Origin of the sequence: Emticicia aquatilis, assembly GCF_014644295.1 — a bacterium.
GTDB classification, from domain to species: domain Bacteria; phylum Bacteroidota; class Bacteroidia; order Cytophagales; family Spirosomataceae; genus Emticicia; species Emticicia aquatilis.
The window spans coordinates 115344-173014 of the sequence record NZ_BMKK01000002.1; the positions used below are offsets into that span (position 1 = coordinate 115344).

52 protein-coding genes (2 of these 52 cut by a window edge) are annotated in these 57671 nt (G+C 37.0%); 25 read left to right on the plus strand and 27 right to left on the minus strand.

Annotated features, from left to right (window positions below):
• The 3 genes from IEX65_RS04645 to IEX65_RS04655 form a co-directional block, all read left to right on the plus strand.
• Positions 1-288, plus strand: the 3' end of a protein-coding gene (locus IEX65_RS04645) for a TonB-dependent receptor (protein WP_188764866.1). The gene continues 2454 nt to the left of window position 1, outside the view; the window shows 288 of its 2742 coding nt (coding positions 2455-2742); the start codon falls outside the window, past its left edge; its stop codon occupies positions 286-288.
• Positions 289-340: 52 nt separating this feature from the next.
• Positions 341-1192: a DUF4249 domain-containing protein gene (locus tag IEX65_RS04650; RefSeq protein WP_188764867.1), complete on the plus strand. Its 852-nt coding sequence runs from the start codon at positions 341-343 to the stop codon at positions 1190-1192.
• A gap of 212 nt (positions 1193-1404) precedes the next feature.
• Positions 1405-1968: a Crp/Fnr family transcriptional regulator gene (locus IEX65_RS04655; RefSeq protein WP_188764868.1), complete on the plus strand. Its 564-nt coding sequence runs from the start codon at positions 1405-1407 to the stop codon at positions 1966-1968.
• A gap of 65 nt (positions 1969-2033) precedes the next feature.
• Here the strand turns inward: IEX65_RS04655 and IEX65_RS04660 are convergent, their stop codons facing one another.
• From IEX65_RS04660 to hpt, 10 genes are all read right to left on the minus strand, one after another.
• On the minus strand, positions 2034-2279 hold the full coding sequence (locus IEX65_RS04660) for a hypothetical protein (protein ID WP_188764869.1): 246 nt from the start codon (positions 2277-2279) through the stop codon (positions 2034-2036).
• 211 nt (positions 2280-2490) lie between these two features.
• Positions 2491-3243 (minus strand): hypothetical protein, encoded by a 753-nt coding sequence (locus IEX65_RS04665; RefSeq protein ID WP_188764870.1) that lies wholly within the window; start codon positions 3241-3243, stop codon positions 2491-2493.
• A complete protein-coding gene (locus IEX65_RS04670; protein WP_188764871.1) occupies positions 3240-4211 on the minus strand; it encodes a glycosyltransferase family 2 protein in 972 nt (323 codons plus the stop codon). The genes IEX65_RS04665 and IEX65_RS04670 overlap by 4 nt, the downstream gene beginning before the upstream one ends.
• Before the next feature lie 137 nt (positions 4212-4348).
• Entirely contained in the window at positions 4349-13375 is a 9027-nt protein-coding gene (locus IEX65_RS04675; RefSeq protein WP_188764872.1) for a BspA family leucine-rich repeat surface protein, read from the minus strand.
• Positions 13376-13504: 129 nt separating this feature from the next.
• Positions 13505-16111: an Ig-like domain-containing protein gene (locus IEX65_RS04680; protein WP_188764873.1), complete on the minus strand. Its 2607-nt coding sequence runs from the start codon at positions 16109-16111 to the stop codon at positions 13505-13507.
• A 3-nt stretch (positions 16112-16114) separates the two neighbouring features.
• Positions 16115-16312 carry a hypothetical protein gene (locus tag IEX65_RS04685; RefSeq protein WP_188764874.1) on the minus strand — a complete coding sequence of 66 codons (198 nt, stop codon included), beginning with the start codon at positions 16310-16312 and terminating at the stop codon, positions 16115-16117.
• Positions 16313-16378: 66 nt separating this feature from the next.
• Entirely contained in the window at positions 16379-16729 is a 351-nt protein-coding gene (locus tag IEX65_RS04690) for a LytR/AlgR family response regulator transcription factor (protein ID WP_188764875.1), read from the minus strand.
• 365 nt (positions 16730-17094) lie between these two features.
• Positions 17095-19659: a M14 family metallopeptidase gene (locus IEX65_RS04695; protein ID WP_188764876.1), complete on the minus strand. Its 2565-nt coding sequence runs from the start codon at positions 19657-19659 to the stop codon at positions 17095-17097.
• A gap of 84 nt (positions 19660-19743) precedes the next feature.
• Positions 19744-20037, minus strand: a complete 294-nt coding sequence (locus IEX65_RS04700) for a DUF6958 family protein (protein WP_188764877.1) — start codon at positions 20035-20037, stop codon at positions 19744-19746.
• Positions 20038-20164: 127 nt separating this feature from the next.
• Entirely contained in the window at positions 20165-20695 is a 531-nt protein-coding gene (gene hpt / locus IEX65_RS04705; protein ID WP_188764878.1) for a hypoxanthine phosphoribosyltransferase, read from the minus strand.
• Positions 20696-20866: 171 nt separating this feature from the next.
• Here hpt and IEX65_RS04710 point away from each other — a divergent pair, with 171 nt between their 5' ends.
• From IEX65_RS04710 to IEX65_RS04720, 3 genes are all read left to right on the plus strand, one after another.
• Positions 20867-22111, plus strand: coding sequence for a tetratricopeptide repeat protein (locus tag IEX65_RS04710; RefSeq protein WP_229250520.1), 1245 nt, complete (start codon positions 20867-20869; stop codon positions 22109-22111).
• Between the two features lie 59 nt (positions 22112-22170).
• On the plus strand, positions 22171-24546 hold the full coding sequence (locus IEX65_RS04715) for a metallophosphoesterase (RefSeq protein WP_188764879.1): 2376 nt from the start codon (positions 22171-22173) through the stop codon (positions 24544-24546).
• 74 nt (positions 24547-24620) lie between these two features.
• Positions 24621-25139 carry a PEGA domain-containing protein gene (locus IEX65_RS04720; protein ID WP_188764880.1) on the plus strand — a complete coding sequence of 173 codons (519 nt, stop codon included), beginning with the start codon at positions 24621-24623 and terminating at the stop codon, positions 25137-25139.
• 97 nt (positions 25140-25236) lie between these two features.
• On the opposite strand, the gene IEX65_RS04725 is transcribed toward IEX65_RS04720, so the two are convergent.
• Entirely contained in the window at positions 25237-25707 is a 471-nt protein-coding gene (locus IEX65_RS04725) for an Lrp/AsnC family transcriptional regulator (RefSeq protein WP_188764881.1), read from the minus strand.
• Between the two features lie 143 nt (positions 25708-25850).
• Positions 25851-26144, minus strand: coding sequence for a TIGR03643 family protein (locus tag IEX65_RS04730; protein ID WP_188764882.1), 294 nt, complete (start codon positions 26142-26144; stop codon positions 25851-25853).
• Between the two features lie 103 nt (positions 26145-26247).
• Between IEX65_RS04730 and IEX65_RS04735 the strand changes: the two genes are divergently transcribed.
• The gene (locus IEX65_RS04735) at positions 26248-26397 is read left to right on the plus strand and encodes a DUF2256 domain-containing protein (RefSeq protein ID WP_188764883.1); all 150 of its coding nucleotides are present in this window, start codon (positions 26248-26250) and stop codon (positions 26395-26397) included.
• Here IEX65_RS04735 and IEX65_RS04740 read toward each other — a convergent pair.
• The 6 genes from IEX65_RS04740 to IEX65_RS04765 form a co-directional block, all read right to left on the minus strand.
• The gene (locus IEX65_RS04740) at positions 26389-26718 is read right to left on the minus strand and encodes an MGMT family protein (protein ID WP_188764884.1); all 330 of its coding nucleotides are present in this window, start codon (positions 26716-26718) and stop codon (positions 26389-26391) included. The genes IEX65_RS04735 and IEX65_RS04740 overlap by 9 nt on opposite strands.
• 89 nt (positions 26719-26807) lie before the next feature.
• A complete protein-coding gene (locus tag IEX65_RS04745; RefSeq protein WP_188764885.1) occupies positions 26808-27380 on the minus strand; it encodes a DUF3109 family protein in 573 nt (190 codons plus the stop codon).
• A gap of 53 nt (positions 27381-27433) precedes the next feature.
• Positions 27434-29461 carry a LysM peptidoglycan-binding domain-containing protein gene (locus tag IEX65_RS04750; RefSeq protein ID WP_188764886.1) on the minus strand — a complete coding sequence of 676 codons (2028 nt, stop codon included), beginning with the start codon at positions 29459-29461 and terminating at the stop codon, positions 27434-27436.
• A gap of 136 nt (positions 29462-29597) precedes the next feature.
• Entirely contained in the window at positions 29598-30236 is a 639-nt protein-coding gene (locus IEX65_RS04755; protein ID WP_188764887.1) for an O-methyltransferase, read from the minus strand.
• Between the two features lie 384 nt (positions 30237-30620).
• Positions 30621-31700, minus strand: coding sequence for a chorismate synthase (aroC, locus tag IEX65_RS04760; RefSeq protein WP_188764888.1), 1080 nt, complete (start codon positions 31698-31700; stop codon positions 30621-30623).
• Positions 31701-31769: 69 nt separating this feature from the next.
• Positions 31770-33077: a BatD family protein gene (locus IEX65_RS04765; RefSeq protein WP_188764889.1), complete on the minus strand. Its 1308-nt coding sequence runs from the start codon at positions 33075-33077 to the stop codon at positions 31770-31772.
• A 97-nt stretch (positions 33078-33174) separates the two neighbouring features.
• On the opposite strand from IEX65_RS04765, the gene IEX65_RS04770 reads away from it, so the two are divergent.
• Positions 33175-34209 carry a WD40/YVTN/BNR-like repeat-containing protein gene (locus tag IEX65_RS04770; protein WP_188764890.1) on the plus strand — a complete coding sequence of 345 codons (1035 nt, stop codon included), beginning with the start codon at positions 33175-33177 and terminating at the stop codon, positions 34207-34209.
• An 88-nt stretch (positions 34210-34297) separates the two neighbouring features.
• On the opposite strand, the gene IEX65_RS04775 is transcribed toward IEX65_RS04770, so the two are convergent.
• A complete protein-coding gene (locus tag IEX65_RS04775; RefSeq protein ID WP_188764891.1) occupies positions 34298-34648 on the minus strand; it encodes a DUF6249 domain-containing protein in 351 nt (116 codons plus the stop codon).
• Between the two features lie 252 nt (positions 34649-34900).
• On the opposite strand from IEX65_RS04775, the gene IEX65_RS04780 reads away from it, so the two are divergent.
• Complete coding sequence (locus tag IEX65_RS04780; RefSeq protein WP_188764892.1) at positions 34901-35476, plus strand: RNA polymerase sigma factor; 576 nt, start codon at positions 34901-34903, stop codon at positions 35474-35476.
• Between the two features lie 40 nt (positions 35477-35516).
• A complete protein-coding gene (locus tag IEX65_RS04785; RefSeq protein WP_188764893.1) occupies positions 35517-36014 on the plus strand; it encodes a hypothetical protein in 498 nt (165 codons plus the stop codon).
• Here the strand turns inward: IEX65_RS04785 and IEX65_RS04790 are convergent.
• Positions 36006-36449 carry a GNAT family N-acetyltransferase gene (locus IEX65_RS04790; protein WP_188764894.1) on the minus strand — a complete coding sequence of 148 codons (444 nt, stop codon included), beginning with the start codon at positions 36447-36449 and terminating at the stop codon, positions 36006-36008. The genes IEX65_RS04785 and IEX65_RS04790 overlap by 9 nt on opposite strands.
• 65 nt (positions 36450-36514) lie before the next feature.
• Between IEX65_RS04790 and IEX65_RS04795 the strand changes: the two genes are divergently transcribed.
• From IEX65_RS04795 to IEX65_RS04805, 3 genes are all read left to right on the plus strand, one after another.
• Positions 36515-36685, plus strand: a complete 171-nt coding sequence (locus IEX65_RS04795) for a C1orf53 family protein (protein ID WP_229250523.1) — start codon at positions 36515-36517, stop codon at positions 36683-36685.
• 91 nt (positions 36686-36776) lie between these two features.
• The gene (gene rpmB / locus IEX65_RS04800; RefSeq protein WP_188764895.1) at positions 36777-37016 is read left to right on the plus strand and encodes a 50S ribosomal protein L28; all 240 of its coding nucleotides are present in this window, start codon (positions 36777-36779) and stop codon (positions 37014-37016) included.
• A gap of 151 nt (positions 37017-37167) precedes the next feature.
• Positions 37168-37980: a purine-nucleoside phosphorylase gene (locus IEX65_RS04805; RefSeq protein WP_188764896.1), complete on the plus strand. Its 813-nt coding sequence runs from the start codon at positions 37168-37170 to the stop codon at positions 37978-37980.
• A 173-nt stretch (positions 37981-38153) separates the two neighbouring features.
• Here the strand turns inward: IEX65_RS04805 and IEX65_RS04810 are convergent, their stop codons facing one another.
• The 4 genes from IEX65_RS04810 to IEX65_RS04825 form a co-directional block, all read right to left on the minus strand.
• Positions 38154-41276, minus strand: a complete 3123-nt coding sequence (locus IEX65_RS04810; RefSeq protein WP_229250525.1) for a TonB-dependent receptor — start codon at positions 41274-41276, stop codon at positions 38154-38156.
• Positions 41277-41572: 296 nt separating this feature from the next.
• The gene (locus IEX65_RS04815; protein WP_188764898.1) at positions 41573-42685 is read right to left on the minus strand and encodes a FecR family protein; all 1113 of its coding nucleotides are present in this window, start codon (positions 42683-42685) and stop codon (positions 41573-41575) included.
• A 115-nt stretch (positions 42686-42800) separates the two neighbouring features.
• Positions 42801-43355: an RNA polymerase sigma factor gene (locus IEX65_RS04820; protein WP_188764899.1), complete on the minus strand. Its 555-nt coding sequence runs from the start codon at positions 43353-43355 to the stop codon at positions 42801-42803.
• A 63-nt stretch (positions 43356-43418) separates the two neighbouring features.
• On the minus strand, positions 43419-44408 hold the full coding sequence (locus tag IEX65_RS04825; RefSeq protein WP_188764900.1) for a sugar phosphate isomerase/epimerase family protein: 990 nt from the start codon (positions 44406-44408) through the stop codon (positions 43419-43421).
• 215 nt (positions 44409-44623) lie between these two features.
• On the opposite strand from IEX65_RS04825, the gene IEX65_RS04830 reads away from it, so the two are divergent.
• Positions 44624-45835: a class I SAM-dependent rRNA methyltransferase gene (locus IEX65_RS04830; protein WP_188764901.1), complete on the plus strand. Its 1212-nt coding sequence runs from the start codon at positions 44624-44626 to the stop codon at positions 45833-45835.
• A gap of 161 nt (positions 45836-45996) precedes the next feature.
• Here the strand turns inward: IEX65_RS04830 and dnaA are convergent, their stop codons facing one another.
• Positions 45997-47454, minus strand: coding sequence for a chromosomal replication initiator protein DnaA (gene dnaA / locus IEX65_RS04835; RefSeq protein ID WP_374757850.1), 1458 nt, complete (start codon positions 47452-47454; stop codon positions 45997-45999).
• A 204-nt stretch (positions 47455-47658) separates the two neighbouring features.
• On the opposite strand from dnaA, the gene IEX65_RS04840 reads away from it, so the two are divergent.
• The 11 genes from IEX65_RS04840 (at position 47659) to IEX65_RS04890 (ending at position 56666) form a co-directional block, all read left to right on the plus strand.
• The gene (locus tag IEX65_RS04840; RefSeq protein ID WP_188764902.1) at positions 47659-49032 is read left to right on the plus strand and encodes a methylmalonyl-CoA mutase family protein; all 1374 of its coding nucleotides are present in this window, start codon (positions 47659-47661) and stop codon (positions 49030-49032) included.
• 63 nt (positions 49033-49095) lie between these two features.
• Complete coding sequence (locus tag IEX65_RS04845) at positions 49096-50229, plus strand: glycerate kinase (protein ID WP_188764903.1); 1134 nt, start codon at positions 49096-49098, stop codon at positions 50227-50229.
• An 88-nt stretch (positions 50230-50317) separates the two neighbouring features.
• Positions 50318-51190, plus strand: a complete 873-nt coding sequence (locus IEX65_RS04850; protein WP_188764904.1) for a glycosyltransferase family protein — start codon at positions 50318-50320, stop codon at positions 51188-51190.
• 112 nt (positions 51191-51302) lie between these two features.
• Positions 51303-51500, plus strand: a complete 198-nt coding sequence (locus tag IEX65_RS04855) for an AtpZ/AtpI family protein (protein ID WP_188764905.1) — start codon at positions 51303-51305, stop codon at positions 51498-51500.
• A gap of 418 nt (positions 51501-51918) precedes the next feature.
• On the plus strand, positions 51919-52983 hold the full coding sequence (gene atpB / locus IEX65_RS04860; RefSeq protein WP_188765384.1) for a F0F1 ATP synthase subunit A: 1065 nt from the start codon (positions 51919-51921) through the stop codon (positions 52981-52983).
• A gap of 116 nt (positions 52984-53099) precedes the next feature.
• Positions 53100-53369, plus strand: a complete 270-nt coding sequence (atpE, locus tag IEX65_RS04865) for a F0F1 ATP synthase subunit C (RefSeq protein ID WP_188764906.1) — start codon at positions 53100-53102, stop codon at positions 53367-53369.
• A gap of 223 nt (positions 53370-53592) precedes the next feature.
• Positions 53593-54087 (plus strand): F0F1 ATP synthase subunit B, encoded by a 495-nt coding sequence (locus tag IEX65_RS04870; protein WP_188764907.1) that lies wholly within the window; start codon positions 53593-53595, stop codon positions 54085-54087.
• Positions 54088-54290: 203 nt separating this feature from the next.
• Positions 54291-54824, plus strand: coding sequence for an ATP synthase F1 subunit delta (atpH, locus tag IEX65_RS04875; protein ID WP_188764908.1), 534 nt, complete (start codon positions 54291-54293; stop codon positions 54822-54824).
• A gap of 708 nt (positions 54825-55532) precedes the next feature.
• Positions 55533-55805: a transposase gene (locus IEX65_RS04880; protein WP_188764909.1), complete on the plus strand. Its 273-nt coding sequence runs from the start codon at positions 55533-55535 to the stop codon at positions 55803-55805.
• Positions 55806-55954: 149 nt separating this feature from the next.
• Positions 55955-56197: a hypothetical protein gene (locus IEX65_RS04885; protein ID WP_188764910.1), complete on the plus strand. Its 243-nt coding sequence runs from the start codon at positions 55955-55957 to the stop codon at positions 56195-56197.
• Positions 56198-56204: 7 nt separating this feature from the next.
• Complete coding sequence (locus IEX65_RS04890; protein WP_188764911.1) at positions 56205-56666, plus strand: integrase core domain-containing protein; 462 nt, start codon at positions 56205-56207, stop codon at positions 56664-56666.
• A gap of 177 nt (positions 56667-56843) precedes the next feature.
• On the opposite strand, the gene IEX65_RS04895 is transcribed toward IEX65_RS04890, so the two are convergent.
• Positions 56844-57518, minus strand: a complete 675-nt coding sequence (locus tag IEX65_RS04895) for a LytTR family DNA-binding domain-containing protein (RefSeq protein WP_188764912.1) — start codon at positions 57516-57518, stop codon at positions 56844-56846.
• 57 nt (positions 57519-57575) lie between these two features.
• Positions 57576-57671, minus strand: the final stretch of a protein-coding gene (locus IEX65_RS04900) for a hypothetical protein (protein WP_188764913.1). The gene runs 408 nt beyond the window's last position; only the last 96 of its 504 coding nucleotides appear in the window; the start codon falls outside the window, past its right edge; its stop codon occupies positions 57576-57578.

Sequence of the window (57671 nt, forward strand, 5' to 3'; positions counted from 1 at the left end):
GCGTACCAACTTACGCTTTTAGATGGCTCAGTTAAGAATTTTACAAATCCATCAGATAAAAATGCTAATCGTTTCCCTGCCTATCATCGCATGGATATTTCGGCTACGTATAATTTTAGTTCACACTTTAATATCGGTTTCTCGATTTTCAATCTTTATAATAGAAGCAATACTTGGTACAAACGTTTTCAGGTGATTACCGAAGATGATATTACGGCTTTACAAATTACGAATGTGAAGTATTTGGGCATTACACCAAACGTAACACTCAGTTGGAAATTAAGATAAGTTAATCAATGACTGATTTTAGTTAGAGGTAGAAATTAATAAATGAAATAAGATGAAAAATATATATATAATATTATTGTTGGGTACGATTCAAAGCATTTTATGGGCTTGTACCGAAACAAACGATGTGATAAATCCGGGAGATAAACCCGTAATTGAAGCATATTTAGCTCCTAATCATCCTGTAAGTTTGAAGGCTTACACCGAAATTCCTTACTCCGAATCTTCAGAAGGCGTTTCGCAAGTAATTGATGGCCTTTCGATTAAGATAATTGGAAGTAATGGCAAAACCTTTGTTCTGAAATCAGTAGGTAATGGAGCTTACGAATCAGCAGCTAATGAATTGATAGGAGTGGCAGGCACTACTTATTCGTTAGAGTTTGATTATAAAGGTAGGAAAGTGACGGCTACGACCGAAATTCCAGCAAAACCAGTCAATTTTGCGAGCGATAAAAAAGAAATATCTCGCACACAAATTGATTTGTCGGCGGGTTTTCAAGGCGGAGTTCGCCCACCTGGTGGAGGTTTCAATGAACAGAATACATCCGTTAATCTTACTTGGAGCAACCCAAATAACTATTATCATTTTATAGCAGTAGAAAATGTTGAAACCGACCCAGTTCAGATTTTAATTCCGCCAACGGGGAGGACTTTTCCAAACTTTAGATTTTTCAACGAACCACTTACTGGTAGTAGCAATGAAGTACGCTCGCAGAGCTTTCAGTATTTTGGCAAGCACAATATCATTTTATATCGTGTAAATCCAGAATATGCTGCACTTTATCAGTCGAGTGGTACTACTTCTCAGAACCTCAGCACTCCGCCAACGAGTATTATTAATGGTTTGGGTATATTTACGGGCATCAATGCCGATACTATAAAGTTTGTAGTGAATAAGAATTAAGCACAGAGTAATATATCTATTTTTTAAGGTTAGTAAACTTGATAAAGGGTTGGTTTTACCGACCCTTTTATTTTTCAGAAATCACACAATTATATTACATTCTACGATGTTATTAATGGTATAATATTTGCCATTTTATGTGTAAAAGTTGAGTTTTTAAAACTTACGGTTGATATTCCTCGTATTTTCTATGCAATCGTTCACAGCATTTTATGAATTACTCTTTCAATATAATAGAAGAATATAAATCACTAAGTCCGAATATTCAGGCAGATATATTGGCTAAATTGAAAATTTTAGAATTTGCCAAACACGATTTCTTATTGAAAAAAGGAGAAGTCTGCAAAGGTATTTATATCATTGAAAAAGGTTGTTGTCGAACTTATCTGGAAGAAGGTGGCAGAGAAATTACTACTTCTTTTGGCATAGATACAAACATTATTTGTAGTGCTTACAGTTATTTATCGCAGACAGTTTCGGAAGAATATATTCAAACGCTTGAAGATACATTTTGCTATTTTATTTCTTACAAAAGTATCCAGTCACTTCTTGAAAAATACGTAGAGTTTAATGTTTTTGTAAGAAAAATATATGAATCATTGCTAATCAATGAAATAAATCTACTCAATTCGATTAGAACCAAAAGTGCTTTAGAGCGATACGAACTCTTTATGGAAAAAACACCTAAGATATTGCAGCGGGTGCCACTCAGCCATTTGGCCTCATTTTTAGGTATGAGTAAAGAAACATTGAGCAGGATGAGAAGTAAGATATAGAAAACTAAAAAAAGCCTTGAAACTCAAGGCTTTTTTTAGTTTTTGGGCTACAAGTTTTCAAAAAATTATTTGCAAATACCTAACGACAAGCTAAATGAAAACGAGATTGTTGGAAGGCAAGTTGTTGGTTTTGGAGCACATGGGTTTGAATAACCTCCAGTGTTACAAGATGGTGGCGGTGGAGTGTAGCAAGGTGCAGGTTGGCATGTTGTTTTGGGTGCACATAATAATGATAAAAGTCCGAAAGTACCACCTTGTACTTCTTCTGCGTTTGTGATTTCAAACGATGAGAAATTGTCTAATGATTTCATTGTGTTTATTTTTTAAGGTTCACGAACATTTAGACTTTGGTTCACTCAATAGATTATTTGTCTAAATAATTACTTTACAAATATATGATTTTTAAGTAATTATGAGCCTTAAAAATACCCTCATTTTGCCTTTTTTGATATATGTCAAAAAATAAAAAAAAGTTATTAAGTGGTATGATTTTTGCAATAATTTTAATAATTTCGATTGAAATCAATATTGTAGTACTGCTTTCGTAGTGTACAGTAATTGAGGGGCAAAATTTCTGATTTCGAGCATCGTACATATACTTTCTACCAATGTATGAAAAGGTGCTTTATTTAAAAAATCAGACGCAACATTCAGCCAATTTATTACCCAGTTTTCTATTTTTTCTTCAGACTCTATTTGTTGCACTTCTCTATAAAAATTAACTAACGGCGAGTTATTATCAATGTTATTCGGGGTATTTTCGAGCGTTTCGACTAATTCTTTCTTAATTTGTTCTTTATTTGCTTTTACCAAAGCCATAAAAATTAACTGAATAGCAAAGTTGATTCTGTTTTTTTCTTCTACAAAAAAATCGTTGTATCGGAGTGCATCAACCACAACCGAACTTAGGTTGTTCAAAAAAATGACATATTCGTTACTTGCCAAGTTGTCAGGATAAGTGATATTAATCGTTTGAGGAATATATTTGATATTATGCAAGGTGTTTTCGGGAACATTCCTGAATAATGGGTCTTCACTGACAGTTGTTTCGGACACAGGTAGATAGACTAAATAGGAGGAAATAGTATCTAATTGATTCTTTATAATGCTTGGGCTGAACACTTTTAGGTGATACCCCCGTTCGGAATCGAAAAAGAAAAAGAATTGATTCTTGTCTAAGGTTTCTTCTAAAAGAGAAAGAATCGCTTTCCAATTTCTTTTATGAGAAAATATCATGAATCCCTCGAGTTGATTATTCGTAAAAAGATTTTTCATGCCAGAATAATTGGATTGGTATAATCGAAATTTTTATAAACTATTCCGCTTCCGAAAGACTCATCATTCACAGTTGTTCGTTTATTGTGAAAATTATCCATAAATCGAAGTTTATTGCTTAGTTGAGAATAAAAATTGATGGTCGAAATCAGCGTTTCTTGCTTCGTTACTACGGTTGCATTCGCTACTAAATCTTCATTAAAAAGGCCTTTTTCGATAGAATCTTCAAGAATGTAATATCTATTTAGAAATTCGAGCGGGCGAATCGTCTCAATTTCTATACTTGGATTGCTATACATGCTATCAATAATCTGGGCGGATTCGTAAGTATTATCTTTATAAAGAATAGTCAATTTTGATTGCCAATAACTAAGATTTTCTACAAAAATGGCTTGTAGATGATTGTAAATAAACTCGTTTTTGATTCGCTCTTCTTCGGTGTGTGTAATGGCTTTTAGGAATTCTGTGTCATTAAATGTCGCTTCTGTTCGCCCTAAATTGGTTAAACGATTCTTGAGGTCGTTGTCCTCAAAACCATACCCTTTAATTGCTTCATCGTATCCCCTGATTTGTAGAAAATCACTTTTTGTAGTCGATATTTTCCCAAAAGTATCGCTCAGATTATTGTTTTGTGGAGCAATAAAAATCGAATTATGCTGCTGAAACATAGCCGTAAGGTATTCAGCGAAACCTTTTCCTGCATAATTATCGGCATCTAAATTACAAACGATATTGCCACTGGCTAATCTAAAAGCCATATTTCGAGAATGGCTGCGGTTATAGAAAGTTGGTTGAGTAGTTCTGAAATAAGCAACCTTACCGCAAAATTGGTCGAAATTTTGCTGCACCCAATCTTCTAAACCATCGGTAGAATTATAATCTAAAATGACAAACTCGATGTTTTCGGTAGCGATGTTGTCGGCTAAATTCATCGGAAGGGTTTCCTTCAGATGATATAAGCGATTCATAACCGTCGTGCAAAATGAAATTTTCAAGGCTATAATATGAGTTTTAAATCTCGAATCGTATTGCTGACAATTTCTAAAAATAAAGTCCGAACAAAGATAACTTTATTCGGACTTTATTCAATCAACTTATTGGTTTATCAATTATTACAAACTCTGATTTGTGCTTTAAATACTGTACCAGAATTTGCTACAAAACCAGCTGTTAGTTGTATTGCTTTCCCTGCTTGGTAAGTAACGTTTGCAGGAGCAACAATTTTACTTGAAGCTGTAATTGTTTGCGAGGCTTGTTCGGTTAAAGTTCCAGTCAAATCAGTTGTAATTGATTTTGTTGCTGGAATGACTGAAACCGTGCTTATAGATGGATTTCCTGCTAAAGCTTGGTTCGATGAAGCCACTCTTATGCGATAATTGCTTCCTCCAGCGGTTGCCTGTGGAATTTGACACGTAACTGTCCCAACCACATTTGTTAAACCTATAATAGTTGGAGTTCCAAAATTACCATTAGCATCTGAAAGTTGAACTTGGAAATTATTACTTGGATTGAAAGAACCAGTTGTCGAGAAAGTAACATCAACCGAACTACCTGCACAAAGTGTATTATTTGTTAGGGTTGGAGCAGAAATGGTTGCCAAATTCCCAACGATTGTAAAGGTCGTATTAACTGGACCATAAACAATACCACCGCCTCGATTGTCTTGAGCGTATCCTGTAATGGTGATAGTGTAAGTGCCAGGAATGAGATTTCTACCAAATACATCGTTTCCTAAATTATCGAACATAGCAAAAAGTTGCACATTTTGCAAGATTGTCCAGTTTTGTTCAGGGCCAATGATAGTCATATCAACACTTTCGATAGTAATGTTTTGACAAATAGGAACTGCAAGAATTGAGACTGGTTCTGCGAGTTGTTGAATAGTCATACCATTAGAAAGCGAGAAAAGCGGCTGGAAAGGATTGCCTGCTTTAACATACTGCAAATCAATAATTTGTGTACAAGGTTCAACCCCAGAAACAACAACATTAGTTGTAGCGGTTGCTGTACAAACACCAGTTGTAGCTGTGACTGTATAAATACCTCCATTGATTGTCAGGGCATTAGGGATAGTTGGGTTAGTGTTTGTACTATTAAAATTATTTGGACCTACCCAAGAATAACTTGTACCACCATTTGCAGACAATACAATAGATTGCCCAATAGTATAAGGACCAGTATTTGAAGCTGAAATATTGAGATTATTTGTGAATGTTATGCTTGTTGAAGCGGTAGCTGTACAACCATTATTACCAGTAACTGTGACGGTATAATTACCAGCGGATGTAATATTAATTGTGGCACTTGTAGAACCATTCGACCAAAGGTAAGTTCCACCACCTGTTGCGGTTCTTGTGACACTTGTTACAGCACAACTTAGGTTATCCGAGCCATTGATTTGAGCATTCGGTAATGAACCGTCATTTGTTACAGAAGTCGTAGCGGTAGCCGTACAACCATTCGTACCAGTAACTGTGACGGTATAAATACCAGCGGAAGTAATATTAATAGTTGCACTTGTAGAACCATTTGACCAAAGATAAGTTCCCCCACCTGTTGCGGTTCTTGTGACACTTGTTACGGCACAACTTAGGTTATTTGTACCAGTAATTTGCACATTCGGCACGCTGTTATCAATAGAAATATTAGTTGAAGCGGTAGCCGTACAACCATTATTACCAGTAACTGTGACGGTATAATTACCAGCGGATGTAATATTAATTGTGGCACTTGTAGAACCATTCGACCAAAGGTAAGTTCCTCCACCTGTTGCGGTTCTTGTGACACTTGTTACAGCACAACTTAGGTTATTTGTACCAGTAATTTGCACATTCGGCACGCTGTTATCAATAGAAATATTAGTTGAAGCGGTAGCCGTACAACCATTATTACCTGTTACAGTGACGGAATAATTACCAGCGGATGTAATATTAATAGTTGCACTTGTAGAGCCATTCGACCAAAGATAAGTTCCCCCACCTGTTGCAGTTCTTGTGACACTTGTTACGGCACAACTTAGATTATTTGTACCAGTAATTTGCACATTCGGCAATGAGCCGTCGTTTGTTACATTGGTAGTAGCGGTAGCCGTACAACCATTATTACCAGTAACTGTGACGGTATAATTACCAGCGGAAGTAATATTAATTGTGGCACTTGTAGAGCCATTCGACCAAAGGTAAGTTCCACCACCTGTTGCGGTTCTTGTGACACTTGTTACAGCACAACTTAGATTATTTGTACCAGTAATTTGCACATTCGGCAATGAGCCGTCGTTTGTTACATTGGTAGTAGCGGTAGCCGTACAACCATTATTACCTGTTACAGTAACGGAATAATTACCAGCGGAAGTAATATTAATAGTTGCACTTGTAGAACCATTTGACCAAAGATAAGTTCCCCCACCTGTTGCGGTTCTTGTGACACTTGTTACGGCACAACTTAGATTATTTGTACCAGTAATTTGCACATTCGGCACGCTGTTATCAATAGAAACATTGGTAGTAGCGGTAGCCGTACAACCATTATTACCTGTTACAGTGACGGAATAATTACCAGCGGAAGTAATATTAATTGTGGCACTTGTAGAGCCATTCGACCAAAGGTAAGTTCCCCCACCTGTTGCGGTTCTTGTGACACTTGTTACGGCACAACTTAGATTATTTGTACCAGTAATTTGCACATTCGGCACGCTGTTATCAATAGAAACATTAGTTGAAGCGGTAGCCGTACAACCATTATTACCTGTTACAGTGACGGAATAATTACCAGCGGAAGTAATATTAATTGTGGCACTTGTAGAGCCGTTTGACCAAAGATAAGTTCCCCCACCTGTTGCGGTTCTTGTGACACTTGTTACAGCACAACTTAGATTATTTGTACCAGTAATTTGCACATTCGGCACGCTGTTATCAATAGAAACATTGGTAGTAGCGGTAGCTGTACAACCATTATTACCTGTTACAGTGACGGAATAATTACCAGCGGATGTAATATTAATAGTTGCACTTGTAGAGCCATTCGACCAAAGATAAGTTCCCCCACCTGTTGCGGTTCTTGTGACACTTGTTACGGCACAACTTAGGTTATCCGAGCCATTGATTTGAGCATTCGGTAATGAACCGTCATTTGTTACAGAAGTCGTAGCGGTAGCCGTACAACCATTATTACCAGTAACTGTGACGGTATAAATACCAGCGGAGGTAATATTAATTGTGGCACTTGTAGAGCCGTTTGACCAAAGATAAGTTCCCCCACCTGTTGCGGTTCTTGTGACACTTGTTACGGCACAACTTAGGTTATTTGTACCAGTAATTTGCACATTCGGCACGCTGTTATCAATAGAAACATTAGTTGAAACGGTAGCCGTACAACCATTATTACCTGTTACAGTGACGGTATAATTACCAGATTGAGAGACACTTACAGTGGCATTTGTTCCCAAAGAATTGCTCCAATTGTACGTTCCTCCACCTGTTGCAGTGAGCGAAATACTTGGATTCGAGCAAGTTATTTGCCCACCTCCATTGATGCCTGCAGTTGGATTACTATTGATTATAACTTGTGTCGTGGTACTTAACGTACAATTATTTGCATTTGTAACGGTTAATGTATAAACTCCATTGGCTGCCGTTGTAACATTTGAAATACTTGGATTTTGAAGACTTGATGTAAATGAATTGGGTCCTGTCCAAGAGTAATTGGTCATGCCTGGAGTCGAATTTAAGGTCAGGGTTTGTCCAACACATTTCGGAGAATCTGAACTTGGATTAGGATTTGAAGTAGAATTCACTACAACGGACGTTGTAGCACTTGCTGTACAACCAAAACTATTTGTCTGTGTAATGGTGTATGTTCCGCCTGCTGATATTGTTACATTAGAAATATTTGGATTTCTTAATGAAGATGTAAATCCATTAGGTCCTGCCCATAAATAAGTTAAACTTGCAGCCGATGTTAAGTTGAGCAAATTTCCACTACAAACAGGCGAATTAGAACTTGGATTGGGTACTGGCAAGGAATTTATCGAAACATTTACCGCCACAAATCCGCTTTGGCAAGTCACATTTTCACATCGTACATTGTAAGTTGTTGGTGAGGTTAGATTAGGCGTTACAAAAGGCGAGCCTGTAAATGGAATTGCTACCGAGCTGGAATTATACCAAACTGGTGAGCCGCTGGCACAAGTAGCGGTTAATGAAGCAGATGTTCCACTACAAATCGTTGGATTGTTTGTGCCTGTGGGTGTAGCAATAACCGCACTTACATCACCCGTTATCGTCCAACCTTTACCACCATTACTTGTAGCTAAAACTAAATTAGCTCTATCGGCCGCAGATGCACAGTATTGCCTGCCTGTTGCCCCCATATTTCTGCCAGTTACAGTACCTGCATTGAATCCTGTGAGAGTTGCATCATAATTAGCAATGCTCATACCACAATTGTTAAGAAAAAAGCTTAAATTAACATTTGCATTAAGTTTCGTACCCCAAGCTCCCAAACTTTGGTTGAATGCACTGGCATTATCAAACATTATACCCATATTTGTAACGGCTGATACATTCCAACTGCTGATGTCTTGATTAAAAGCACTTGCTCCATTAAACATATAAACCATACTTGTAACGGCTGATACATCCCAATTACCTATGGGCTGATTGAATGCTATCGCTCCCTTAAACATATCACTCATGCTTGTCACTGCCGAGACGTTCCAACTACCTATGTTTCCGTTAAAAGCAATAGCATTAGAAAACATAGAATTCATACCTGTAACAGATGATACATCCCACGCACCAATATTTTGATTAAATGCATTAGCACTAGCAAACATATAACTCATGTTATCTACATTTGATACGTCCCAGCTACCTATGTTTTGATTAAAGGCATCAGCATTCATAAACATAGCATTCATTTTTGTTACGGCTGATACATTCCATGCACCAATATTCTGATTAAATACAGTAGCGTTAGAAAACATAGAACCCATATCTGTAACAGATGATACATCCCACGCACCAATATTTTGATTAAATGCACTTGCATCATTGAATAGAGCCGTCATCCTTGTTACAGTCGATACATTCCATCCACTAATGTCCTGATTGAATACTGTAGCACCACTAAACATACCCTCCAAATTTGTTACACCCGATATAACCCATGAGTTTATATTTGATGGACTATTTAGAGATGAACAGTTAAAAAACATATATGACATATTCCTAACAGATGATAGATTTGGTACGTCAGTAGCCAGAATATTCAAGTTATTACATCCACCAAAAGCAGCACTAAAATCTGTCCACGCCACATTACCCCATTGTTTTATTTCAATCAACCTACTCCTATCAGGGCCACTATTAATAGATATTCTTTGAAAATTTGTTGGATAAATACTTAAATCAATCGTTGCCCCCGATGGCAGGCCTGTAATATTTGGTGAACCCGTAAATGACCCCGAACCAGTAGCACCTCCACCACCTACTTCTTGCCATGTATAATTGACAGTTCCGCCAGTAGAAGCATTAAAACCAAACTGGGTGCTTCCAGACCCAGTCGTAGCCAAGTTCCAACGAGTGATAAACGGCGTTCCAGTCGGATTTACTACTTGGCTCACCGTATTGCTGGTACTCGCTGCATATTGTGTAGCATTTCCTGCATAAGATGCCGTAGCACTGTGCGTTCCGAATGTCAAACCTGAAATAGAAAACGTAGCAATACCTGATGAGTTGGTTGTAGATGTATAATTTGAAGCACCTATTGTAAGTGTAACAGTCTGACCATTTAACCCGATTGAATTGGAAGTAAGAGTTGCTGTAAAGACAACATTATTCCCAACTATCGAAGGATTTGTACCTGAACTCAAACTCAAACTCGTTTCAGCCAAACCATTACCCTGAATGGCAAATGTATAAGGATTTTCATTAGAATCATTATTGGCAATACTCACCGTAGCTGTCCTTGTTCCACCTGATGAAGGGTCGAAAGTTACGGTAAATGTAGTAGAACTTGAAGCGTTGATAGTGGCAGGTAGTGTGATTCCTCCAACTGTAAATTCGCTGTTTCCTGTACTTATTGAGCTTATATTTAATGTTGCTGAGCCTGTATTTTCAATTGTAAAAGTCCTCACAAATGTTCCAGATGTTACGTTTTGAGAACCAAAATTAGTATGGTCGATAACTGAAGGGGTTACATCACCGCTTACAATAGTGGTTCCGTTACCTTTGAGATTGATTTCAGGCAATGAATTAATAACATCCGAATCAGTTGCGGAGTTATTACCTGGAACAGGGTCTGTAGCGGTTGAGCTAACAGTTGCAGTATTACTCAAAGTACCTGTTGCCGACCCACTCAATGTAGCTGATGCAGTATAAGTAAACGAACCTCCTGCTGGTAGATTGATAGTTTCGTTGATATTGCCAGTACCAGAGGTTGTACCAGTACCACCACCAGCACCTACACCAGTCCAGGTAATTCCAGTAAGAACAGCAGGGAAAGTATCACCTACGTTTGCAGTTGTATTAGATGGTCCTGCATTCGATACAGTAATTGTATAAGTAACTCCAGAGCCAGCATTGATTGTACTTACACCATCTGTTTTAGTAATCGAAACATTGGCTTGTGGGGTTAATGTGGTATTGTCGGTCGCTGAATTATTAGCAGGATTAGGGTCTGTTACAGATGAAGACACTGTTGCTGTATTAGATAAAGTTCCAGTCGCAGCAGATGAAATACTCGCTGAAGCAGTAAATGTAAAACTGCCCCCCACTGGTAAATTTAGTGTTGCGTTGATATTTCCAGTGCCAGAAGCTGGTCCGGTGCCACCACCAGCACCTACACCTGTCCAACTAACGGTCAATGAAGCTGGGAAGGTATCAGCGACGTTAACATTTGTCGCAGCATCAGGCCCTGCATTCGAAACCGTGATAGTGTAAGTAGTTGAATTTCCTGGGGCGACGGATGTCAGACCATCAGTGCAAGTAATTGAAAGGTCGGCTGATGAAGCTGTCCCCGTGCCTTGAATAGCAAAATTATAAGGGTTTTCGTCAGAATCATTATTGGCAATATTGAGGGTAGCGGTTCGAGTACCAGTTGCAGAAGGGTCAAAGGTTACAGTAAATGTAGTAGAACTTGCGGCGTTGATTGTGGTAGGTAATGTAATTCCTCCAATTACAAATTCACTACTTCCTGTACTTATTGAGCTTATATTTAATATTCCTGTACCTGTATTTTCAATCGTAAAGGTTCTTACTATCGTACCCGATGCTACATTTTGAGAGCCAAAATCAGTATGGTCGGTAGCTGATGGGGTGGCGTCACCGCTAACTATTGACGTTCCATTCCCTTTGAGGTTTATTTCGGGATTAGCAGCCGTTGTTGTAAAACTTAAATCAGAACCATAAGAAGTACCCGCAAGATTTGTAGCGTATGCTCTAAAGTAAATAAGTGTACCAGATGGAAGCGAACTTACTGTGCCACTAAAAGTTCCAGTACCTGAGCCATTTGCAACCTTCGTATCATTGATAGTTGGATTAGAGTTTGCTGACCAAACTATTCCTCTTTCAATTACTGTACTTCCTCCAGTAGCAGTTACGTTTCCTCCTAAGGTAGCACTTGTATTTCCAACCCCACTCGCTGTGGTGGTTGTTACGGTAGGAGCTGTTGGTGCTGTAAACTTTGCATTAAACAAATCGGCAAAGCCTGCTGAGGTTAAGCCTGGCTGTGAACCAAAAGTTGTTGTGTTATTAAATGTACCCGTTATCCAATAAGTACCTGAGTTTGTATTGGTGGTAATGCCTCTTCCTGCACTTAAATTTGCTGCTGTTGCAGTTGTTGTGGCATTATTTGCCCACAACTCCGTACCGTTTGCAGCATTATAACCTGCAATAAAAACTTGACCATTACCACTACTATTACTTAAACTTAAGGAACCAAAATTGGTAGGACTTGAATTATGGCTACCAGTAATTGCAATAGTACCCGTACCATCACTAATAATGCTATACGATTTTTCAGTGTTTAAATCACCAGCAGAACCACCAGCAGATTTTCCCCACACAAAATTGTGACTGGTTGTAGAATACCTACCTATCCATATATCATTGCCACCAGCATTAGTAAGCGAAATTCCAGCACCTCCGTTTGGTAAAGTCATAGCGGCAGGGAAACTACCAGAAACAAAAACATCGCCTGTACTGGCATCATAAGTGCATGAAGAAGCATCATCTCCTACTGTAGTATTTGTTCCAAAACTTATGCCATTTGTAAAAGCACCTGTAGAAGCATTTAACTCTAAAACAACTAAATCAGCAGTAGCCGTAGTATTAGCAGTTGGACTTGAATTAGTGAATGAGGGTAAAGACCCATAAGTAGCTGTAAGCCCCGAAAAGAACCCAGAGGCTACCAGTTTTCCTGTACCTCCTGGCACATAACACAAGCCAGGGCAGCCATCACCAAATGAAGAACCACCTGTTGCTGCCCACACACATGAGCCATTACTTGGGTTTATTTTTTGAATTAATAGGTCAGAGCTTCCCACTGAGGTAAATGTACTACTACAACCATTAAAAGAGGTATTATAAGAATCAGAAATATAGACATTACCCGAAGGGTCTAAACAAATTGCATTAGGAGTATCGCTTGCTGTTCCTCCATTGGTAACTGCCCAAGTAACTGCTCCAGTAGAGGCGTTTAATTTTACAATAAAGCAATCACTTGAAGTTCCAGGATTGGTTATGGTAATACCTCCTATGGTTATACTCGAATTAGACCCCGAATATAAACCATATACATACACATCCGTGCCATTGGTACAAATGGCAGAGCCGTAATCAGCACCAGTGCCACCAAAAGCTAAAGACCATCTGTAAGCACCTGCTGAAGTATAACTGGCTATAAAGGCATCGCTACTTCCTGCTGAGGTTGCACTGGCTGTGCCTGAGCCATAATCAAGGTCAACACTGTTAGAAAATCTACCAGTTACATATATATTTCCAGAGGCATCGGTACAAATAGCAGAGGAAATTTCAGCACCAGCAGAACCATTACCACCAGCATAAGTCCAAATAGATTGTGAATATCCTGCAATGCTGATAAATAGCAAAAGGTTTAGAAGAAATTGTTTCATACGTAATTAGTATAAATTCTGAAGAAGTTTAACCTTCGGGATAGAAAAGAAAAACAAATGTATTGAGAAGGGAAAAGTTTTCAAAAAAATCTTATTGAGTGGTATGTCAATACATTTGTTCCTTTTGTCTTAGTTACAGCCACTCAAGGCCATAATTTTCGCCTCAAATACAGCTCCATTTGCTACTTGAAAACCACCTCCAACAAGTGGATTCAACGTAATACTATTATTTGCCAAATACTTTACATTTGCTCCTGCCAAAACTGTATTAGTTGCTGTAATTGTATTTGATGATGTCTGAATACTTGTACCTGAAATATTCGTTGTTAGATTGAGATTACTACCAACTGAACTTACTTGTACCGTTTGAGTAGGGATTCTACTACTATTACCACACGAGACACTTTCACAAGCGGCATAATAGGTGGTCGTTGTACTTGGCATTTGTACCAATGGACTACCAGTTCCAAGGGCTGCACCTCCTGTAGCAGAATTATACCATTTGATAGTGCCACTACTACAAGTTGCTGATAATGAGACATTTGAGCCAGGACAAACCAGTGTTTTATCAGTTGAAACATTAGTTGGGTTTGGTGGGGTTGATTCTAATGTTACAGTGACAGGAACCCTGTCTGTATTACATATACTCAAAAAGTTATTTGTACACTCGGCATAGTAAGTGGTGGTGGTACTCACTGTCTGTGAAATAGAATTAGTTGTACCAATAGATGCTCCTCCAGTTGCGGTACTATACCAGTTAAGGCTACCATTGCTACAGCTTGCTGATAAGGTTACACTACTTGTTGAACAAATAAAACTTGGGTTGGCAGTTACATTGCTCGGAACGGGTGTATAAACAAAAGACTCTCCTGAGCCACGATTACTTTCACAAGTACCGTTTGAACAACTTGGATAATAACGATTAAATCCGGGAGTTGGATTGACAGGTGTGTTTACAAACGGACTGCCTGTACCTACCAATGAGCCACCACTTGGGGCATTGTACCATCTGACAGTTCCCACCGCACAAGTTGCTGAAAATGTGATGGCAGGTATTGTATTGCCACAGATATTTCTTATGCTGGTAGTAATATTAGTTGGTGTTCCTAAAATCACTATTGGTTGAGCATTAACAGCATTGCTATAACAACTTCCACTTTTACACTTGACCGAATATGTAATGTTTGAAGTAACAGTAGGGGTAAATGGCGTGGTTGTCGAAAGAGCCGTTGCTCCATTATACCATTCGGGTATAGCTCCGCCTGTACAATTTGCACTTAGGCTTACCTGTGTACCCGGACAGACTGCCGTACTGCTAACTGTTATGTTAGTTGGGTCTGTGGGTAAAGTTACGGTTATATTTCCAGTCGAAATTCGAGTTATATTGATACAGGTAGCACTTGTTTCACAAGCGGCATAATAAACCGATGGATTTGCAAGTGGAGTAACAGATAAACCCGTTCCAGTGCCAATACTTGTACCTCCGTTAAAAACATTATACCACGTAACTGTACCAGTGGTACAAGTGGCTGATAAAGTAACGCTTTGTCCGCAAGTAACAGAAGTACTACTTGCTGATACGGTAGTTGGGTCGGCTGGCACAGTAGATGCTGATTGAAACTCGTATGCTCCAATATCAGTTTGAGATTCAAAAGGGCGAGCGTTACCCATTACATCGGTGGTTAGTCCCGTACTTCCTTTATTAATCATCGGCGAACAAGATGTAAGAGTTAATCCATCATCTGCCGTAAAATATTTATTATCTACCCCAATTATATTAGCAGTATTGCTAAAAAGTGGCGGTAAATCCATATTATTACCCCCATTTGTACCATCGGCAGGATTCCACGAACCATTTAAACTTGACCCTAAAACGTTAGAGTTTGAAATAGTAAGTGTAGATGTATTATTGATAATATTTAAACTTCCCAATGTAGCATTTCGTATGATGGAGTTGGTAATATTTACAATACCTGACTGTAAATAGACAGGGCTTGAACTTGTAGTAGTATTATTATAAAAAGTCAAATGATTGATATTAATAACATTACCACCTGGCTGATTACTTGAAATATATAGAACACCACCATTAGCAGTGTTATTTGTTATGACATTATTAATCATATTTACCCAAGTACGGTGAAAGAATATCATACCTGTAGAATTACTTGTATTACCAGTCCAATAGCAATTTTCGAGTGTCGTTACCAAGTTTGCCCAACTATTTTGATTGTTTTGATACAGGACACCTGAATTTGAAAAATTACCAGTAATTACACAGTTTTTAATCTGTGCAGTAGCAATAGAAAACATCAAAGCGGCTCCTCTAAACGAACTAACATTTATATTTCCTACACCTGCTACATTTATATCTTGACTGGGAGCCGATACTGCCGTAGAGAATGTCTGACCACCCGTAAGAATAAAACCATCTAATACTGTGGGAGCATTTAAACCATTACCAATAAAAACAGCTATATGATAAACATTGCTTCCGACAATATCCGTATGGCTTTCATTAATATTGTTTCCATCAGTATTGGTGTCATTGTTATCAATATCACCCGAAAGTATCGTTTTATTATTTGACCAATTTCTTTGACTAAGCAACGTTTCTGTACCAATAAAACCGCCGTATATTTTCACACCATCTTTTATTAAAAATAGCTTATCTCTCGGGTCAGCAGGCGAAGCATTTCCCGAACCATCCTTCTGTGGTTTATAAACTCCAGCCATTACTCAAACTTCATCACCACTCGATGAAGCGTTTATCATTGCCTGTAAATCAGCAGAGGCATTGACCCATGATAAGCCATCGCCCGTTCCAGTAGCAGTAGGTTTAACATATCTAATTACTGCGAACGAATTGATAGCAATCAGATTGAAAATAATAAAGGCACAACTAAGTGTAAACTTTGAAGTAAACTGTTTTTTCATGGTAAAAATTGATTTAGGTATGTTTGATTATTCAGCAAAAAGCGAGGAAAGATTTGATGAAGTATTCTATCTTTCAATCATGAAAGTTCCACTTATTTTGGGCTTAGATATATCGTAAAAGTGTTTGGCTCGGCGGCATGAAATCTTAAAGATTTCATTATTCTCCATCTTTATTTGTGCCGATGATTCTTCAAAACCGACTACATAATCAAGATTGATAACAACTGAACGGTTCGGTCTAAAAAATGAGAATTCCTGCAATCTTTTTTCTAAGATTCCTAAAGTGATAGATGAAATTATCGTACGGCCATCGTCTAAATGAACTTCAGTATAGTTGATGTCGGCTTTGAGAAGGCGAATGTTTTTAGGAGCAATTTTGAGTCTGCCTCCGATGTGCAAAAGTGTTTCGTTATTCATGGTCTAATTGGGCTAAAAGTCTTATCCAAAGGTATTATTTTTAGCCCCTATGGTGTTAGCTCATTTTGAACATTCTTTAACTCATTTTTGACATTTCGTAAGAAAATAGACCAATGAAGTAATAAAATAATAGATTTTTGCTCACAAGAAAGTGAAATTTGTGTAAGAGAGGTAAAGATTTAATCCTTTTAAGTGAGCCTCTTTAATAAGGATTTTTTTTTCATTTAAAAACCCGCTATTTGGGATAAAACTGAGTAGGTTTTTGGAAAAGATAGGTATGCGAGAAAGTTAGCCTGAAATTTGCGGTAAATTTTAATAATAAAAAAGAGTTTCCTTCATAAAAAGGAAACTCTCAAAATGTTTCTTTATTCTTCTTCAGCTCCAAATTGTCCTCCAGAACTAATATTACTACCAAAGAAAAGGGCATTCAAGAAAAGTTTGTTGGTACCAAACCACGTCCCTCTGAAATTTGGGTCATCAGAAAATAAAATTGCTCGGCCATTTCCCTCGTAACTTATGTTGATAGCTGCCGAGTTTGCTATACGCTTCAAAGATTCCTGATGTACATAACCCGTAATTCTTGGATTTTGAGTATAAACTAAAACCGAATTTGCTGCTCCTGTGCTAAGCTCTAAAATCGTATTATTATTACGATAAATAGCCAATTTTTTACCTGTAAAACCAAATCCAATTGGACTCGTAATGTCGAGTTCTGCTTCAAAAATTGCACCACCTGTTTGCTTGGCACCTTCCGAAGCCTGCAAATCTTCGTAGTTGATGCGAGCTTTGTTTCGGCTACTATCTGGCTTTATTTCACGGAGTTTTTCTTTTACAATTTCTTGCTTTATAGCCCATTCTGTGCCAGTTTTTAGGGTAATTAACGTTCCTCCATTGGCAACCCATGCTTTTAGTTTTTGGATTGCTGGTTTGTCCAGAACGGCATAATTTCCACCCACCAGCACGATTGTATTATATCGGTTGATATTCAAACGAGCAAAGTTATAGACTTCCACTTTCGTGATTGGCATTCCGATTTTTGTATCTAATAAATGCCAAACTTCACCAGCCTCTGATGATGTCACACCTCCACCAACGAGCATCATTGCTTGAGGCTTCTTAACGGTCTGAAAACTATTACTTCCTAAATCAATGCCGGATGTGCTAAATCCTGTCGAAACTGGTTCAATCGTAACGCCCGTATTTTGCGAAATTTGTTTTAATTTCTGGTATAATTCATCTGAAGTGATTTTTTGTTTTTGTACAGAAACCAATAAAGTTCCGTAGCCATATTCTTTGCCACCAATACCAAATTTTTTGAAAGAAGTCTTAGTAAGTATTTGGTTGTCAAGTAGTTGGTTCAAGGCTTTTGGAGCATAATAATCTGTCCATTCAATCAGATAAGCGTAGTTACTTTTGGTGAATGGGGTAGGAGTTGGCTTTAAATCGGTTTTTGTGATATGTTCTCCTTTTTGGAAAGCTCCTTTCAATTCGGCATGAGGAAGCCCATAAGCCAGTGCTAAATTCCATGCCGATGCATCGTAAAATAAGCTATCGGCAAAAGTTGTTGGTCGGTCAAATATCGAACGAACCATTAAAAACTGTTGCTGTGCCGATGGAATCACCACTGCTTTACCTTTTTTGAAAGTTGACCCATTTTCGGTAACATCACCAGCTAAATGATAGAATTCGATGTTGTGTTGCAGCAATAAATCCCAAAACGCACGATTACGGCTTTGGTCGTTGGCATCTCCGATAATATAGGCTTTAGTGGCAAATTTTTGCCCTTGTGCTATCGTCTCCGAAAAGAAATTACGTTGATGTTTCAATAAGTTTTCTTTTTCAACCAACGATGCTCGCACAGTTGCCAAAGCATTGACAAGTTGATTCCTGACCGTAAAACCAAAAGTTAAATCTCCATTTTGGCTTTCTTGTACGTGCCCACGTGAGCTTGCTTGTTCAAATAAAAGCCCCAAGCCTCCTTCTAAATCAGGGTAACTTGAGCCATAGCCAGGGTAAAAGTTATCAAACGATTCTTTGGTGTAATATAACGAGCCGATTTCATTCATGGCTTGTTCAAAATATTTTGCAAATCGCCCATTGAGTTCTTTGTAAACGTATTTCGGAACGAGTGGATTTTCGGCATTTTCTTTGGTTGGTTCAAAAAAGTGTGAAGCATTAGTCCCCATTTCGTGAAAATCAGTCACGACATTTGGCAACCATTGATGATAAAACGCCAAACGATTCCTACTTTCAACATTCACCGCCAAATACCAATCACGGTTCAAATCAAACCAATAATGATTCGTACGTCCACCTGGCCAAACTTCGTTGTGTTCACGGTCGTTGGCATCAGCTACCATCGGGTCGCCTTTGTGCATATTTGCCCAGTGTGTATGGCGGTCACGTCCATCTGGATTTATTACGGGCTCCATCAAAATCACGGCATCTTTCAGCCACCCGAGTGCCTCTGGGTCTTCGGTTGCAGTTAAATAATAGGCCGTCAGAATCGAGGCTTCTCCACCCGAAGGCTCATTGCCGTGTACATTATAGCCCAACCAAATAATGGCAGGTGCTTTCTTGGTATCGGGCATTGGTTTGCTTGGGTCAGTAATTGTTAGATGCTCTTTTCTGATTTCCTCTAAACGCTTGATGTTATCAGGAGTAGAAATCGTTACAATGATTTGCTCACGATGTTCGTTGGTTTCTCCAATTTTCTGAACTGTTACTCGGTCAGATACTCGGTCGAGTTCACGCATGTACTCAACCAATTTGTCATGGCGAGTGTGGTGCGAACCAATGCCATATCCAAAGAACTGTTCTGGAGTCGGAATAGCTGAATTGAGCTGTTTTTTAGGAAAAAAATAATCGTTTTGGGCAAAAGAAATGGCAGAAATGCCGAGGCAGTAAACAAACGTTAGAAGTTTCTTCACGGTGATTTTAGGGTTTAGTTTGAGATGACTTAAAGTTAAGAAAAAAGCCTAAGATTTTATTGGCCTTTGATAGAAGTTTGGTGTTTATTCCTGAATATCCTTCAATAATCTATATTTTTCTGGTTTTGAGCCAGTTCGTTCGATTATTGCTCTTGCCTCTAAATCGAGTTTGACGGTTTCTCCGTACCATTGAATACCTCCCTCAAAAGTATCTTTAATATTTTCGTACAAACGCTCCATCAGCTCAGTATGTGTGAGCTGAGCTTCACTCAAAATTGAAAGAATATTCTCTTTTACGATAAGGTATTTTTCTAAGGAAATCCGTTTATTCGTTTTTCCCTCGTGGGGGTGAAGTGTTTGTATTTGTTCGCTTTTCATATTTGATAAATCTATCAAAATTCAACTTATTTTATTAGACTTCATTTGTTGCTAACAGATTCCTTCGGAATGACAGCGACTGAGTATCGGCCGCACATAAACTTTGCTAACTTAAATTACAGTGTATTTATTCCTTTAAAACATAAATAGCGTCTAAATTCCGACCATAACCATCATAGTCAAGGCCATAGCCAACTACAAATTTATTTTCAATCTCAAAACCCACATAATCGAGTTTTAGTGGAACTTTCAACGCTTCGGGTTTGAAAAGCATGGTCATGATTTTTATTGAAGCAGGTTGTTTGGCAGCCAATTGACCCAAAATTTCCTGCATCGTCATGCCTGTATCAACAATATCTTCTACAATTACAATGTGACGATTCTGAATATCCTCTTTCAAACCTAATACTTGCTTTACTTTTCCAGTAGATTCTGTACTTTGGTACGACGAAACTCTTATAAAAGTTACCTCGCATTCAATTTCAATAGATTTAAACAAATCGGCAATAAACATAAACGAACCGTTCAAAACTCCTATTAATAATGGATTTTTTCCTGCGTAATCTTTGTTTATTTCTTGAGCAAGTGCTTTTATACGGTCTTGTAGTGGATTATGTTCGATGAATGGCACGAAAGATTTATCTCTGATTTGTTTCATTTTGGTGGTAATTTTATTGATGATGCAATTTAAGAAAATGATTTGAATTTTAAGGAAGACTTCGCCCAAAGCGAAAATCTCGATGAAAATTAGATAAATAATTTTAAGAAAATTTTAAGCTTGTATAATTTAGAAACCAAATAGGCGTTAATGTTGCATAAAAGCTATTTTATGAAAACCTTGAATCAGATGTCAGTAAAAATGAGTTTTAGAAGTGTATTAGTTTTGTTGATGATGAGCCAAATGGCTCAGGCTCAGTTTTCGTGGTTTGGAGGCAGCACAAAAAAGAAACAACACGAGGTATTATTGGCCAATCGAGCAATTCAGATAGAAGCTACGCAGGCCATCAATAATATGTATAACTTTAAATACGATGCTGCTGAACGTGATTTTAGATGGTTGACTGTTAAATATCCCGAGCATCCGATTGGTTTTTTCTTACTCGGGCTAAACGAGTGGTGGAAAATAGTGCCAGACACCAAAGATGAATCGCACGATGATTCTTTTTTTGCTAATATGGACCGAGCTATTGATTTAGCCGATGATATGCTTGATGATGACGATGGAGACAAAGAAGCGGCTTTCTTTCAAGCAGCGGCTTATGCTTTCAAAGGTCGATTACATTCAGAGCGTGGGAATTGGATTAAAGCAGCGTGGGATGGCAAGCAAGCCATGAAATACCTTGATAAGTGCCGTGGATTTGGTGATTTTAACCCCGAATTGGCCATAGGTGATGGGCTTTATAATTATTATTCAAAATGGATTCCTGAAAATTATCCTTCACTCAAACCGATGTTAGTTTTCTTTCATAAAGGAGTTAAAGCACAGGGAATCAAGCAGTTGGAGTATGTTGCATCGAATGCTTTTTATACCCGAATGGAAGCAAAATATTTTTTGATGCAAATTTATTCGATGGAGAATCAGCACCAAAAGGCTTATTATGAAGCAGCCCAAATGCACGCCATGTATCCAGATAATTCGTTTTTTCATCGTTATGCCGCACGAACAGCCTTTATGTTGGGTAAATCTGACGAAGCTGAAAAACTGGCTGAAGAATTATTGGCCAACGTGAATGTAGCTAAGTATGGCTATGAAAGTACCGCAGGGCGTTATGCAGCTTATATTTTAGGTTATATCAACTATAATTATAAGCGAGATTTACCCAAAGCAAAAGAGTATTATCAAAAAACGATTGATTTCGCCTTACAAAATAACTCCAAAGATTCGGGCTATTTTCTTGGAGCAAACCTAACTCTGGGGAAAATTGCAAGTGCCGAAAAAGATTATGTAAAAGCACTGCAATATTTTAATATCGTGACAAGCAATGGTGATAAAAAGCTTGATACGTATAAAGAAGCCAGTAAATTAATTGATGAAACTAAAAAGCTAATAAAAGCAGAAAAGAAAAAGAAATAATAGTTTTCCGAATAATGAAAGCACTTTTGAGCGTATTTTTGGGAAAATTTCCCAAAAATATGCTCAAAAAAGTATTTAAGTTAACAGTACTGATTTATTCAATATTATCCCTACCAATCGGAGAGGATTGGATGGGGCTTCTTCATGCACAAACCATCACTCGTGGGCCATACTTACAGCAATTAGGTCAAAACGGTGTCATTATTCGCTGGCGAACTGACGTGCCGACCCAAAGTTTGGTTACTTTTAATATAGACTCGCCAAATAATGGTGGTGCAACTACTCCGAAAATAGAATTAGATAATCTATCAACTACTGAGCATATTGTTCAACTCAAAGGTCTTCAAGCCAATACGAAATATACCTATACTGTTGGAACAGAAACAAAACCCTTAGCATCGGGTAAAGACTACTATTTCATCACTGCTCCAAGCCCAACCGACAATCGTCCGATAAATATTTGGGCCATGGGCGATTTTGGAGATAACTCGACTGAAGTTTACGAAAAAAATCAAACAGCTGTAAAGGAACAATACCTTAAAAACAAATCTAATTACACTGATTTATGGCTTTGGTTGGGTGATAACGCCTATTGTTGTGGCACTGATATTGAATATCAACGCCAAATTTTTGATTTTTATGGTAGCAATATTCTCGGAAATACAGCGTTCTTCCCAGTCCCAGGCAATCATGAATACTATGAAACTGCCACTGGGCAAGTTGATAAAAAGATTAATTATTTCAAAGTAATTAGTGTACCAACCAAAGGGGAAATGGGTGGCTTACCATCAAACACAAAAGAATATTACTCATTTAATTATGAAAATATTCACATCATCGCACTTGATTCTTATGGCTTAGATGAGGGCAAGTATCGACTCTCAGACCCTCAGAGTAAGCAATATCAATGGCTTGTCAATGATTTAGAAGCCAGTAAAGGAAAATCTCTTTGGACAATTATAACCTTTCATCATCCACCCTATACTAAGCGTTCGCATGATTCTGATGGGGAAGCTGATTTGGTTGCTATTAGAGAAGCATTAGTGCCTATTTTTGATAAATATAAGGTAGATTTAATCTTGAATGGGCATAGCCATTCATACGAACGTTCGCATTTGATGAAAGGCCATGTCGGAAAATCTTTTACTTTCAATGATTACGTACATCCTACTCAATGGGCAAATGGTAAATACGAAAAAAAAGGAGATTCTCGACCATATATAAATAAAGATGAAGGAACAATTTACTGCGTAGTCGGCTCGGCAGGTCGTTTGGATTGGAACGGCGACCCAAACCCACATCCGAGTTCTGTATATTCTAATATTTCGATTGGAGGTTCTTTGCTTTTTACAATTAATGATAACCGTTTAGATGCTCGTTGGGTTGCTGCCGATGGCGTGATTAGAGATAACTTTACGGTTTTTAAGAATGTCAATAAAACTGAGAAAAAAACGTTAGAATACGGTGAAAAAATTCGTTTGACTTCTTCGTGGAAAGGTTCACATTTATGGTCGAATGGAGTAAATAATCAAGATTTTATAGAGATTTCGCCTCGAAAAGATACAATTATTTCGGTGGTAGATTCGCTTGGCTTTTTGAAAGATAATTTTCAAATTTCAGTTTTACCTCAGCCAGTTGTGTTAACCGAATTTCCTGAAAGTGTACAGGTTTGTGTCAAAAATAGTGTAAGTGTGCCATTCTCGGTCAAAAATACTCAACTTGATAAATGGGAATATCAACTCGAATTGTCAGATGCCAATGGTTCATTCACGAAACCTTTACTATTGGGAAGAACTAATAAAAGTCCGTTTCAGATAATTCTGTCAGATGCCTTGCCAGAAGGGAAAAATTATCGCTTTCGAGTAAGAGCAAATGCTGATTTTTTTGAAGAAGTTCCAAGTAAAAGCTTCTCAATTGCCACTCCAGCATCGCTCGGTTTTGTAGGTAATAAAGTCATGCCTTTTGATACCACCCTTACCTTAAATTTACGTTTCAATGGTACGCCGCCTTTTACCTATAAAATCACTTCCTTACCAGAAGCAACAACGCAGGCAAGAGAACTAAGTTTGAAAGTTAAACCAACGGCTGCTATCAATTATACAATCGAAAAAGTGACGAATTTATGCGGTGTAGGTACGGTTTTATCAGAAAATAGTGTGAGTGTATTAGCACCGTTGAGCAACGAGGAGTCTTCTGAAAAAATAAGCATTTTCCCAAATCCAATATCCGATGAAATTACGATTGAAAACCACACAGCTAAACCAATCATCGGAACGCTGACAATCAAAGATGTAAGAGGGAAGCAAGTCCTACAAAAAAATGTATCGTTTAATCAGTCAGAGAAAGTTTTGTTGAGTGATTTGCACGCAGGAGTTTATATAATTACAATAAAATCGGCAAGTTTGAGATTTAGTAAGAAAATTATCAAAAATTGATTTCTTACTCAATATTAGCACTGTATTTGTTTTACCAATTTTATATCACCACAATTATTTAAACACAATTTATTATGAATTCTACAACTAATAAGGTTTTTAAATTCTTCATTTGCTCTTGTTTACTACTTAGTTCTATGAGCTGTGCATCAATTATTCACGGTAAAAGCCAAGATGTTTTTATTAGTAGCCAACCCAAAGGTGCAACAATACGAGTTGATGATAAAGATTTCGGACAGACACCAAAAGTTTTAGGTTTACCACGTATGGGCAGAATGGATGGTGAACCAAGTACTAAAAAAGAGTACAAAATTACACTATCACTTGAAGGGTATATGCCTTATGAAACAATCTTACAACGAAAAGTCGATGGATGGTTTTTCGGCAATATATTAATAGGAGGAGTGATTGGAATTGTAATAGATGCAGTTACAGGAAGTATGTACAAACTGACACCGAGTCAAATTTCAGCACAAATGAAAATGAATGGTGCGAATGTTCTAAATTATAAAAAGAGGGAAGTTTTTATTGCTACTATATTGAAACCAGACCCAAGTTGGCAAAAAATTGGTCAGATTGAAAAATTACCTTGATAAAAATGGCAATAAAAAAGCTCTAAAACCATTAGTTTTAGAGCTTTTTTAACTTCAGTTGACTGCCGACTATTGACAGTGGACAAATCAATATCTGTCAAGGTACGGGTAAAACCTGTGTATCTTTGAAAGTAGAAAGAATCACCATCGTTTGGGTACTTGCTACCTCTTCAATCTCATTGATAGTTTCCATGATAAGTTTTTGGTACGAATTAATATCCTTTGCAATAACTTTCAGTAAAAAATCGCATGAGCCAGTTACGTGATGACACTCGATGATTTCAGGTACTTTAGAAATTTTTTCGACAAAAGCCTCACTTACAGCTTTTCTATGCCCCGCAAGCGAAACCTGTACAAATGTCATAACTCCAAGACCAACTTTTTCTCTATCTATTTGAGCGTGGTAGCTTTTGATGATACCCGAAGTTTCTAATTTCTTTACCCTTTCGAGGGTAGGTGCAGGTGATAAACCGATTTCTTTTGAAAGTTGAGCGTTGGTAATTTTACCGTTACTTTGAAGGATTTCCAGTAGGCTATGGTCTATCTGGTCAAGTTTGTTAATACTCATTGGGAGTAATTGTTTTTGGAAGTGCAAAATATTATTTGGCACAAAGTTACTGCTTTTTTGAATAAAACAATTATAAATTCTGAAAAATTAACAAAAAAGAAAACTTATTTTGGGAAAATCACCGAAAACAGAAATTGGGTATTTTATCTTTTAGAAACTTTATTGTGCGAGATACTCCGTTGACGACTGCATTTATGTCTAAAATCGTCAATTGAAGATTTGGCCAAATGCTTCGTGCTTCGTCCTTGCACACGTTCACGCCACATACGCCACGATGATGGTTTCATTTCTCTACGCATCAATTCTATTACTTCTTGTTCTTTCAAACCAAACTGTATTTCGATTGCATCGAATGGGGTTCGGTCTTCCCAAGCCATTTCTACAATTCTATCTTTATCTTCGTCGGGTAGTGCTTTGTATTTTTCTTTTGAATTCATAAAAAACAATCTTAATTCTCATTTTAAACAACAATTCCAAAATCAGATTGTTTAATGAATACAGCGTTTTGTCAGATAAAATGTCTAAAAATAGAATAAATCAATGAAAGGGGTAAAAAAAGAAAATCTGCCATCAAAAATGTGTATTACCTGCGGGCGACCATTTACATGGCGAAAAAAGTGGGAAAAAGTATGGGATGAAGTAAAGTATTGCAGCGATGCCTGCCGTAGAAATAAAATTAGCTCAAAGTAATTCGTCTGATGGATTCCAGAAAAGTTTTTTGAAATCGACAACTTGGTCTTTTTCAATCTTAACTCCTTCACTTTCAAGTAGTTCTTGCATTTTATTACCGCCAAAATGATGCTTTCCTGTTAGTAATCCGTTTCGGTTAACAACCCGATGAGCAGGAACATCAAGTTCACCATGCGAAGCATTCATTGCCCAGCCAACCATTCTGGCACCACCGCCTCCAAGATATTTGGCAATAGCACCATAGCTTGTCACTCGACCGTGTGGGATAAGCCGAACAACATCAAAAATATCATCAAATCTATTTTCTTTTGCTTTAGACATTAGAATTGATATGAGTAATAAAACGTCGGCAAATAGTTCCATTACGGACGCCAAATTTTGCCGACGTTATAAAATTCAAAAATTCCCCTTTAGGGCTTAGGGGTTTTGCTAATTTCTTTTTCTAACTCAGCATACCATGCTTCGCCATAGGCTCTGATGAGAGGCTCTCTCAAGAATTTATAAACAGGTACACCCAGTTTTTCACCCAACGAACACGCATCACTACAAATCGACCAACGGTCATAGTTGAGAGCGTGATAACTTTCATATTTGGTGATACGAATAGGGTAGAGGTGACAAGAAATCGGCTTTTTCCAAGAAATCTTGCCGTCAAGATAAGCCTGTTCGATACCACATTTCAAAATCTTATTTTCGTCATAAATGGCATAGGCACATTCTCTATCACCGATTGTTGTTGTGGAATAATCTCCTTCCCAATCTTTGATATATTTTCCTTGTTCTTCTATTGCCTTGATGCCTTCTGCCGAGAGATAAGGTTTTACTTGCTCATATACTTCTTCTAAAATAGATAATTCTGTTTCTTCGAGTGGAGCTCCTAAATCTCCTTCAACACAACATGCTCCTTTACACTTTTCTAAATCACAGACAAACATTTTGTCGGCGACATCATCACTAATACAAGTATTATCTATTAAAATCATTATATTTTCTCTTATACTTACAAAAATTAAAAAGCTTATCTATCAACCATTGACTATTTCTTAATTATCAATTTCTGTCCAAGTTTTACATTTTGGTCGTTCATGTCGTTCCACTCTTGTACTTGCTTAGTTGTTACGCCATATCGCTTCGAAATACTATAAAGTGTTTCTCCTTTTTGTACAACGTGCGAGGTGCTTGACGTAGCAGCTGGTTTCGTTGTTTTTGGCTCTACAACGGCAGCAGGAGTATTTCCTTTCGGTTGTTTAACAATCAAGGTTTGACCTACTTTTACACGTTCGCTGGTGGTGATGTTATTCCATTCGGCTAAGTCTTTTACCGAAATATTATACTGACGAGCAACGCTGTAAAGTGTCTGGCCAACATCAACTGTGTGTACGCCCGAACTCGATGAAGTAGTTGTTGGGGCTGGCGTAGTAGTTGTTTTTACTGGTGCCGATTTTACAGTAGTTGGTGTCGGATTCACTGGTGTATTCTTTACCGCAGCTGGAGGTGTTGGATTCACAGGTGCTTTCTTGGGTTCGGCTGGAGTTACATCGTCTCTGTCCGAAATCACAATTATATCATCTTCTTCTCTTGAAGGACGATTATTTTTCTTGCCACTTTCCTCTACAATCACACTTTCAGGAATTATAGGTTTAGACGTTGGTTTTGTTGGTTTTTCGGTAGTTTCAGGCTGACGAGCATCTTTTACCAAAACCTTTTCTTCCGTTCCATCATATTGCTCTTTCATTGGCACTTTTTCCAATTCTTCGCTGTCTTTACCGTTTAAATACTCAATTGGTTGGTCTTTCGGACGTTTTTTCTGCAAATAAACCACTCTACCTTTCTGGATTCTTTGCACAGTATTCATGCGGTTGAGGCGAAGTAAATTCTTCATACGAATACCGTACATTTGCGAAATCTGCCACATGGTTTGTCCTGTCAAAACAACATGATGAGGCACTGGGCCTTTGCGGTCTTTTTTCTTCAAATAATAAATTTTACCTTCTTCAACTAAGTCTTTGTCGGTCATATCATTATAGCGAAGAAAATCCACAATTTTCATTTTGCCACTTCTTGCCAATGAAGCCACATCATCGCCTGGTTTTGCCAAAATACCTTTTTTACCATTGATTTCGTAGAAAATTGGTTCTTCTTCCGAAGCGGTCACTACCGTTACTCTTTTCAAAATCGGGAATGCGGCATCACTGGTTGCCAATTCATTTTGACGATTAAGTTTCGACTGTACGTCTTCTAAGTTTTCGGCAGGAACTAAGATTGCCACCGAATAATCTTTATCGGTCGGAATCGTACTTGTGAGCAACCACGAATTGTATTTTTTCAATTCGTTTACATCAATATTGGCCATTGATGCAATATCATTGAGGGTTTTACCTTTTGTTTTTTTGTATTCAACAAACGAAAAACGAGATTCTTTCAAACGATTGATTCGGTATTCAAAAGCAATACGGTGTGCAATTGCTTTAATCAAATAACGGTCAGTTTGAGCGTCGAAGTCAACTTCATTGGCATAAGACCATTGTGATGGAACAATTTTGCTAATGCCAGTTGCACCAAGCGAATAAGAAAAAAGTGAAGAAATCCAGTTTTTATAAATCAGATTATTACGTTTGATATATAAAGCAGCAGCTCTTGTAGAAGCATAAATATTTTTACGTTCGTCTATTTCTTTATCAACTCGTAGGCCAACTTCTTGAGCAGTTGTAGGCTTCATTTGCCAAAAACCAACGGCATTTGATGTAGAAATTGCATCAGGTAGGAGCGAACTTTCGGCCACGGCCACGTATTTAAAATCTTCGGGTACTTCTTCTTCTTCGAGAATATTTTCAATGATTGGAAAATACCATTGAATTCGCTCAAGTTTATCGAGTAAGTATTTGTTTTCGGGAGTAAGTAAAGAATTGACCTCTTTTTGAACAAGTTTTTGGGCGTCTGCGTCGAGTTTCACGGTTACACCCGCAAACTCTAATTTTTTAGGGACTTCAGGAAGTATAGCCTGCTGGGCAAATACTCCTTGAATGCTTATAAGCAAAAGTAGTAAAGCAACGTTTTTTTTCATTTTATTAGGAAAAATATGGGTTCTATTGTAATGGTTAATCTTTATTTGGTTACTTGTTATTGGTGAACTGGTTGTTGGTGAATTGAGTATTGAAGAACTACTAACCAATAACCACTAACGAGTAACAAATACCCAATCACAACTTCCTTACAACAATAAGTCCGTCTCGTATGGGTAATAATATGTTTTCGGTGCGTGGGTCATCGTGTAATTTTTGGTTGAATGCCCTAATCGAAACCGTGTCTTTATCTTTTTTACTTGGGTCGGCTACTTTTCCACTCCACAGTACATTATCCGAAATGATATAACCTCCCTGCCGGACTTTATCGAATACTAAATCATAGTATTTATCGTAATTGAGCTTGTCGGCATCAATAAAAACCAAGTCGAATGTCTGTGTGAGTGTTGGAATGATTTCAAGAGCATTGCCAATTCTGAACTCAATTTTGTCTTTTAGTGGCGATTGATTGAAAAAACTTCTCACGAAATCTTCCAGCTCTTCGTTTACATCAATGGTCAGTAATTTGCCATTTTCTTGTAGCCCTTCGGCCAAGCACAAAGCCGAATATCCAGTGTAAGTACCAATTTCAAGAATATTCATCGGACGAATCATGTGCGAAAGCATCGAAAGAAAACGTCCTTGAAAATGACCTGATAACATGCGTGGTTGTAAGACCTTGGCGTGGGTTTCTCGGTTTAATTTACTGAGAATCTCGTTTTCGGTCGAGGTATGAGCCACACAATATTCATCAAGTTCGTCACTAATAAACTCCATTTTATACTACACTGATTGGTTTTTAAGTGTTGGTGAAAATTGAATTGATAACATTTTTTTAACCACGGAGTTGCCCAGAGTATAAAAATCACAGAGTTTTTCAATTTATTCTTTTTGTAACTCCGTGTTGTACTTTGTGTACCTCTGTGGTAAAATACTATCAATTAAATAGTTCTTTGTACTTAAGTAAGCTAAATGCCTATTAATTACAAAATTAGAACATTTTTTAGAAATCCTAACAAATTAGGTTATTTTTTTTGAAATAATCAAATTTATAATAAAAATTATATTTTCAATAAAAAATGAAAATTATTTTTTTGGAATAAAATAAAAAGGAAGCCTTCGCTTTAAGCGAAGACTTCCCTGAAAATTCGTATAAATATTTTATACTTTATTTGATTTTGCTCTTAAACTAAAGTCTGCTAAAACCAATGCCGCCATCGCTTCGACGATTGGCACGGCACGAGGTAATACACAAGGGTCGTGGCGACCTTTTCCCGAGACAATTACTTTTTCGCCTTCAGCATTCACACTTTCTTGGTCTTGCATAATGGTAGCTACTGGCTTGAAAGCGACTTTAAAATAAATATCTTCGCCATTAGAAATTCCACCTTGAATACCGCCCGAAAGATTGGTTTTGGTGTGAACCTTGCCATCTTCTCCGATATAAAATTCGTCGTTATGTTCCGAACCGTATAACTCAATGCCTTCGAATCCGCTGCCGTATTCAAAACCTTTTACGGCATTTATTCCGAGCATTGCTTTACCGAGTTCGGCATGAAGTTTATCAAAAACAGGTTCTCCCCAACCCACAGGCACACCTTTGATAACACATGTAATGATTCCACCAATCGAATCGCCTTTTTTGCGAGTTTCATCAATGTAATCAAACATTTTTTGAGCCATTTCTTCGTCAGGACAACGCACCGCATTATCATCTGTTTTTGAAAGGTCGAGTTCCCAATATTGCTTGTCGAGCTTTAATTTGCCCACCTGCGAAACGTAGGCTTGAATCGTAATATTATTGGTAGAAAGAAGCGTTTTTGCCAATGCACCCGCAGCTACACGAGCAGCCGTTTCACGAGCCGAACTGCGTCCGCCACCACGATAATCACGGTTGCCGTATTTGGCTGTGTAGGTATAGTCAGCGTGCGAAGGACGAAATTGAGTAGCAATATGACTATAATCTTTAGAGCGTTGGTCTTCGTTCGGAATTACCATTGCAATGGGCGTTCCAGTAGTTTTTCCTTCAAAAACCCCCGAAAGAACTTGAAATTCATCAGATTCTTTGCGTTGAGTAGTGATTCTTGACTGACCAGGCTTGCGTCTATCTAACTCGTTTTGAATGAAATTTTCATCGAATTCAACTCCCGCTGGGCATCCATCAACAATTACTCCGATTGCCTTTCCGTGAGATTCTCCGAAAGTCGATATTTTAAAGATTTTTCCGTATGTGCTACTCATTTATTAAATATATATTTTCAGTTATTTAAACAGCGAAGTGAAACCGCCCTACGTTCGGTTCACTCCACTTTATTCATTATTAGCTTTTTTCTTTCTTCTCCAATTAAACAGATATAAACTACCTACTAACATGCAGATTATCAGTAAGTTAGATATGTTTTTCAAAACCTCTTGATAATTGGTTTCGGTTCGAGAAGTATCGAGTTTATCTATTCCTGCAAAAATATCATTCGAGGTATCGGTATCTTTATCGGCAATGGTTTTACCTAAAACCTTGATTTTTAGAGCCGATTTAAGTGTATCATACTGCCCTTTTTTTGTATTGAAAAACACCCAAAAGAAATATTTATCGAATTGATATTGGCCCGAATCTTTGGGTAAAATTCGGTATCGGAATAGTTTCTCTCTGCTTGGTTGTCCATTTGGTCGATTTTCTTTGATTTCGGGTGGGTAGAAATCAAAAAAACTATCATTAGTTGGCGAGGTGACATTAACCGTAGAAAAGTTGCCATCGCCCACAATTTTGAACAAATAGCTAAAACTCTTGCCTGTATTGATTTTTCGAGTTTCGATTTGCTCGACCAAACTAAAATTTCCAGCCGAAACTTTATCTTTGAGCGGATGCTCGGGTAAATCCAAGACCGAAATAGTCTGAGGAGTATCTTTGAAAACAATACTTTCTTTAGTGTTTTTAATGGTCTGAACCATCCTTAACTCAACCACAGGAATATTAATGGGTTTACTGTTGAGCGGAAAGTAGTTTGCTTCAAAAAACTGGTAAGAAAGATATTTTTTGCCGTTAATGCTTGTCGGAACGCCCTTCAAATCTGAAATCAGGATTCGTTGTTCTAAGCAATCAGGAGATTTTATTTTCTTGGCAATAGCATCGACCTGAGCATTCAAATCATCGGCAAAATCCATTTTAATAGTATTGCTTTCGGCCACATAGAAGGCAAGAGAAACTCTGAAACCTTCACCCACATAAACTTTGTTTTTACTGACATTCATGGCTAAAAAAGCATTGTTCTTAGCTTTTTCTGGTGAAATCGTCTCGTTTTCTTCCTCAGCATTATCGACTGGCGAATTGACTATGATATTAAATGCCTCGTTTGTGTAGTCTTTATTGTTAACCGTCAACGTAAAACTCGGAATCTTGAAATTTCCTTCTTTGGTTGGCGTGTAGGTTTGAGTGATGGTATAGCCAAGCGGATTCTTTGAGAATACTTTTTGTCTTGCTCCTTTTGTAAAGCTCGGAAGCTCAGGAAAGGCACTCATGGCCGATTTATCTGTGTTTCGAATGATAACTTTAATCGTGAAGTTTTCTTCCAGTAAAATATTCTTTTTACCCAATTCGATTCTAACGTCTTCTTGAGCCAAAGCAAAATTGGATACTAAAAAGAGTAAAAAAATATAGAAAATATGTAACTTACGGCCATTCATTTTACAAAAATAACCACTATTCTCTTTGTTTGCTATGATTCGCCAGTTTTTTAAGAAAAAAGCTCATTTACTGTTCATTTTGCTATCTGCCAATACCATAAATGCCCAATGGATAAAGCAAGAGTCAGGAACAGATGCCTCATTTCGCTCGATTCATGCCATCAGCAAAAAAGTCGTGTGGGCAGGAGGGAGCAAAGGCACTGTTTTGCGAACAACCAATGCGGGGGCTACGTGGCAGGTAATAAAGGTTAGTGGTGCAGAGAAATTGGACTTTAGGGATATTTATGGCGTAAACGAAAAAGTGGCTTATATCATGAGTGCGGGTTTGGCCGAAGAAGGAGCAGCGAAGGTTTTCAAAACAAGCGATGGGGGCAATACTTGGAAAGTTGTTTTGGAATATAAAGATAAAGGTGTGTTTTTTGATTCGATGGATTTTTGGAATGAAAAAGAAGGGATTTTGATTGGCGACCCAATTGATGATAAACCTTTTATTTTACGTACACTCGATGCTGGAAATACTTGGCTGCGTATTAATAAAGAAAAATTGCCTCCCGTACTCGAAGGCGAAGCATCTTTTGCATCAAGCGGAACTTGCGTAGCGATTCAACCCAACGGCAGGGCATGGCTCAATACTCAAAGTAGAATTTTCTTCACATCTGATAAAGGCGAAACTTGGCAGGTTTATCAGACTCCATTCAAAAAAGGACAAACCGCCGGGATTTTTGGTTTGCATTTTTGGAATGAAAATCAAGGAATTGCCGTAGGTGGCGATTATAAAAATGATAAAGAAAAGATTGATAATGTAGCCATCACGCACGATGCTGGAAAAACTTGGGAGTTTTTGCCAACTGCAAAACCCGATGGCTTGAAAGAGTCGGGTTGGAGGTTGCCCAACAAAAGTTTGTTATTGGTCGGAACTTCGGGTACGAGCCTACTCGGTGAAGACGGTGGGACGCCACCCGAACCCGAATGGAAAGCCATTGATACAGAATCTTTTCATGCAATTTCGTGCTTCAAAGACGCCTGTTGGGCAATTGGCGGCAAAGGAAATTTAGCAAAATGGAAATAGTTCTGAGTTGAGAGTTCTGAGTGCAGAAGCGTATAATTTTTTAAATACCTAATGGTAACTCAGAACTCAACACCCTAAACACAGAACTCTACTTGCTTCTTTCGTCGATTTTGAGTTGGATATAGTACGAAACTAATAAACCTGCTCCACCAAAGAACATAATCAAAGCAGGGTAGAGGGCTTCGTTATCTTCTTTTACGCTGGCAATCATATTTGCTACAAAAATACCCAGTCCAACGCCAACAAAAAGACATCCCCAGCGGAGTGCTGATGCTGGATTTACTTTTGCACTTTGTTTCTGAGGTAAAGCAATACCTTTTTCAATCATTGCCATTCTTTCGTCGTTATCGAATTTTCTTAAAATAATCATTAATCCGACAAAGCCTAAAATGGCTGTAATAGGAATCGACATTGCTACAATAGCTGCTCTTGGGTCCATAATCTTGTATATGTTTTATGTATTGAAATTTTATTTTGCTAATAGGATGCAGGTTTCTTATTGCAGGTTACAGCCTATAATAATTAAGAATTAAGAATTGAGAGTTAAGAATTGTTTAAAGTGTTGATTATAAGTAAATTAGTGTTAAAATATTTACCCCAAATTTCTTGAGATATTTTTGTGAAAGTCATAAAACTAATTATTTAATCTTTTAAGTGTAACCTTTTCAAAACAATCTGCATCAAATCGGTTGTGAATGATAATCAGAAAGATATAAACCTACTCAATCGTATTCGGACTGGCGATAAATCGGCTTACAAGGAGTTGATTAATCGGCATAAAGACTATGCCTTTACGGTTGCGTACCGAATTCTGAATAATAGAGAAGATGCCGAAGAAGTAGCTCAAGATGCTTTTATGCAGGTTTTTGGGGCTTTGTCTTCTTTTAATTCTGAATCAAAATTCACTACTTGGTTTTATCGAATCGTTTTCAATGCGGCTTTGATGCAAAAACGCAAGAATAAAGTAGAGGCGGTTGATATTGAAAGTTCATCAGAGGCATTTATGGTAAGTCATTCGAGCGATTCGGCCGAAGATTTAAGAAAAAATGAAAGAAAAATAGCTATACAGAAAGCCTTGCAGAACCTTTCGGCCGATGATACTACCATGATAACTTTATTTTATTTGAAAGAATTATCGCTCGAAGAAATTGCCGAAGTAACGCATGTAAGTGCCGAAACAGCCAAAGTAAAAATCCACCGAGCCAGAAAACGTTTAGCCGAAGAGATGAAAAAACTCTTGAAAGACGAAGTGAAGAGTTTGTTATGAACGAAAGTAATTACGAAATTTGTTATGCACGAAAATGATTATGAAAATGCTAACTGACGAACAAATATTTGATATTTTGGATGGTTGTGCTTCAAAAGAGATTTTGTCACAACACCAAAACTTATTGACTGAATCGGCGGAGTATAAGGCATACTTTGACGAGTTAGAAGCAGTGCATTTCGATTTAGCCGATTTGAACATTGAAAAACCATCGGCTGAATTTACCGAAAATCTTTTGGCAAATATTGCTTACGCTCCAGTCAAAAAGAAATCGTGGAGCAGCCAACTTACTTGGATATTTTTGGCATTGATGTCGGTATTTTTTGTAGTAACTATAGGGCTGGCCGTATTTTATTTCTCAAACTCAACTTCAGCGATTGCGATTCCGAGAGTAAATAACTTAGAAGTTATCAATGATTTTTCGACAGATTTATTGGTAAAAGTGATTCTTTTAATCAATTTGATAGTCATACTGGCCATTTTTGATAAGAAAGTACTTAAACCATACTTTATGAATAGAAAGGTGCGTCTAAGCTAAATTCATCAAAAAGCTAAAGCCATGTTTCTGAAAGCCCAGCGATTCGTAGAATTGGTGGGCTTTTTCACGTTTTAGGTTGCTCGAAAGACTCATTTTATAGCAGCCTTTTTCTTTGGCATAATTCAGAGCATATTCCATCATTAATTTTCCGATGCCTTTTCCTTGCACAGCAGGCAAAACCCCAACATCCTCAACCACCGCCGATGGCGTACCCTGATGAGCCATATTTTCCATGATAAGTATGGCAAACGTTCCAATAAGTTGCTGCTCATATTCTGCTACAAATACTTTATAATCAGGATATTGCTGCTGTTTTAAGAATATTCTTTGGGCTTTTTCAACCGATAAAACTTTTCCATTGTCGAGCGATTCGGCATAAATGTGCAGAATATCTTTCACGTCATTGAGCGTTGCTTGGCGAATTATTACTTCCATCAGAATATTTTCAAACTTTTTAACCAAACACTAAGTTATACATTCTCAGTTAAAAAAATAAAGTTGTGAGTAAAAGAAAAAGTGAAAATGGGGCTATACTCAATCAAAAGTATGCCACCGAAGACTATTATTATGAGAACGGATTCTTGATTTTTACGAGTGCATATCACCTAAAGCGTGGTTATTGCTGTAAAAACGGATGTCGTCATTGTCCGTATGGATATAAAAAAATATAAACTATACTTTTTCCTTTCCAAAAAAATATGTAATTTTGCACTCCGTTTTAGGAAAGTATTCATTTTTTCATAGAAAATATTCAATAAGGCAATGGCAAAAGTTTGTCAAATCACTGGTAAGAAAACGCAAGTCGGTAATAACGTATCGCACGCTAACAATAAAACTAAGCGTAAGTTTTTCCCAAATTTAAAAACTAAAAGATTCTTTTTAGAATCAGAAGGTATCTGGGTTTCATTGAAAGTTTCGACTTCAGCACTTCGCACTATCAACAAAAAAGGCTTAGAAGCTACTTTAGTTGATGCAGCTCGCAAAGGTACTTTAGCGTTATAATTCGCTGAAATTTACTGAAAGGTTTAACAAAAAGCATGACTCTTAAGGTCATGCTTTTTTGTGTTGGTTTCAGCTCTTTTCTGAAAAGTTTCGTATATTTAAGAGTAAATCACAAAGACAAATCTTCAATCGTCATTCCTAAATAAAAAATATGGTTCATATCAACGAAGCAACTGCTTATATTCAATCAATTATCGGCGACTTTAAGCCACAATTTGGTATTATACTCGGTACAGGACTCGGTAAACTTACTACCGAAATCGAAGTTGTTCATACAATCAATTACGAAGATATTCCTCATTTTCCCATCGCAACCGTCGAATTTCATACAGGAAAATTACTTTTTGGTAAACTCGAAGGTAAAAATGTAGTTTGTATGCAGGGGCGTTTTCATTATTACGAAGGTTATACCATGAAACAAGTGACGTTTCCGGTGAGAGTGATGAAAATGCTCGGAATCGAACGATTATTTGTGTCAAACGCCTCGGGTGGAATGAATCCGATGTATCATGAAAGTGATTTAATGATTATCGAAGACCACATTGCTTTGTTTCTGCCTGAAAATCCGTTAGTTGGGGCTAATATCATGGGCGATAGATTTCCCGATATGAGCGAGCCGTATGATTTGGAAATGATTGAAAAGGCAAAACTCATTGCTACTCAAAATGATATTGAGGGTGTACACAGCGGTACGTACGTGAGCGTAACAGGCCCACAGCTCGAAACTAAAGCCGAGTATAGATTACTCAGAAATCTCGGAGCAGATGCCGTAGGAATGAGTACAGTGCCAGAGGTAATAGTGGCACGTCAGATGGGCTTACCAGTTTTCGGAATTTCGGTCATTACCGATATGTGCATTCCAGAAACACTCAAAAAAGCCGAAATCGAAAATATTTTGGCGGCAGCTTTCAAAGCCGAACCAAACATGACACTGATTATCAAGAAGTTGATTGGAAGTTTGTAAGGGTAGTGTCGGTAGTTCATTAAACAAAAAAGGTTTTAAATGAAGTTATTGAGAGTATTAACGTAAAACCCTGCCGATGTTCTTTTACATCACAAAACCCAATGAATTCATAAAAAAAGCCCTTTGAAGTTTATCACTCAAAGGGCTTTTTACTTATACTCAGTTACTCATTTTTAAAAACTGAAATTGACACGAGCGAACACAAATCGACCATTGAAGCCCATTTGTTGCACACGACGTGAATAGACAAAACGCCCCAAAGACATATTGCCTGAGTGTTTATGTACGTCTTGATAAACATCAAAAATATTATTTGCACCAATCGCAATGTTTGCTGCTTTATGAATTTGGTAATTTAGCGTTAAATCGGTGGTAGTTTTTGGTGTAAAAGTTTGGTCTAAAGTTTCACGCGTGTTGTTGTTGAAAGCATTAGCCACAAAATTAGCTTCTGTAATGATTGTTGGGTCTAAATAAACTACTTCACCAAAATGCACCATACGAACCATTGCACCAAATTTACTTAATTTATAGTTGATTGTTCCCGTAATTTTATTGCGAGGGCTGGCTACCTCGATGCGGCTTTGGTCTTCACGGTTAAAATAATTAGCTAACTGACCACTTTTGATGAGGGTTTCAGAAGCCTTAATTGCTGGCTTACCATCGCTACCTTTGATTACCTCATTATCAATAAATGCTCCAGCTAAGGTAAGTTTAATACCATGCTTACCAATTTTAGTACTGTATGCCGCTACGGCCTCTAATCCTCTCGAACGAGTATCAATAGCGTTAGTAAAGAAGTTAGCAGTATTGGCACCCACAGCTGTCAATTGTGCTGCAAGATTTGCATCGCCATTGGCCGTAAAGTTATTAGTTAAGATAATGCGGTCTTTGATTGCAATTTGGTAAGCATCAACCGTTAATTCTAATTTACCTAATTGAGCCGTAGCACCCAAACTATAATTGGTAGAGGTTTCTGGTTTAAGCGTAGGAATGCCCAAAATTGCAGCTGCTCTGCTATTATTTGGTAGAGTCGCACTTTCAACTGGTGTCTGTACGCCATTAATCGTAACAAACAAAGTATTTGTTTTTGAATAATAGCTTTGCTGTAACGAAGGAGCTCTAAAACCTGTACTAATAGCTCCACGAATGGCAATTTTATCGGTTAATTTATAGCGTGTAGCAAATTTAAAGTTCAATGGCGTTTGAGTGAAGTTTGAGTATTTTTCTAATCTCAATGCACCCGAAACCACCCATGCTTTTGTAACATCAAGTTCCACGTCTGAATAGAATGCGTAGCTATTTCGGCTGAACGTACCAGCGTCTTTCGGGAAGAAACCAGCAAAAACTTGCGAACCTAACGCTACACCAACGGCTTTTTCGTTGTAGTTTTTCCAAGAAGCCTCTTCGCCAGCACGAGTGCCGAATTGGTCAACCTTAAATTCTGCTCCAAATGCCAAGTTAAGGCCACTCAAAACTGTTTCATATTTGCGGCTTAAATCAAAATTCGTAGTGTTTTGTGAAAATGAATTTCCGCCAGCATCAAATGTACGTTGGAAGTTCGTAGTCCCGATTGCTTGTGTGTAGTTTACTGAATTATCAACACCGTAATCGAAGGTATTCTTACCATAAACATTGCTCAAATCAAAGTTCCAGTTTTTTATGATTTTACCACGAATACCCGCTGCAAATGAAATATCGGTTACATCAGAATTTATTTCAGGTAAAAATCCATTTGGATACACACTAAAAACGTTGGTTCTAACGATGCTATTGGCTAAGCCTGTTGCACTAACTGCCGCTGCATTTAAGAGTGGAACCGAATTTGGGTATCTGTAAAAACCCGCTGCATTTCCTTTTTTATTATTCCAACCGCCAAACGCATAAGCCTCAATGTTTTCGTTGATTGGCAATGCGGCGTTAACTACAATTCCACCACCTTTTACTTCAGAGTTACCAATTCTCATATCAAAATCATTACGAGTAAGGCCTTTCGATGCAATTATTTGGTCATCAGTTTGTCCAGCTACGGTCGGGAAAACTTGTCCTGTGTATGTACCTGTGCGGTTGGTTGCTCCACGCGATACAAACTCACCTGTGATGTTCACAAAACCATTTTTTCCTAATTTGATACCGTAATTTAAACCAATTTGAGCAGTGAGTCCATCTTGAATATTTACACTTTTTGATTGTCCGTTTGAGAAATTGATAGCGTAATTTTTATCATAAGATGTGATGTTTTCTCCAGTCGAAACATTTCCACTCAAGCCTATTTGCTTTTTAAGTACGATATTTATCACCCCAGCAATCGCATCCGAACCATATTGTGCCGCAGCACCATCACGCAAAATCTCAATTTTTTCAACCGAAGTCGCTGGAATGGCATTCATATCGGTTCCGACAGTCCCACGGTTTACCGTACCATTTACGTTTACCAAAGCAGATTGGTGTCTTCTTTTTCCGTTTACTAAAACCAAAACTTGGTCAGGGCCTAAACCACGTAATTGAGCAGGGTCAACGTGGTCAGTACCATCAGAAATCGCTTGACGAGAAGATTGAAATGAGGGTGCAACAAATGTTAGAATTTGGTTAATATCAACTTGACCGACGTTGTTTGTTACTTGCGATAACGGAATCACATCAACAGGCACAGGAGTGTCAATTTTCGTACGGCCGCTGCTGCGAGTACCTGTAACTACTACTTCGCTTAATGTTGAAAAAGCTTCTTCAAGTGTGATGTTGATAGTCGATTGATTATCAGCTACTTTTACTTCTTTTGTGGCGAAGCCTATAAAACTAAATACTAAAACATCACCAGCATCAGCGTTGAGTTTAAAAGTGCCATCCATTTCTGTGCTTGTACCTTTTTTGGTGCCTTTGATACTCACACTAACCCCTGGAAGGGCTTCACCTTTCGAATCGCTTACCTTTCCAGTTACGGGACTTTCGATGACGTTTGGGCTGATAATGCTTGCCTCAGCCAATCGATTTAAGATAATTTTATTTCCACTAACTTTAAAACTGATGTTGAGTGGTTTTAAAAGGGTTTCAAGAACCGCCGAAAGTTTTTGTTGCTTTACGTTTAGAGATACAAAACGACTACTTTTGATGAGTTTTGAACTAAAAATAAATTTTACATTGGCTGTTTCTTCGATTTTACTCAAAGCATTTTCAAGATTCTGTTCTTTCAATTGTAGCGAAACCTCACGGTCGAGTACTTCTTGGGCATTACTCGTGTGTGCATAACTGAGTCCAGTGAAAAGCAGAGCCAAACAAAATTGTAGGAGGCTCAATTTCATAATTTTAGTGATTAATGAATTGGAGTTTGTAAAAAATCTCATAATTTTAAACGTTTTTGACAATTTGTGAATAAATGAAACAAAAACACTCCCGAGTTTTTCGAGGTTGGGCAAGGGCTTGCACAATAATTTCGATTCGGGAAAATTCAATCGGTGATGTTGGTAGCATCACCGATTTTTTGGTTTTTAGATGAAATCAGGTAAAGTGTAAAAATTGGGTTTTTAGTTTTAAAATTGATTAGTTTTAAAGTTTTTAGTGACCATTTATTGAAAATAGTCACTTTTGTTATGTCGATTTAGTTTTTACATCCTTTACTATTGATAATTATTTGCCCATCAATTAGCTGGTATTGTGCTTCAATGGCATTGCAAACGAGTTCTAATTTTCCATAAAGTGGTTCGTCGGATAAGGAGGCCGTAACTGGACATTCTTTTAGTAATTCTTCATCGAAAACTATCGAAATTCCATAGGCTTTCTGAATCGTATTAAAAATAACTGCTGCCGACTCATCTCTAAATTCAAAATTAAATTGGGGCATTTCAGAAAGCATTTCTGGTTGCTCTACCAATGTTTTTGAGAAATTATTTTCTTCTTTATTAAAACTTATCTGCTGATTCGGAACAACCACAACACCCTCTAATACTTTTGATTGAAGTAGTTTTTCGTTATTTTTAATTTCATCTAATCTATAAACTGATACTTTTCCTGTGCGTACAATCACCTGAATGTCTTTCTGCCCTTTAAATGATTTGATGGTAAAACTTGTACCTAAAACCTTAGTAATGACTTCATTAGCATACACAAAAAAAGGTTTTTCGGGGTTTTTAGCTACTTCAAAAAACGCTTCTCCGTCTAAAAACACTTCACGGCGGTCCCCATCAAATGTTGTTGGATAACTCAATCGACTACCTTTTTGCAGCAAAATTGATGAACCATCCGATAAAGTAATCAATAAAGGTTTATCTGATTTATTTTCTTTTTCAATCAACTCAACCGGGGTATTGGCAACTAATTCTTGATAAATACCCGATTTTGTATCAGTTTTTTGATAATACCACCAGCTTAACCCAAGCAAAATAACAACTGCGGCTGCCCATCTGATAAAAGATAAGTTTCGGTAAAAAACTCGTAATGTCGTTGGTTTATCATTGGGTACATGGCTTAGTTCTTCACTAAGAGCTGCGTATTTATTTTCTATTTGTTCGGATTTCCATTTGAGTGATAAGCGGTCAAGTTCGCTAAAAGCTTCTTTAATCATTGCTAATCTTGCTTCGTTATCATCGGCCCAATCTTCCCATTCTAAAATATCGGCTTCATCTTTTCTGAAATAAAAATTCAAAAAAGATTCATCAACCAACAATTCATCAAGGGTTGGGTTTGCATCAAATCGTGTCAGCTTCTTTTTCATGCTGTATTTTCTTGTAATATTCTGTTCTATCTATACAGAGGAATAGTAGAAGAAAATCTTCCTGATTTTTTAAGAAAATTTTTGAAAATTTTTTCTTTGGAGGTTTTTGGCCTTCTTAAAGCAGATTTCTCAGCTTTTTGATGCCTTCGTGCAATGTTTTGTAGATGCTGTCGGTTTGAAGTCCAGTTTTTTCAGAGATTTCTTTAAAACTCATTTCTTCAAAATATTTCAGAATAATGATTTCTTTTTGGCGAGGGCTTAGTTTATCGAGAGCAGTACGAAGTTTAACTTTAAGCGATTCGTCAGCTTCTTGTTTGATTAAAATTTCTTCGTAAGATTGAGTTGAAAGTATAAATGTTTCGGCATCTTCCCAATTTACCTTTTCTATACTGTCGGCTTTTTGTAGTTCTTTGAAGATACGCTTTTTTAAGGAGCCTTTGAGATAGGCTTCAAAAGATTGAATTTCTGAAAGATTGTGTCGATATTTCCATAAATCACTGAAAATCAACTGAATTGACTCTTCGGTGAGGTCGCTATCCAAACACCATTTGAGGCCAGCACGATAGAGCTTATTGTAGTAGCTATTGAACAAATATCCAAGGGCTTTTTCATCGTCTTTGCGAAGTGCGTCTAAAAGTAACCCATCAAGATAATGTTCATTGGTGTTCATAGGAAAAAATAAAATCCCCTTTTTGTGAAAAATACTACAAAAAGGGGACTAATTGAATGTATTTTAAGCAAATACCAATTTCTTCATGTACTCAGCGTCAGTTTCTACTGCTTTTAGCGGAGTTGTGTTATCGAAGCGTTCTTGCTCTACAATATAATATTGCATACCGTTGGCTTTAGCTACACTTAATATTTTAGGGAAATCAATGCGGCCTGTACCCACAATCGTTGAGCCACCAATTGGCCAGAATGGGTCAGTTTGTTTTTCTTTTGCCTCAATTTCCTTCATTTTATCTTCTTTGTAGTAATCTTTCACATGGCAGAGTCGGAAACGGTCTTTGTATTTCGTAAACCAAGCTTCTGGGTCTTCGCCAGCTTTCACAACCCAATATAAATCTAATTCAAAATCAACCAATTTAGGGTCAGTGCCTTCTAATAAGATTTGCTCAGGGCAAGTGCCATCGGCAAATTTCTTAAATTCAAAGTGGTGATTATGATAGCCTACTTTTAAACCTGCTTTTGCTGCCATTTCTCCTTGACGATTGAGGCCTTCGGCAGCTTTTTTCCATTCGTCGGCAGTTTTTAAACTTCCCAAAAACGGATTAATCAAATACTTCATACCAATGCTTGCTGCATCATCTACCAATTTACCGAATTCTTTTTCGGTTTCTTTCTTCATGGTGTAATCAGGATTGCAATGCGTACTGATGAGGTTCATGCCAAGTTCGTCCATATAAGACTTGAAATCTTCGGCTGTCATACCCCAAAATACGCCTTTATCTCCTTGAAAACTCTCGATTTGCTTATAACCATAGCTTGCCAGAGATTTCAAAACACCTTTTGGGTCTTTTGCTAAATCTTCTTTTACAGTCCATAACTGTAAGCCAAATTCTTTTACTGATGGTTCTGATATTATAGATGAGGTTGCGGTCGAATCTGAACTTTTTTCTTCGGTTTTAGAAGAAGGAGTGCAAGACCATAATTCGCTGGCTATCAAAGGGGTAGCGGCGATAAGTCCTGTCTGACGTAGGAAGTTTCTACGATTGACTTTCATGGTATTTTGAGAGGTTAAGGGTTATAAGTTTGTATCTACTTTAAAAACACGAGGGTAAATATAATATTTAATCAGTGATATGATTTTATCAAGGCTCATTTTTTTCTTATTTTGTAGTAAGATTTAAACGAGGAGCATGATTAACAAGATTTTTATCTCTGATACACTAATTATTAGAGAATAGATTTGTTTGTTTAATCTCAAAAAAACAATTTATGTACGCAAAAGTAATTTTACAAGCAGGGAAAGAAATAGCAGTAAAACGTCTGCACCCTTGGATTTTTTCGGGAGCAATTGCCAAAATAGAAGGTAATCCTACCGATGGGGATGTGGTTGAAGTTTTTGATAAAAAGAATACATATTTAGCCACTGGACATTACTACAAAGGTAGTATTGCGGTTAAGATTTTTTCGTATAAGGCTGTTGATGTCGATGAAGCATTTTGGTTAAATAAACTTTCGGTAGCTTATCAGGTACGTCAAACAATCGTATTTCAAGGTGGGAGTGGAGTCGTAAATTGTTACCGATTGGTGCATGGTGAAGGCGATGGCTTCCCGGGGTTAATTCTTGATTTTTATAAAGGAGTCGTTGTTTTTCAAGCACACACGATTGGAATGTGGCGAGAAAAAGAAAAGATTGTGGCAGGATTAAAACAAATTTATGGCGAAAGTCTTTTAGCAGTTTATGATAAAAGTAAGGAAACTTTACCTGATGTCTTTGCAAAAACTGTTGAAAATTCTTATTTATTCATTCATTCACTTACTCAATCATTCGCTCATTCGTTAATTCCACACGAAGTTGCAGAAAACGATAATAAGTTTCTGATTGATTGGTTAACTGGCCAAAAAACGGGCTTTTTCCTTGACCAGCGAGATAATCGAGCATTATTGGCTCAGTATGCAAAAGGTAAGAAGGTATTAAATTCTTTCTGTTATTCAGGCGGATTTTCGATTTATGCTTTGAAAGCAGGAGCGGAGTTGGTGCATTCGGTTGATGTATCGAAAAAAGCCGTTGATTTGGTGAACCAGAATGTGGCACTGAATTTCGGAGAAACCGATAAGCACGAAGCCTACGCCGAAGATGTAATGAACTATTTGAAGAGAAATGACCAGTTTTATGATGTCATTATTCTCGACCCGCCAGCTTATGCCAAAAACATTGCTAAACGTCATAATGCCGTACAAGGATACAAACGATTGAATGTAGAAGGCATAAAAAGATTGGCCAAAGGAGGTATTTTATTTACGTTTTCATGCTCACAAGTAGTTGACCGTGAGTTATTCTATAACACAATTATGTCGGCGGCTCTTGAAGTTGGTCGCCAAGTAAGAGTTTTGCATCACCTCACGCAAGGAGCCGACCACCCCGTAAATTTATTCCATCCCGAAGGTAGTTATTTGAAAGGCTTGGTGCTTTATGTAGAATAAAGTGGGGCGAACCGAACGTCGGGAGGTTTCTCTTCGCAAAAGAACAGGAAAATTTTATTATTTACCGTTGGTTAAAACACAACGGCAATGAAATGAAAAATGAGCGAATTTATTCAAATTCGCTCATTTCTATGGACTATTGACCATCGACCGTGGTCTATTTACTTCCTGAACATCTTCAATAATTTCGCAACCGCCGTGCTGATTTCTTTATCAGTATCCATCAAGTCATTGACAGTCTGAATTGCGTGAATAACCGTACTGTGGTCACGACCGCCGAAATGATAACCAATTGATTTCAACGAAAGATTAGTTAATTCCTTAGCTAAGTACATAGCTACTTGACGAGGCAACACAATTTCACGTAAACGGCTCTTCCCTTTCAAATCGGCCGTACGTACTTTATAATATTCGGTAATTGCTTCAATAATTGTATCGACCGTCACTTCTCTTTCCGAATCTTTCACTAAATGACGAAGCGTCGTTTTTGCTAATTCTAAGTCAATTTCACGTCGAGTTAGTGATGCTTGGGCCAATAACGAAATCATTACACCCTCCAATTCACGAACGTTTGTGTCGATACTGTGAGCCAAATATTCAATTACTTCGTAAGCAATCTGAATACCTTCGGCTTGAACTTTTTTCTGAATGATTGCAATACGTGTCTCTAAATCAGGTGTTTGTAAATCGGCAGTTAAGCCCCACTTAAAACGTGATAAAAGACGGTCTTCAACACCTTCCAATTCTCTTGGTGGGCGGTCCGATGTCATTACTATCTGGCGACCTGATTGGTGAAGGTGATTGAATATATGAAAGAAAGTTTCTTGGGTTTTTTCTTTTCCTGATAAAAACTGTACGTCATCAATAATCAGAATATCAATTTGCATGTAAAAATTCATGAAATCTTGCAGACTATTATTCTTGATGGCATTGATAAATTGACTCGTAAATTTTTCGGACGAAACATAAAGCACAAATTTTCCGCCCGCTTTATTTTTCATAAAATTTCCGATGGCCTGCACTAAGTGAGTCTTTCCAAGACCAACTCCTCCATAAATCATTAATGGATTAAATGACGTAACTCCTGGTTTTGATGCAACCGCAAAACCCGCCGCTCTCGCCAAACGATTACAATCACCTTCCACAAAATTATCAAAAGTATAATTTGGGTTAAGGTAAGAATCAAGGCTTAGCGAATCCAAATCCTTCATCTGAAAAGGATTTTTTACTACATCAGCATTATGATTATCAGGCTTGGCGTATTGCGGACTATGCACTGGTGGCATATTCACGGCAATTTGTGGCTCGTTTTTCTGACGATTTCCACTATCCACTACAATCGAATATTCAAGCATTCCATCACGACCGATGGCATAATCTAAAGATTTTCGTAGTAAATGTACATAGTTCTCCTCAAGCCACTCGTAGAAGAATTGGCTTGGCACTTGGATAGTCAGTTTTTTCCCTTCTAATTTAGCGGGTACTATCGGCTCAAACCAAGTTTTATAACTTTGTTCGGAGATACTTTCCCGTATCATTTTAAGGCAATTCTGCCACACTATGTCCACCTCACGTTGCAATGTTATATTGGAGTTTTGGGGAGTTTCTAAAACGGTCATTTTTTAGTCTGAATCAAAAGGGTTGCAAAGATAACAAAAAAATCGACCTAACCGAGTGGTGAATTTTGAGATTTTTAATCTATTTTCAAAGTATTTCACAAACTAAATTTTTCCAAATAATATTTGTCTAATAAAAGTACAAACATTATTTTTACATTCAACAGAGTACAACAAATATCATCTTAGAAAAATACAATTTCATTTATGAACACTTCACTCTTCTCTGAGTTTCCTAAAATCACCAAAAATGATTGGATTGCTCAAGTAACAAAAGATTTAAAAGGAAAAAACTTTGAAGAAACGCTCGTTTGGCAAACACTCGAAAATTTTGAAGTACAACCTTACTATTCCGAAGAAGACCTTCAAAATTTACCGATTGCCAATATTCAGGCGGCTCAGAAAAATAAAAATTCAGGAAGTTGGCAAAATCGTGCGTACATAAAGTATAACACCGAAAAAGAAGTTAATGTTTTAATTATCAATTATTTACAAAGAGGTGTATCGGCAGTTGTGATTGACTTTGGAAAGACTGATGTTGAGAAAGTAGATTGGGCAAAATTGCTAAATAACGTTAAACTGAGTGATAATCCTGTATTTTTCAAGACTCCCTACCGTGAGCAAGCCTTAGAGCAACTTACAAAAATTGTCCATTATTTACCTAAAGGAGGTTTTCAAGTAGATGTATTGGCGGAGTTGTTTTTGAATGATGAGCCAACATTAAGTAATTATACTTGGGAAAATACAAAACAAATACTCAGTAAAACGCTTCAGTTTCCTCAGTTTTCTGCCTTTACGGTAGAGTCTCACGTATTTCATAATTCGGGAGCAAATACCGTACAAGAATTAGCCTTCATCCTCGCTTCAGCGGTTGAGTATGTTGATAAATTAACCGATTTAGGCTTAACTCCCGAGCAAGTTATTTCAAAGTTTGAGTTCTCGATTTCGATTGGTACAAATTATTTTATGGAAGTGGCTAAACTAAGAGCTTTGCGGTATCTATGGAGCAAAGTATTAGAAGCTTACAACTGTGCTTCACTTATCAAGGATTGCCAAATTCATTGCCAAACGTCGAGTTTTTATAATTCAACGCTCAGTCCCTATACTAACATGCTACGAGCAACAACCGAAGCCATGTCGGCAGTTATGGGTGGTTGTGACTCATTGACTATCAGTGCTTATGATGCCGTTTTAAACAATGAGCTTAGCTCTGATTTCGGCGAACGCATCGCTCAAAATATGGCTATTTTGATGAAAGAAGAAGCTCATCTTGATAAGACGATTGACCCTTCGGCAGGTTCATATTATATCGAAAACCTAACTTATCAACTGGCAACCGAAGCTTGGAACTTATTTCAGAAAGTTGAAAGTTTGGGTGGTATCACGGCAGCGTTTGAGCAAGGTTTTGTGCAAGAAGAAGTTAATAAATCGTATGAGGCGAATGTAAATCGATTGAAAGGAGGTAAAGTTATGGTTGGCGTAAATAAATTTAGAATTGAGCCAGAAAATACTTTGCCTAAAACAGAAAAAGTAAATACCAATAAATTACAAAACAGAAGACTTTCGGAAGTTTTTGAATAGAAATACCGAAAGTCGGCTAAAACTTTGCCGACGTTTGTTGCCATCAATTAAATTTGAATAGTCTTGAAAATCCTTCTTACTCCCGATAAATTCAGAGGTTCGTTAGATGCACAGCAAGTTTGCGAAGCAATGGCCGAAGGTATTCGTATGGTTTCTCCAGCAATCGACGTAGTTAGTTTACCGATGGCAGATGGGGGAGAAGGTACACTCGATTTACTATTATGGTATTCGGGAGGAAAAAAGCAAATCGCCAAAGTTCAAGACCCGTTCGGGCGAATTATTGAAGCCGAATATGGTATTTCGGCCGATGGAAAGACCGCATTTATCGAAATGGCAACGGCTTCTGGCTTACGTTTATTAAAAGCAGATGAACGAAATCCTTTAAAAACTTCTACTTTTGGAACTGGGGAATTAATCAAAACAGTTGTAGCGTTAGGCGTAGAAAACATCATTTTAGGAATTGGTGGAAGTGCCACAACTGATGCAGGAATTGGTATGGCAGCTGCTCTTGGTTGGCAGTTTTTAGATGAAAATGGTCAAGAATTAAATCCAATCGGAGAAAATCTCTTAAAAGTAAAAAAAATACAGCCACCAATAATCATTAACCAGTTTCCGGTTTTAATTACTGTTGCTTGTGATGTAACAAATCCCCTCTTTGGCGAAAATGGAGCTGCATACATTTATGGTCCACAAAAAGGGGCTGATAAAGAGGCCGTTGAGCTTTTAGACAAAGGACTACAAAATATATCTGAGATATTTACTAAAGATTTTGGTAAAGATTACGCTCAAATTGCAGGAACTGGGGCAGCAGGAGGCTTAGGTTTTGGCCTGATGGCTTTTATGAATGCCCAATTAAAAGAAGGCGTGAAATTATTAATGGATTTTTGTGCTTTCGAAGAAAATCTAAAAAATGTAAACCTTATTATTACTGGAGAAGGTAAAATTGATAATCAAACCCTTCAAGGAAAACTCATCAAAGGTATTACTGACCAAGCTACTCATGCCAAAATCCCGATTGCTGCCATCTGTGGCACGCTCGATGTTTCGCCAAAAGAGCTGCAAGAAATAGGTATCAATTATGCTACTTCAATCTTAAATCGCCCCATGAATTTAGATGATGCCTTAAAATATGGTCACGAAGGTGTGCGAAATGCCACATTTTATTTGGTAAATTTGCTGCATAAATCTAATAATTGAATGATAGAGTTTTGAATGATTGAATAAAACGCTTACCTCCATTATTCACTCATTCTATCATTGAAGCATCCATTCATTCGTTAATTTTATGAAAATAACAGGTTTTACAATAATCCGAAATGCCATTAAGTACGATTATCCAGTTGTAGAGGCAATTACTTCGATTTTGCCAGTGTGTGATGAGTTTGTTGTTGCGGTTGGAAATTCAGAAGATGGAACTTTGGATTTAATAAAATCAATCAATTCAGATAAAATTCGCATCATCGAAACCATTTGGGACGATTCTTTGCGTAAAGATGGCAGAGTTTTAGCCATCGAAACCGATAAAGCTTTGGCCGCCGTAAGTGATGATACAACATGGGCATTTTACATTCAAAGTGATGAAGTTGTGCATGAAAAATATCATCAAAACATTAAAGATGCCATGCTGGCTTACAAAGATGACCTTTCGGTGGAAGGCTTACTTTTTAAATATACACATTTCTATGGCTCTTATAAGTATGTAGCCGATTCCAGAAAGTGGTATCGAAATGAAATAAGGGTAATTCGTCATACAAAAAAGGTTGTGTCTTATAGAGATGCTCAAGGGTTCCGAAAAAATGATAATACTAAGCTGAAAATTAAGTCAATCGAAGCGTACATTTATCATTATGGTTGGGTTAAGCCTCCTACTAAAATGACCGAAAAAGTGAGGGGTTTATCATATTTCTGGCATACAGACCAAGAACTTGACCAACAACAACCTGCTAATGTTGAATTCGATTACTCAGGAATTGATTCATTGACACTTTTTGACGGAACTCACCCCAAAGTTATCCAATCACGTATCGAACGTATGAACTGGGCTTTCGATTTTGATATTCATCAAAAGAAATATTCGTTCAAAAATCGTGTACTGATGAAACTCGAACAACTAACAGGCTGGCGAATAGGAGAGTATAAAAATTATATCAAGATTTAGAGATTGGTTATTGGTGTACTGATTATTGAGATGATAAAGGTAAATTAACCAATTTTTAATTTCATTAATAATAAATATTACGCTACACCAATAACAAATACACCAATAATGTATGAAAGATAAACAAAACTGGCTTGTATTTACTCAAATTGGTCTCCAAATGGCCTTAACTATTGGACTTGGTACATGGGCTGGCTATTGGCTTGACGGCAAAATGGCCAACAAAAACCCAATCGCTACACTTATATTATCGCTTCTTTCTATCGGCATTTCATTATATAATGTAATCCGACAAATTCCTAAAAACTAAGCACTCAATAAATGATTCGGACGCTCATACTAACAGTAATATTGATAATTGTATTTTTCTTAGCCAAATATCTTGGACTCGAATATTTGCTACACCCCAAGAAGTGGTTGATACTTGGGTTCTTTGTGGCTTTTTCTTTTTTGTTTCATAGAGTCATAGAGTTAGGTTTAAGAGAAAAACAGAAAAATTTTATACCCTTTTACTTGTCAACGGTTGTTTTGAGGTTAATTCTATGCGTAATTTTTATTGGAGTTGAACTTTACTTAGGGCTTCAACAACAAGAATTGTTCATAATTAACTTTTTTGTACTATATTTATTTTATACAGTGTTTGAGATTTGGAATTTAAGTCGTAACTTGCGGCAAAATTCAGGAAAGTGATGAATTCACTATTAATTGACCGAATAATTATAGAAAATATGTTGCGTAAGATTACAACAAAACTCCTACTCGTTCTTTCATTATCGTTATTTTCGATAAACTTCGCTTCCGCACAAGAAGGCCACGAAGCACACCCCGAAAACCACGAAGCTACTGCTCACGAAGAAGAAAAATTTGACATTGGTCAGATGATTATGCACCACATTGCCGACTCACATGAGTGGGAATTTGCACACGGTCTTACTCTTCCATTACCCGTTATTCTTTACACAAAACAGTATGGTCTTGAAGTATTTTCTTCAAAAAGATTTGCTGAAGGCAATGGCGTTTACAATGGATACATCAACAATCATGAGCATATTCACCGTTTGAATCCTCAAGGCGGATTGGATGAAGAAGTTCACGTTTGGGATTTATCAATCACTAAAAATGTTGCTTCGATGTTGTTAAGTGCAGTGATTTTGATAGTATTGATGTCAACAGTTGCGAAAAGTTTTGCTAAAAACCGTGGTAAAGCTCCAAAAGGAATCCAATCGTTTATTGAGCCTATTATTTTCTTTATCCGTGACGAGGTTGTTATTCCTAACGTTGGTCCGAAATACGAAAAATATTTACCGTATTTACTTACATTATTCTTCTTCATTTTAGTAAATAACCTTTTAGGATTAATACCAGGCGGTGCTAACTTAACGGGTAACATTACTATTACTTTATTCTTAGCTGTTATTACTTTCATCATAACTCATATTAACGCTAACAAACATTATTGGTTACACTTAGTTAAGCCAGAAGGCGTGCCAGTAGCGATGCTTCCATTAATGTGGGTTGTTGAGATTGCAGGTGTATTCATGAAGCCGATGTCATTGACGATTCGTCTTTTTGCAAACATTACAGCTGGTCACATTATCATTTTGAGTTTGCTTGGTTTGATTTTTATATTCAAAAGTTTTGCCGTAGGTGGAGTCGTAACATTGTTTACATTGTTTATGAATGCCATCGAGCTTTTAGTTGCGTTCTTGCAAGCATTTATCTTTACATTGCTTTCATCAATGTATATTGGTTCTGCTATCGAAGAACACCACGAAGCCGACCACGGTCATTGATTTTAGTCCACAGACGATAATCCATAAGTCCACAGTTAAAACTGAACTATTGACCATCGTCTATTGACTGTTGACTATTTTGCATTTTTTGTTTCACTTATATAAATTGTTTTATCATGTCTTTTTTACAAGTTCTTTTACAAGCTGCCGCTGATGGCGGACGTGGATTCGCAGTAATGGGTGCTGCAGTTGGTGCTGGTCTTGCTGCAATCGGTGCAGGTCTTGGTTTAGGTCGTATTGGTGGTAGTGCATTGGAAGGCGTTGCTCGTCAACCAGAAGCTGCTAACAAAATCCAAACTATGATGATTATCATCGCAGCCCTTGTAGAAGCCGTTGCGTTATTTGCAGCAGTAATTTGTTTGTTGATTTCTTTCAAATTAGCGTAAGAATCAACTCGGTGGGTTTCCATCGAAAACAACATTAAGTAATGATAACCTGCTCCGCTCGCATTAGGCGTCGGTGCAGGTTTCATCTTTACCCTTGACAATTTTGCTAAGAATCAAAACAAAGTTTGAGTACAAAAAGTATGTAGCAGGTAGAGCTACAATGCGACATTCTCAAGTTTTACACTAAATTAATAATTTTAAATTTAAATAATTTTACAATAACATGGAATTGCTAACCCCAGCCATTGGTCTGTTATTTTGGATGGCATTAGTTTTCGGAATTTTAGTTTTCTTTCTGAAAAAATTTGCTTGGAAACCAATCCTTTCTTCTTTGAAAGAGCGTGAAGACACAATCGAATCAGCTCTTCGTATGGCAGAAGAAACACGTGCCGAAATGGCAAAATTGAAGTCAGACAATGACAAAATTTTAGCTGAAGCTCGTGCAGAACGTGATAAAATGATTCGTGATGCAAAAAATATCACTGATAAAATGATTGCTGATGCAAAAGAAAAAGCAGTAGTAGAAGGAAACAAAATCATTGCTGATGCTCGTGAGGCTATCCAACAAGAAAAAGCTGCTTTGGTTTCTCAAATGAAGAAAGACATGGCAAGTTTCTCAATTGAGATTGCTGAAAAAGTAATTCGTAGAGAATTAGCTGATAAATCTTCGCAAGAAGCTTTAGTATCAACATTGATTTCAGACGCAAACCTAAACTAATCTGTCGATTAAATAGACTAATTTAGTTGAGTTAATAGCTTTATTTGCAAGCGTTGCATTATCTTCTAAGATATACAATATTTTGCGAAGCAAATGCAAACAATTGCAAAAATTATTACACAAAATTTGTTTTATTGAAACACTCGGTTGTATTTTTGTATAGAAATATGCTGTAAAGCACCCGGGAATTCGCTCAAAATACAATGGCAGATTCAATAGTTGCTTATAGATACGCTAAGTCGTTGTTCGATTTAGCAACAGAAAAAAATGTTGTCAAGGAAGTCAACGACGACATGGCTTTGTTTAAAACAGTTTGTGACGAAAACCGTCAGTTTTTAGTGGTAATGGGCAATCCAATTGTACGTCACCATACAAAACTTGGAATTTTGAAAAAAACTTTCGAAAAAAACGTTCATCCTGTGACTTTCTCAATTTTCAACGTCTTAACTAAGAAAAACAGAGAAAATCTGATTTATTCGATAGCTGAAGAGTTTGATAAATTGTACAACACTCAAAAAGGAATTCAGAAAGTTACTGTAACGACAGTTACACCATTGACTGAAGCTCAAAGAGCAGAATTTACTAAGATTGTTGGAGATTCAACTGGTAAACATGTTGTATTGGAAGAGAAAGTAAATGCAAACCTTATCGGAGGATATATCTTGAGTGTAGGTGATATGCAAATTGATACTTCGGTTAGAAAGAGATTAAACGAGTTAAAGCTTACTTTTGCTTAAAACTCATTGGCGAGTAGGCTCGCATATAAAAATATTAGTTTTCATGGCTATAAAGTTGAGAAATCCCCCGCCCTTTAGGTGGGGTTTTTTCTTTTAGGTGGGTCTGGGTTTGAGTATATAAAATTAATAATGCTTTCTAAATATTTACAGTAAAGAGAACCTTTTCTCTTTATATCACCATTCATAAGTTGTATCATAGTGTTTACAACATTATTTTAAATTGGTATTTTTAATGATGTTGTGATTTGCTTAGATAATACAAAGTGTGCTACTCTTAATGAAATCTTCATGAAATTTAAAGGCCGAAATATCAACGTAGAGCTTTTCTGCTTCGCTATCGTTAAATAAGTGAGGAAAGAAGTAATAAACCTCTCCTAACAGCCTTAAATAATTAAATTATAACTCTATATTCAAGACCCAACAATTTATAATTACGACTTGAACTTTTCATCTGAATAAGTTTTTTTCTTTGTGATGAAAGTTAAACAGATATTTGATTGTTCGAAATAGGCTTTATTGATGCGATAGATTTAACTAAAATTATTTAGCAAATATCCAATCGGTAGGAGAGATGTTGATTGGAAATATATTAAAAAAACAATCTTCTAAAGTATATTGTGATGATTTACTTGTCCCCATTCCCCATAGCGTAACCATTTAAAAGTGGAAAAAAAAGATTAAATTTCCCATCTTTTAAACGGTAAAAAAATGAAGAAGAAAAATTTCACAGAGAGCCAGATTGTTGCAATTTTGAAGAGTCAAAATTCAGAAAAATCGGTAGAGTCACTTTGTAGAGAACATGGTATCGCACCAGCAACATACTACAATTGGAAAAACAAATATGGTGGAATGGAAAGTCAAGAACTTAAACGTATGCGAGATTTAGAGTCCGAAAATGCTCGTTTAAAAAAGTTGTTGGCAGATAAGAGCATTGATTATGACATACTCAAAGAAGGCTACGAAATGCTAAAAAAGATGTAGCCCCACCTGTTCATCAAAAGTTGGTTATTGAAGTTTCAAAGAAATTAGAAAAATCAATAAGACATACATGCAGGGTCTTGGGGCAACGCAGAGAAACGCTTTATTATAGGCATAAACGAGTTAATGAGGATGAACAAATTCTGTCCGAGGTGAAGAGATTAAGCGGACTTTATGTAAATTGGGGATTTGGTTTAATTCATGGAAAGCTTCGATTAGAGGGGCACAAATGGGGAAAAAAGTTGGTCTATCGCAACTATAAGGCTTTGGAACTCAATTTGAGAGTCCCACAAAAACGTAAGAAAATTAAAAGAGATAATCCAAATACGATTGCTGCTAAAGAAGTGAAGGAAGTCGGACCGCCGATGCGGTTGGTCATTAGATTTTCTGAGTGATGATGTCGTGGCAGAGAACAAGACACGCATACTTAACGTCATGGATGAGTATAGCAGAAAATGCTTATTTGTAGATGCTAAACGAACTTATAAGGCAAAGGCTTTAGTCGAATCTTTAAAGTACCTTGTTCAAGCATATGGTTGCCCACGATATATTAGATGCGATAATGGCCCAGAGTTAGTTAGTAAACAAATGGAAAAATTTTGCAAGACAAATCAGATAGAAATTCGCTTTACTCAGCCTGGTAAACCGATGCAAAATGGGCTTGTTGAAAGATTGAATGGTACGATTAGGACTGAATGTTTAAATTTAAAGATATTCAAAACTATACCAGACATTCAGAAGGATTTGGATGAATGGTGGAACTCTTATAACTTTGGCAGACCACATTCGGCTCTCAAAGGTAAAACGCCACAAATGCTATGGGCTAAACAAGATTATCGCCAATCAAGAATGGTTGCGGCGTAAGGAGTGAGGACAGGTTCAAGTTAAAATTTATATTTCCAAATTCCTTTTAGAGAAAAAGGAGGTTTTGTATTTGCAAATTTGTTCATTATCTTTTCCATCAGGCTGTATTTTTAAATTTAAGGTTGTTTAAATAAATGATTTAAACAACCTTAAATTTAGAGCGATTTATTAAAAATTTTAGGAAGTAATATTATTTGCTTTAGATTTAAAGCTACTAATTAATCGTCGAGAAACTTTAAAAGGGTGTATTCCAATTCTTAATTCAGCAAACCTTTTTTTAGTATTTATCCGAAAGAAACTTATATGCTCAATATTAATAATACAACCTCTACTAATGCGTATAAATTTTGAACTATGTAATAATTTTTCTTCAAAAGTTGTGAGTGTTTCATAAACGTAAGATATGGAGTTATCTTTAAAATAAATATCCGTTGTTTTTCCTGTACGAACGATGAATTTTATATTTTCTACTTCAATATTATTAAATTTTATTTTCTTTTTTTCTGAAATTTGAGGATTTATCTCTGACACCTCAGCATCATTTTTTTTATTAATTAATATTTGGTATGCTAATTTAATAGATGGTAAATACTTTTTAGAAACTATATTGTTAAAAAAAAGTTTTTCTAAATTGTACTTAGATGAATCAATTAAAAAGTTTAAATTTATTATTTTAGACTCATTAATTTTTGAAAACTGGGTATGTTGTAGTAAAAAGAAATTTATATCCTCCACAAAAGCATATTTTTCCCAATCGGCTTCATTTTCTTTACATAAATACCAATAATTTTGTTTTTTTTGTAAAAATTGAAAATCGTCAATATTTTCTAAATCCTTATAATTCCTTAACATTTTTAATCTGAAATTTAGTGCTAAAAATATAAATGATTTTTATATATGAATTATCATCTATAACGAAGCAGAAATTGTATAATAAACTGTTGTTGAATATGTTTGTACTGGTAATAAAACTGATATGCCACTTATTTTATAGCTAATTTGTAC

Coding starts and splice junctions, on each gene's coding strand:
- IEX65_RS04815 (WP_188764898.1), bottom strand. CDS start 42,685: ATGAAAAAGAAGCTGACACGATTTGATGCAAACCCAACCCTTGATGAA.
- IEX65_RS04785 (WP_188764893.1), top strand. CDS start 35,517: ATGAAAATGCTAACTGACGAACAAATATTTGATATTTTGGATGGTTGT.
- IEX65_RS04700 (WP_188764877.1), bottom strand. CDS start 20,037: ATGAAAAGCGAACAAATACAAACACTTCACCCCCACGAGGGAAAAACG.
- IEX65_RS04855 (WP_188764905.1), top strand. CDS start 51,303: ATGAAAGATAAACAAAACTGGCTTGTATTTACTCAAATTGGTCTCCAA.
- IEX65_RS04755 (WP_188764887.1), bottom strand. CDS start 30,236: ATGGAGTTTATTAGTGACGAACTTGATGAATATTGTGTGGCTCATACC.
- IEX65_RS04665 (WP_188764870.1), bottom strand. CDS start 3,243: ATGAAAAATCTTTTTACGAATAATCAACTCGAGGGATTCATGATATTT.
- IEX65_RS04680 (WP_188764873.1), bottom strand. CDS start 16,111: ATGGCTGGAGTTTATAAACCACAGAAGGATGGTTCGGGAAATGCTTCG.
- IEX65_RS04770 (WP_188764890.1), top strand. CDS start 33,175: ATGATTCGCCAGTTTTTTAAGAAAAAAGCTCATTTACTGTTCATTTTG.
- IEX65_RS04810 (WP_229250525.1), bottom strand. CDS start 41,276: ATGAAATTGAGCCTCCTACAATTTTGTTTGGCTCTGCTTTTCACTGGA.
- aroC (WP_188764888.1), bottom strand. CDS start 31,700: ATGAGTAGCACATACGGAAAAATCTTTAAAATATCGACTTTCGGAGAA.
- IEX65_RS04895 (WP_188764912.1), bottom strand. CDS start 57,518: ATGTTAAGGAATTATAAGGATTTAGAAAATATTGACGATTTTCAATTT.
- IEX65_RS04745 (WP_188764885.1), bottom strand. CDS start 27,380: ATGATTTTAATAGATAATACTTGTATTAGTGATGATGTCGCCGACAAA.
- dnaA (WP_374757850.1), bottom strand. CDS start 47,454: ATGACCGTTTTAGAAACTCCCCAAAACTCCAATATAACATTGCAACGT.
- IEX65_RS04740 (WP_188764884.1), bottom strand. CDS start 26,718: ATGTCTAAAGCAAAAGAAAATAGATTTGATGATATTTTTGATGTTGTT.
- IEX65_RS04850 (WP_188764904.1), top strand. CDS start 50,318: ATGAAAATAACAGGTTTTACAATAATCCGAAATGCCATTAAGTACGAT.
- IEX65_RS04720 (WP_188764880.1), top strand. CDS start 24,621: ATGAATTCTACAACTAATAAGGTTTTTAAATTCTTCATTTGCTCTTGT.
- IEX65_RS04805 (WP_188764896.1), top strand. CDS start 37,168: ATGGTTCATATCAACGAAGCAACTGCTTATATTCAATCAATTATCGGC.
- hpt (WP_188764878.1), bottom strand. CDS start 20,695: ATGAAACAAATCAGAGATAAATCTTTCGTGCCATTCATCGAACATAAT.
- IEX65_RS04675 (WP_188764872.1), bottom strand. CDS start 13,375: ATGAAACAATTTCTTCTAAACCTTTTGCTATTTATCAGCATTGCAGGA.
- IEX65_RS04725 (WP_188764881.1), bottom strand. CDS start 25,707: ATGAGTATTAACAAACTTGACCAGATAGACCATAGCCTACTGGAAATC.
- IEX65_RS04830 (WP_188764901.1), top strand. CDS start 44,624: ATGTACGCAAAAGTAATTTTACAAGCAGGGAAAGAAATAGCAGTAAAA.
- IEX65_RS04670 (WP_188764871.1), bottom strand. CDS start 4,211: ATGAATCGCTTATATCATCTGAAGGAAACCCTTCCGATGAATTTAGCC.
- IEX65_RS04775 (WP_188764891.1), bottom strand. CDS start 34,648: ATGGACCCAAGAGCAGCTATTGTAGCAATGTCGATTCCTATTACAGCC.
- atpH (WP_188764908.1), top strand. CDS start 54,291: ATGGCAGATTCAATAGTTGCTTATAGATACGCTAAGTCGTTGTTCGAT.
- IEX65_RS04820 (WP_188764899.1), bottom strand. CDS start 43,355: ATGAACACCAATGAACATTATCTTGATGGGTTACTTTTAGACGCACTT.
- IEX65_RS04690 (WP_188764875.1), bottom strand. CDS start 16,729: ATGAATAACGAAACACTTTTGCACATCGGAGGCAGACTCAAAATTGCT.
- IEX65_RS04650 (WP_188764867.1), top strand. CDS start 341: ATGAAAAATATATATATAATATTATTGTTGGGTACGATTCAAAGCATT.
- IEX65_RS04710 (WP_229250520.1), top strand. CDS start 20,867: ATGAAAACCTTGAATCAGATGTCAGTAAAAATGAGTTTTAGAAGTGTA.
- IEX65_RS04790 (WP_188764894.1), bottom strand. CDS start 36,449: ATGGAAGTAATAATTCGCCAAGCAACGCTCAATGACGTGAAAGATATT.
- IEX65_RS04825 (WP_188764900.1), bottom strand. CDS start 44,408: ATGAAAGTCAATCGTAGAAACTTCCTACGTCAGACAGGACTTATCGCC.
- atpE (WP_188764906.1), top strand. CDS start 53,100: ATGTCTTTTTTACAAGTTCTTTTACAAGCTGCCGCTGATGGCGGACGT.
- IEX65_RS04750 (WP_188764886.1), bottom strand. CDS start 29,461: ATGAAAAAAAACGTTGCTTTACTACTTTTGCTTATAAGCATTCAAGGA.
- IEX65_RS04655 (WP_188764868.1), top strand. CDS start 1,405: ATGAATTACTCTTTCAATATAATAGAAGAATATAAATCACTAAGTCCG.
- IEX65_RS04840 (WP_188764902.1), top strand. CDS start 47,659: ATGAACACTTCACTCTTCTCTGAGTTTCCTAAAATCACCAAAAATGAT.
- IEX65_RS04715 (WP_188764879.1), top strand. CDS start 22,171: ATGCTCAAAAAAGTATTTAAGTTAACAGTACTGATTTATTCAATATTA.
- rpmB (WP_188764895.1), top strand. CDS start 36,777: ATGGCAAAAGTTTGTCAAATCACTGGTAAGAAAACGCAAGTCGGTAAT.
- IEX65_RS04870 (WP_188764907.1), top strand. CDS start 53,593: ATGGAATTGCTAACCCCAGCCATTGGTCTGTTATTTTGGATGGCATTA.
- IEX65_RS04660 (WP_188764869.1), bottom strand. CDS start 2,279: ATGAAATCATTAGACAATTTCTCATCGTTTGAAATCACAAACGCAGAA.
- IEX65_RS04735 (WP_188764883.1), top strand. CDS start 26,248: ATGAAAGGGGTAAAAAAAGAAAATCTGCCATCAAAAATGTGTATTACC.
- atpB (WP_188765384.1), top strand. CDS start 51,919: ATGTTGCGTAAGATTACAACAAAACTCCTACTCGTTCTTTCATTATCG.
- IEX65_RS04880 (WP_188764909.1), top strand. CDS start 55,533: ATGAAGAAGAAAAATTTCACAGAGAGCCAGATTGTTGCAATTTTGAAG.
- IEX65_RS04685 (WP_188764874.1), bottom strand. CDS start 16,312: ATGAAAAAACAGTTTACTTCAAAGTTTACACTTAGTTGTGCCTTTATT.
- IEX65_RS04730 (WP_188764882.1), bottom strand. CDS start 26,144: ATGAATTCAAAAGAAAAATACAAAGCACTACCCGACGAAGATAAAGAT.